The following is a 46,100-nucleotide window of genomic DNA, read 5'->3' on the forward strand; positions in this document are numbered from 1 at the left end:
TAAAATTGCAAAAAACTGCACTTTTTTAGTTATTCATATCCAAGCACAGCTTTTATACAAACTTATCCACAGAAACCGGTCTCGAATTGCTAGAATGGCCGAAAACAAGGAGGCCGAGATGGACTTGCGACTGAGACCTTACAAGGGAAAGCGCCCGCAATTGGGCAAACGGGTATATGTGGACCCCTGCGCCACCCTGGTGGGGGATATCCAGCTGGGTGACGATGCCAGTATCTGGCCCATGGTGGCAGCGCGGGGGGATGTGAACCATATCCGCATCGGTGCGCGCAGCAATATTCAGGACGGTACAGTGCTGCACCTGACCCGCAAGAGCGCCAGCAACCCCGGCGGCTATCCACTGCTGATCGGCGAGGATGTCACGGTCGGTCATAAAGCCATGCTGCACGGCTGCACCATCGGCAACCGGGTGCTGGTCGGCATGGGTGCCATCCTGCTGGATGGGGTGATCGTTGAAGACGATGTGATGATCGGGGCGGGCAGCCTGGTGCCGCCAGGCAAGCGGCTCGAGGCAGGCTTTCTTTATATGGGCAATCCGGTCCAGCAGGCTCGTGCCCTCAAGCCGGCCGAGATCGCCTTCCTCAAGACCTCGGCCGACAACTATGTACTACTCAAGGACGAGTATCTGCAAGAGGCCTGACACCCCGCCACCACAAACAGGAAGCCCGGCATCATGCCGGGCTTCTCTTCTTATATAGCTATATGAGCGTCAGACAGGGTCAGTGGGCCTGATCCCAGTTGTCACCGGTACCCGCCTCCACCACCAGCGGCACATGCAGCTCGGCTGCGGCTGACATCTTCTCCTTGATGATGGCAATGTACTCCTCCAGCTTCTCTTCGCGGATCTCGAACACCAGTTCATCGTGCACCTGCATCAGCATGCGGATCGACTGGTCTTCAATTCCGCGGATCCAGCCATCCACGTTGATCATGGCCCGCTTGATGATGTCGGCGGCCGTACCCTGCATGGGGGCGTTGATGGCGGCCCGTTCAGCCGCCTTGCGCAGACCGGCATTGCGGGACTTGATATCCGGCAGATAGAGGCGACGGCCAAACAGAGTCTCGACATAACCCTGAGCATCCGCCTGCTGGCGGGTGCGCTCCATGTACTCCAGCACGCCCGGGTAGCGTTCGAAGTAGAGATCCATGTACTTCTGCGCTTCGGCACGACCGATCCCCAGTTGCTTGGCCAGACCGAAGGCACTCATGCCGTAGATGAGACCAAAGTTGATCGCCTTGGCACTGCGGCGCATGTCGCTGGTCACCGCCTCGAGCGCGACCCCGAACACCTCGGCGGCGGTCGCCTTGTGGATGTCCTTGCCCTCGGCGAAGGCGGTCAGCAACCCCTTGTCACCGGAGAGGTGCGCCATGATGCGCAGCTCGATCTGGGAGTAGTCCGCCGCCACCAGCTTGTAACCGGCGCACGGGATGAAGGCCTGCCGGATGCGGCGCCCCTGTTCGTTGCGTACCGGGATGTTCTGCAGGTTGGGATCGGTGGAGGAGAGCCGGCCGGTCGCCGCCACCGCCTGATGATAGGAGGTGTGCACCCGCCCGGTCTGCGGCTTGATCATCAGCGGCAGCTTGTCGGTGTAGGTGGACTTGAGCTTGGCCAGCCCACGGTGCTCCATCAGCAGTTGCGGCAGCTCATAGGTCTCCGCCAGCTCGGCCAGCACCTCTTCCGCAGTGGATGGGGCTCCCTTGGGAGTCTTTTTGATGATCGGCAGCCCCAGCTTGGTGAAGAGGATCTCCCCCAGCTGCTTGGGCGAGGAGAGGTTGAACTCCTGCCCGGCCAGCTCGTGAGCCTGTTTCTCCAGCTCTGCCAGACGCACTTCGATCTCCTGGCTCTGCTGGTGCAGCAGTTTGGGCTCGATGGTGGTACCGAGTCGCTCCATTCGCGCCAGCACCGGCAGCAGTGGCAGTTCGATCTCGCTGAATACTTTGGCGAGGCCCGGCTCGGCAGAGAGCTTGCCCCACAGCGCCTGATGCAGACGCAGGGTGATGTCGGCATCTTCCGCCGCGTAAGGAGCCGCCTGCTCCAGTTCAATCTGGTTGAAGGTAAGCTGCTTGACCCCCTTGCCGGCGATATCCTCGAACGAGATGGTCTCGGCGTTCAGATACCTGCGGGCCAGCGAATCCATGTCGTGGCGGCTGGCGGTGGAGTTGAGCACATAGGATTCGAGCATGGTGTCGTAGGCGATGCCCTGCAGCTCGATACCGTGATTGAGCAGCACGTTGCGATCGTACTTGAGGTTCTGCCCCACCTTGAGACGGGTCGGATCTTCCAGCAGCGGTTTGAGCTTGCCCAGCACCACGGCCTCGGTCAGCTGCACCGGCGCCCCCAGATAGTCGTGACCGAAGGGGACGTAGGCCGCCTTGCCCGGCTCGATGGCAAAGGAGACGCCCACGACGCGCGCTTCCATATAGTCGAGACTGGTGGTCTCGGTGTCGAAGGCAAACAACGGCGCCGCCTGCAGACGGGCCAGCCACTCGTCGAATTCGGCCTCGTCCAGGATGCAGCGATAGTCGGTCTCGATGGCGGCTACCGGGGCGGCACCTTCATCATCACTTTCGGCTTCGCTCTCCTCAGCGCCGCCGGATTCCAACTCTTTGATCAGGTTGCGCAGCTCGTACTCACGATAGACCGCCAGCAGAGCCTCTTTGTCGATGGGGCCGAGCTGCAGTTCTTCCAGGCTCTGTTCCAGCGCCACATCGGTCTTGATGGTCGCAAGCACATAGGAGAGGCGCACCTGCTCTTCCTGCTCGCGGAACTTGTCGGCGAACGCCTTGGAGCCACGGAAACCGAGCGCAGCCACCTTGTCGAGGTTGGCGGCGATCTCGTCGATGCTGCCGATCCCTTGCAGCAGGGCCAGTGCGGTCTTCTCGCCGACGCCGGTCATGCCGGGAATGTTATCCACCTTGTCCCCCATCAGGGCCAGGTAGTCGATGATGAGCTCGGGCGGTACGCCGAACTTCTCGATCACCCCTTCCCGATCGGTCTTCACGTCTTTCATAGTGTCGATCAGGGTGACATGGTCGGAGACCAGCTGCGCCATGTCCTTGTCGCCAGTGCTGATCAGCACCGGCAGCTGCTTCTCGGTCGCCTGGCGGGCCAGGGTGCCGATCACATCGTCAGCCTCCACCCCTTCCACCATCAGGAAGGGGAAGCCCATCGCCTTGATCATCTGATGGATAGGCGCGACCTGGCTGCGCAGATCGTCCGGCATGCTGGCCCGGTTGGCCTTGTATTCGGGATAGATGTCGTCGCGGAAGGTCTTGCCCTTGGCATCGAACACCACGGCCACGTGGCAGTCGGGGTACTGCTTGCGCAGGCTGCGCATCATGTTGGCCATGACACGGACGGCGCCGCTCGGCAAACCGGTCGAGGTGCGCAGATCGGCCTGCTGGGAGGCAAAGAAGGCGCGGTAAAGATATGAAGAGCCGTCGACCAGAATAAGGGGATTGCTAGGGGCCATGAAATCGTCCTGCCAGAGATAAACAGCCGCTAGGATGCCACAGGGCCCCCCTCACACCAAGGGGGGCAAAGACCCTGCCAGTGGATCCTCACAGGCCATCAATCTGTGGATAACTCTGTGCTCAAAAATGGGGGGCAGTATGAACCACAGTGATAAAACTGTGCACAAAAATATAAAAACCAATAAATAACAATTGGTTGCGCACTTAAAAACCGATCGCGAGACGACTTGAATGATCTCGATCAATGTGGAAAAAAATTTAAGGGAGTAAGTACGGCAGGATCCAAAACGAAACAATCCTAGCACAGCAAGATGACTTGACCAGCTGAGGACGAACGATAACCATACAAAAGTACAACAATCCATTCTGGCTCACATTTTCAACAACGAGGAGTCTGTCATGAAAAAAGTGGCCGTGATCTTGAGTGGCTGTGGCGTCTTTGACGGGGCCGAAATCCACGAGGCCGTCATCAGTCTGCTGGCGCTGGCCAGGCAGGGCGCAGCAGTCCAGTGCTTCGCTCCCAATGTTCCACAGCTCCATGTGATCAACCACCTGACCGGGGAAGTGAGTGAAGGCGAGCACCGCAACGTGCTGGTCGAAGCGGCCCGCCTCTGCCGCGGCCAGATAAGGGACGTGGCCGAGCTGGATGCGGCCGACTACGATGCCCTGCTGGTGCCGGGTGGCTTTGGCGCCGCCAAGAACCTGTGCGACTTCGCCATCAAGGGGGCCGAGTGCCAAATCCAGCCGGATGTACTGAAGGCGTGCCAGAGCTTCGCCAAGGCCGGCAAGCCGGCCGCCTACATCTGCATCGCACCGGCCATGATCCCGCTCATCTATGGCGCCGGCACCCTGGCCACCATAGGCCACGACGAGGGCACCGCCAACGCCATCGAGGCGATGGGAGGCAGCCACCTCAACTGCCCGGTCAACGAGTTCGTGGTGGATCAGGAGCGCAAGGTGATCTCCACCCCCGCCTACATGCTGGCCAACAACATAGTGGAAGCGGCGGACGGCATCGAGAAGACCGTCAAACAGCTGCTGGCACTCTGATTGCCAGACTGACCCAAACAAACGGGCCGCTCATGGAGCGGCCCGTTTTCAATTCTCGCGGATGGCGACGACTCAGATGCTTTCGCCCATCTGGTCCATCTTGCCCAGCAGGGCACGCAGACGCTCTTGCCAGGCGACGTGCTCGTTGCGCAGCTGATGGTTCTCGTCTTGCAGCTTGTTGTTCTGCTCTTTCAGCTCGTCCAGCTCCATCTTCAGCAGGGAGATGTTGTCGACGGCGGATTGTACTTTGGATTCGAGTTGCTCAAGGACTTCTAGTGACATATGCATACCTGTATGTTCAATTGCGATGCCCCACAGAGGGCGATTCAAGCGCGTGAAGCCAGCATACCCCGAGCCTATCGGCACAAACAAGCCGGTGCGCTGTAAAATGCGCCTTCCATGGATGTATTGCCTAAATATGCGTCTATTTTTCTCGCATCCTGCGCCCGGGCCACGGCCGGCCCCGCACAAGTCGCCACCCCACCCCTGCACAACCGCCCTGCACCCCCTTGCCGAAAGCCCGCATCATCAGGCGTGCAGGGCGATATAGGCCCCCAGCAGCAGACAGGCGGCCCCGTACATCAGCAAGCCGTAGAGCAGGTTGCCGCGCAGAATAGCCCCGGCACTCAGGTTGTAGCGGGAGGCCAGCGCCAGGTTGGAGCCGGAGAGCGGACTGGTACCGGTGGCCAGCCCCCAACCCAGCAGGAAGCACATGCCGAGCAGGCTGGGATCCGGCGAGAGCGGCCACAGCAGCGGCGCCAATCCTGAGATGCTGATGAGCGGGTGCACTCCGACGATGGCCACCAGCAGGATCAGCAACAGGGTGAGCGAAGACTCCAGCCAACCGAAGTGATGGAAGAAGGGCAAACCGTGGCCGCCACCCAGCTCGAGCACCGACAACGCACTGTTGATGCCGGCGGCCAGCAGACCCGCCCCCAGAAACAGCACCAGTTGGCCACCGATGGCGGGGAAGCGTTCCACCACCTGCCGTTTGAGGGCCGGGCCGCGCCCCGCGCTCGGCATGAAGGCAAAAGCCAGCAATGGCGCCACCAGGGCGATCACCGCCAGGATGCCGAGATCCGGCCAGATCTGCTTGATCAGCAGTACCAGCAGGGCCAGTGCCACCGGTAATCCCAGGGTCTGCAGCCGCAGCGGATAGCCGGCAAAGTCCGCCACCCCCAGCCGCTCCACCTGCCAGGCGGTCAGCCCCATCGCCAGCAGGGTCGCCACCACCCCGAACGGCAGGATGCGCGACAGCTGCAGGCCGGGTGCATAGGTGAGCGCCACCGCCATGGCGACGAAGAAGGGGGACCAGAAGGCCGCCGCGCAGAAGATCCGGCTCAGCACCAGCACCTGACGCCGCTCAAGGGTGCCGTTACGCTCCAGCCGATCACCGATGATGAATAGCACCGAGAGGTTGATGACGGCCCCCAGCAGGTTGAGGCTGGCCATGGTGCTCCACAGCCCTTTGCGACCTTGCCATGAGGTGGTGCCGGTCAAGAGACCCGAGGTGGCGAGATTGAGGGTGCTCACCGCCGCAAACATGGTGAGCATGTTGATGTTGGGCAGCAGCCAGTCACCGGCGGTGAGGCTTGCCCCCCGCCAGCAGGAGAAGATCAGCAGTGCAAGCGCCGCTCCGTACAGGGCCAGCGCCTGGCGCCGCGCCGCCCCCACCAGCCAGGGCCAGGTGAGCAGCGAGGCCCCCCAGGCCGCGATGGCCGCCGGCCAGGGGGAGAATCCCAGATAGAGGTGCAGCAGATTGAGCAGCCACATCCCCAGGATCAGATAACCCGACCAGCGCTTGGCCATCGATGCACCTCGGTCAGGGGATCAGAGACACTGATCCATGTCCAGCGAAGGCTTGTCGCACTCCGGACGACCCACGATCTTGGCGGGTACGCCCGCCACCGTGGTGTGCGGCGGCACCGGGTTGATCACCACGCTGCCGGCGCCAATCTTGGCCCCCATACCCACCTCGATGTTGCCGAGCACCTTGGCACCCGCCCCTATCATCACCCCTTCCCGGATCTTGGGGTGGCGATCGCCGCTCTCCTTGCCGGTACCGCCCAGGGTGACGCTCTGCAGGATGGAGACATCGTCCTCGATCACCGCCGTCTCGCCGACCACTATGCCGGTGGCGTGATCAAACATGATGCCCTTGCCGATACGGGCGGCCGGGTGCACGTCGACCCCGAACACCACAGAAATCTGGTTCTGCAGGTAGAGCGCCAGCGAGCGACGCCCCTGGCGCCACAGCCAGTTGGCGACCCGGTAGCCCTGCAGGGCATGGAATCCCTTGAGGTAGAGCAGCGGGGTGGAGAAGAGATCGACCGCCGGGTCGCGCTCCTGCACCGCACAGATGTCGGCCGCCACGACCGCCAGCAGCTCAGGCTCGCTGCGCAGGGCCAGCTCGATCACCTCGCGCAGGGCGATGGCGGGCATGGTGGCGCTGTCGAGCTTGTTGGCCAGCTGGAAGCTGAGGGCCGAACGCAGGTTCTTGTGATTGAGAATGGTGGAGTGGAAGAAGCTGGCCAGCATGGGCTCTTCGGTCGCCATGCTCGCCGCTTCTTGCTGAATTTTTTGCCAGGTTCTGGCAACCAGATCATCCATGTTGCAGCCTACTGTTGTTCTGAGGGAGTGCCTTGCTGTTCCTTGTGCACCACGGAGATGGGGTCCATATGAATGATGACATCCATGCGCTCGAACGCCTGACGAACCGCCAGTTCGGCTTCATCGGCAATCTGATGGGCCTTGACCAGAGGGAGCTGATCGTCCAGTTCCAGATGCAACTGCACGAAACGGGTCGGACCGGATTGGCGGGTGCGCAGATCATGCACCCCGTGTACACCTTCGACGTCACAGCAGAGGGCCATTATTCTCGCTTGTTCCTCGGCTGGCAACTGACGATCGAGCAGCGCCTGCACCGATTCATAGCCGATGTGCAGCGCCCCCCACAGCAGGAACAGCCCGATCAGGATGGCAAACAGGCCGTCGGCCCAATACCAGCCCTGCCCCGCCAGCACCAGTGCCAGCAGCACGCCGCCGTTGAGCAGCAGGTCGGAGCGGTAGTGCAGCATGTCGGCCTTGATGGCCACGCTGTTGGTCTTGCGGATCACCAGGCTCTGGAAGCTGACCAGCAGCAGGGTCAGCACGATGGAGCCACCGCTGACCCACAGACCCGCCTCGAGCCGCTCCAGCGGCGCCTGTTTGAGCAGGGAGGAGATGCCGTGCATCACCAGCAGCAGGGCGGAACCGGAGATAAAGGCCGCCTGGATCAGCCCGGCCAGCGACTCCGCCTTGCCGTGGCCGAAGCGGTGTTCGTCATCGGCCGGTGACAGGGCATAGCGGATCGCCAGCAGGTTGATAATGGAGGCGCTCACGTCCATGAAGGAGTCGGTGAGGGAGGCCAGCAGGCTCGAGGAGTCGGTCATCAGCCAGGCGATCAGCTTGCCGGTGATCAGCAGGGTGGCGGTCGTGACGGCGGCCATGCTGGCCAGCGTCACCCAGCGGGAATATTGTTGATGGCTCAAAACCGGCTTTCCTCTTGCGGTTAAAAATCTATTATACCCTGACCCCGACGCCGGATTGGCGCGAAAAATCAGCGGAATGACTTCAGATGCACAAAATACTCCTGGTCGACGACGATCTCGAGCTGACCCAGTTGCTCACCGAAATTCTGACCCTGGAAGGCTTCCAGGTGACCGTCGCCGAGGATGGCGAAGAGGGCTTGCAACGGCTGGCCGAACAGCACTTCAACCTGGTGCTGCTGGACGTGATGATGCCCAAGCTCAACGGCTTCGCCATGCTGGCCCGACTGCGCAAGACCCACGACACCCCGGTGCTGATGCTGACCGCCCGTGGCGACAGCCAGGATCGGGTCAACGGGCTGGAGGCCGGGGCTGACGACTATCTCGCCAAGCCGTTCGACGATCGGGAGCTGCTGGCCCGGGTGCGCGCCATCTTGCGCCGTACCCAGGGCACCCAGCCCCAGCGCGGCGGCAGCTCGGAAGAGGTGCGCTTCATGGATCTGGTGCTGCAACCCGGCCTGCAACAGGCCAGCTGCCACGGCGAACTGCTGGAGCTGACCGCCACCGAATTCGGCCTGCTGGAGTGCCTGCTGCGCAACCCTGGCCAGATCGTCAGCAAGAGCCAGCTCTCCGAGCTGGTGCTCGGCAAGAAACTCGAGCCCTTCGATCGTGCCATCGACATGCACCTGAGCAACCTGCGCAAGAAGCTGCCTGAGCGCACCGATGGCCAACCCCGCTTCAAGACGGTGCGCGGCAGGGGCTATCTGTGGCTGGAACAGGCATGAGAACCGCCCGCACCTTCAACGGTCTCTCCACCCAGATCTTCCTCTGGTTCTGGTTCATGCTGTTGCTGGTGGTGGCCGCCGTGGTGATCCTGCCGACCCTGGATCCCCGCAACATCATTCCGCTGCCGGCCCACGAGATCACCCGCCTCAACAACAACCTAAAGGCACTGCAGAAGGGGGCCGACCCCAATCAGGATTTCGATCTGGCCCAAGCCATCGATGCCGCCGGCCTGCTGCCGGTCGACAACATCTATCTGCGCGATGCCAAGGGACAGATGCAGTCCAGCACCCGCCTGAGCAAGTTCGTGATCCGTTTCATGCTCGACTCGGACAACCCGGCCAAGCCCATGCTGGGCAGCGAGCACAAGCGGGCCATCGCCGGCCCCTTCCAGATGACGCATCACGGCCAGGTCTATCACATCTACTTCGGCCTCAACGTCGAGAACTCCTATCTGTTCCTGTTCATCCAGATCCTGGATCACCCGATCCAGATCCTCGGCATCGCCATGCTGGTCAGCACCCCGCTCTGTCTGCTGCTGGCCTGGCGGCTGACCCGCCCCATCCTGCAACTGCAGCAGTCGGTCTCCCAGCTGGCGGAGGGTAATCTGGAAGCGCAGATCCCCAACCTGGGACGGCGGGACGAGATCGGCCAGCTGGCGGATCACGTCAGCCACATGGTCGATACCCTCAAGAACATGATCCAGAAGCAGAAACAGCTGCTCTCCGACATCTCCCACGAGCTGCGCAGCCCGCTCACCCGCATTCAGCTGGCGCAGGCGCTGATCCGCCGCAAACAGGGGGACAGCAACGAGCTGGTACGGATCGAATCGGAGATCGGCCGGCTCGACAAGCTGATCGGCGACCTGCTCGACCTGTCGCGGGTACAGCAGCATGTGGAAGCGCCGGTGGTGATGCCGTTGGCCGAGCTGCTGGAGCCCATCCTGGACGACGCCATGTTCGAGGCCAACCAGAGCGGCAAGCAGCTCCGGCTGCCACCGCTGCCGGCTGAATCGCTGCGGATGTGGCCCGATCTGCTGGCTAGGGCACTGGAGAATCCACTGCGCAACGCGCTCAAATACGCCCGCGAGTTCATCAAGGTGGACTGGTATCGGGAGGGACTGGAGTGGGTGATGACCATACGCGACGACGGACCTGGCGTGCCGGTGGAGCAGCAGGCCCAGCTGTTCCTGCCCTTCTTTCGGGTGGATGATGCCCGCAACGCCAAGACCGGCGGCACCGGGCTGGGGCTGGCCATCGCCGCGGAGGCCATTGCGCGCCACGGCGGCACCATCCGCGCCAGCAGCAATCAACCGGCCGGGCTGACCATCACCATCCGCCTGCCCATCGGCTGAGCAGACTCTTTTCATCCGCACGGGCGCTGGGTATGCTGGCGCCCTTTTCGCCCCATCAGGACGCCGTCATGCTCGACATCGTGCTCTACCAACCGGAAATTCCGCCCAACACCGGCAACATCATCCGCCTCTGCGCCAACACCGGCTATCGACTGCACCTGATAGAGCCGCTGGGGTTTGAGTGGGATGACAAGCGGGTGAAGCGGGCGGGGCTCGACTACCACGAGTTTGCCGAGGTGAAGCGCTGGCCGAACTTCGAGGCCTTTATCGAGGCGGTGGCGCCGACGCGGGTATTCGCCTGTACCACCAAGGGGCGCACCGCCCATTCGGCGGTGCAGTTTGCCGCAGGTGATGCCCTGCTGTTCGGGCCCGAGAGCCGCGGCCTACCCATCGAGATCATCGAGAGCCTGCCGTTCGAGCAGCGGCTGCGCATCCCCATGCTGCCCCAGAGCCGCAGCATGAACCTCGCCAATGCGGTGGCGGTATTCGTCTACGAAAGCTGGCGCCAGCTGGGCTATGCCGGCTCGCTGCAGGAGTAAACCCGACAGCTCCAGGCAGGCGCTGACGTCAGGAAGACGTCTGCTGCGCCTCTCCCACCCCGTGGGCTGAGTGCAGCAACCGGCCATCGCGCTCCAGCTGCCAGCAGAGCCAGCCCAGCGTCAACCCACGCCCCGCCATCAGGGCCGCCATCGCGGCCCACAAGGCCGCCACGCCCCAACCCTGACAGAGCCACCAAACCGGGAAGAAGCCGCACAGTGCCGCCACCAGCATGCTGTTGCGCATCTCCCGCGCCCGGGTCGCCCCGATGAAGACCCCGTCCAGCAGGAAGCACCAGACCGCCAGCAGCGGCATGGCGATGAGCCAGGGCAGCTGCGCATTGGCGGCGGCGATCACCGCCGGCAGATCGGTGATGTGCGCGATCAGCCGGCTGCCGCCCACCGCAAACAACAGGCTGAACGTCAGGGCGATCAGCAGCGCCCAACCGAGATTGAGGACGATGGCCTCCCGCAACCCCTGCCGATCCCGCCGCCCGATGGCGCGGCCCACCATGGCCTCCACCGCGTAGGCGAAGCCGTCCAGCCCGTAGGAGATCAGCATCAGGAAGTTGAGCAGCACCGCATTGGCCGCCACCGCCACATCCCCCAGCCTGGCACCCTGCAGGGTCATGAAGGCGAAACAGAGTTGCAGGCAGAGGGAGCGGATGAAGATGTCCCGGTTCAGGGCCAGCAGTCGCAGCAGTGCGGGCCACTGGCGCCAGCGCTGCCAGGCCCCCTGCCACGCCGATGCGGCCAGCCGGCGCAGGTGACGGCTCACCAGCCAGAGCCCCAATCCGAGCGCGCTGTAGTCCGCCAGCAGCGAGGCGGCGGCGACCCCCTTCACCTGCCAGCCCAGTCCCAGCACGAACCAGGCATCGAGCCCCATGTTGACCAGGTTGGTGAAGATCAGCAGCAGCATGGGGCTGCGCGCATCCTGCATGCCCAGCAGCCAGCCCATGATCACCAGGTTGCAGAGCGCCGCCGGAGCGCTCCAGACCCGCACCGAAACATACTCGGCGGCATAGTGCTGCACCTCGGCGGAGCCACCGCTGAGGGCAATAAGAGTGGGGATCAGCGGCAGCAACAGCAGCAGCAACACCACTCCCAGCCCGACGGCGAGCCCCAGCGCACGGGCCAGGGTGTCGAGCTGGCCGGCCGGGCTGCTGGCGCCATGAGCCTGGGCGGTCAGCCCCGTGGTGGACATCCGCAAGAAGCCGAGCAGCCAGAACAGCAGGTTGATGAGGGTGGCGCCGACCGACACGCCGCCGAGGAACCAGGCCTGACTGAGATGACCGATCACCCAGGTATCCACCAGCCCCAGCAGCGGAGTGGTGACATTGGAAAACACCATGGGCAGGGCCAGGGCAAACACGGCGCGGTGGCGCCGCCCGTCCCGCCACCAGACGGGGGTCAGCATGTCGCAGGGAGTCCGTTGCTCATCATGCGTCGTCCAGCCGCACTATCTTGGCAAAGTCCGACACCATGCTCGCCATCACGACTCTGGGCACACTGCCCTCGCTCAGACGGGGGCGAAACACGGCCTCCAGCTTGCCGGCCGGATTGATCAGCACGATGGAGGCGGAGTGGTCGATCAGGTAATCCTTCTCACCCTGGTCGGCGATGGAGTAGATGAGCCCCAGATTGCGCACGAAGGGGAACAACTTGTCGTGGGGGCCGGTCGCCGCCTTGAACTCCGGATTGAAGAAGGCGGTATAGGTCTTGAGACGGGCCACATCGTCCCGCTGCGGATCCGCCGAGATGAATACCACCTGGCTGTTCGGGGCGATCTTTTTCAGCTCGGGGTAGACGGAACGCAGATCCGCCAGGGTGGTCGGGCAGATGTCGGGACAGAAGGTGTAGCCGACGAACAGGAAGGTCCAGTGGCCAGTCAGGCTAGCGGGGACGAAAGGTTGGCCATCCTGATCGGTGAAGGCGAACGGATTGATGTCCCGCCCCGCCGGGTAGTAGTCGGCATGCTCGGGCAGAGAGGGCTGGTTCCAGTAAAATCCGGCCATCATGCCCCCGACCAGCAGCAGAAACAGCAAGGGGTAACGCGGTTTAACCATAAGAGAACAGACCCTTTCACTTCGACATACCCGCCAACCGGGCCCGAATGGAAGAGCCATTGTAACCCAGCCGGCGCCGGACCGGTCACCCCCTTGTACCGGATGCCCGTTCGCTGGCCAACTTCCGTCAGAAGATGACGCAAGGGCCGGTGATATCGGCCCGAACCCGCCCAAAACAGCAGCCCCACCATAAGGTGGGGCTGCGCAAGAAGCAGTGACGCTCACGGCTGTTGTCGGCGCCGCTCATGCGGGCGTCTGGACTGTGCCCGCAGCGGGATGACGGGTGCGGTCCAGGGGGCGTCGGCTAGCCCGCCGTCATGATGGCTGTGAAACAGGCGCACCAGCCGGACAATCTTGTCCTTGGGGCACCCCAGCCAGATGGTCCAGCAGGCACCCTTGTGGTGTACCCAGAGGGCATAGAAACGGGTCATCCGGTTACCCTTGATGAAACGGGTGATGGAAGAAACGGGCGATGCCAGACCCGGATCCCATGGCGAGCTTGAAGCCATACCTGTCCTCCTCGATCAACAGGTCACGCCAACCGGCACCGCCCATCACCACCGGGGTGAATGAGTCAATGACTGCCGCGTGTCGACTGCGCGAGTGTGCCGCTGCGGGGCCGACTGCCGGCGCCCTGCTGACCACTCTCCCTTCTATCCCGCAAGCGCCTCTTTGCCAGGTGTGCGCTGCACACCGCACGAGGCTGTTGTTTTTCCCTGCTGCCCTCCGGGTTCCTGCTACCAGCGATCTGGATAACGCGCGTCATGGCGAGCAGCGGGGGCGGCTCAAGCCAACGAGTCCGCCTTACCAAATGATATATCTGAAATGAATCGCCTGCGGCCGCCGCCCGCAGACAAAAGTAGCGGGTATCAGGATCTGATTGAAATCATGGGGAAAGGAGTACAGAAACGAAACGGCCTCCCGCAGGAGGCCGTTTCATGACAAGGATTACATCCAGTCGGCGTTGCGAATGACGCCGACCGCCAGCCCCTCGATGGTGAGCTGCTGACAGGAGAGATCCACCTCGATGGGGGAGAGCTCTTCGTTCTCCGGCAGCAGCCACACCTGGCTGCCCTTGCGCTGGAAGCGCTTGACGGTGACATCCTCGTCGAGCCGTGCCACCACCACCTGGCCGTTGCGCACCTCCTGGGTCTTGTGCACCGCCAGCAGGTCGCCATCCAGAATGCCGATGTTCTTCATGCTCATGCCCTGTACCCGCAGCAGGAAGTCGGCCCGCGGGTGGAACAGGGCCGGATCCACCTGGTAGTGGCTCTCGATGTGTTCCTGCGCCAGGATGGGCTCGCCGGCGGCCACCTTGCCGATCAGCGGCAGACCGCTCTCTTCCAGCGGCTCTTCCTCTTCGAGCAACAGGCGAATGCCGCGGGACGTGCCCGGCATGATCTCAATGACCCCCTTTTTGGCCAGGGCCTTCAGATGTTCCTCGGCCGCATTGGCCGACTTGAAACCAAGCTTCTGGGCTATCTCGGCGCGAGTCGGCGGCATGCCGGTTTCGTTCATGTTCGCCTTGATCAACTCCAGCACTTCGGCCTGGCGGGGAGTAAGGGGTTTCATAGCATGGGCACCTGTCTTTTTATACAGCACACTGGCAGTATATACAGTGCAGTGGCCAAGGCAAGGCGCAGCTGACATTTGTCGCGACCCGGCGCTCATTTGCTGCAGATTTGATCCCGCGCAGCCGACTCATCGTACCTCTCGGCGACAAGCAGTCGGTGATTTGCTATGCTCACGCCGCATTTTTTTGGAGAGCAGACGCACATGTCCCTTGGACAGAACATTTCCAGAGCCATCTTGCAATGGCCGGTCAGCGGCTTGGTCAATCACAAGAGCCTGCCGGAAAACCCCATCACCGAGCTCAAGCTGGATCCGGCCAGACCCATCGTCTACGCCCTGAAGACCAGCTCGATCACCGACCTGATGACCCTGCAACAGTGCTGCGAGGATCTCGGCCTGCCCGGCCCCTTCACCCCGCTGGAGCTGAACGGCCAGTTGCTGCCCCGTTATGTCTGTCTGGACCGTCCGCCTCCCCTGTTCGGCAAGCGCAGCAAGCCGCTGCCCTTCATGCAGGAGTTCCACCAGCTGCTGGATCTGCACAAACAGGATCCGGCGCTGGATATCCAGGTGGTACCCGTCACCCTGTTCTGGGGCCGCGCGCCCGGTCGGGAAGGCGAGGAAGCCTCCGGCTGGAACATCATCAGCAGCCTGGCGCCAAACCGCCTCAAGAAGGCGTTGATCGTGATCCTGAAAGGACGTGAGAACTTGGTGCGCTTCTCCCCGCCGCTCTCCCTGCGTCACATGGCGGACAAGCACGGCACCGACGAGGCCATCGCCCACAAGCTGGCGCGGGTTGCCCGCACCCACTTCAGCCGCCAGCAGCTGGCCGCTACCGGCCCCAAGCTGCCCAACCGCAACCTGCTGTTCAAACAGCTGCTCGATTCGAACGTCATTCAGCAGGCCATCGAGGAAGAAGCACAGCGCGAGGGGATCAGCCTGGAGAAAGCCCAGAAACGGGCCCACGGCTACATGGACGAGATCGCCTCCGACTTCTCCTACCGGCTGATCCGGCTTGGCGAGAGCTTCCTCGGCTGGCTGTGGAACAAGCTCTACCGCGGCCTCTCCGTCAACGGCGCCGAGAAGGTGCGCCAGCTGGCCCAGGAAGGGCACGAGATCGTCTATGTGCCCTGCCATCGCAGCCACATGGACTATCTGCTGCTCTCCTACGTCATCTATCACCAGGGGATGGTGCCGCCCCACATCGCGGCGGGCATCAACCTCAACTTCTGGCCGGCGGGCCCGATCTTCCGCCACGGCGGCGCCTTCTTCATCCGCCGTACCTTCAAGGGCAATCCGCTCTACAGCACGGTATTCCGGGAATACCTCAATCTGCTGTTTGCCAAGGGCTATTCGGTGGAGTTCTTCACCGAGGGCGGGCGTTCGCGTACCGGCCGCCTGCTGCCGCCCAAGACCGGCATGCTGGCGATGACCCTGCAGGCCATGATGCGCGGGCTGGACAGACCGGTGACCCTGGTGCCCGTCTATCTGGGCTACGAGCATGTGATGGAGGTGAACACCTACCACAACGAGCTCAAGGGCAGCCGCAAGGAGAAGGAGAGCTTCCTGCAGGTGCTCGGCATCCTGCGCAAGCTGCGCAACTACGGCCGCGGCTTCGTCAACTTCGGTGAGCCGCTGACCCTCAACAATTACCTCAACGAACACGTGCCCAGCTGGAAGGAGCACATCGGCGAGGAGGAGCGTCCCGAGTGGATGGCGCCCACCGTCAACCAGCTGGCCGAGCTGCTGATGACCCGCATCAACGGGGCCGCCGCCGTCAACGGCCTGACCCTGAGCGCGCTGGCACTGCTGGCCGCCGAGCGCCACGCCCTGACCCGCGACGAACTGCAGGCCCAGCTCAACACCTATCTGGATCTGCTCAAGCAGGTGCCCTACAGCCCGCACAGCACTATCCCGGACGAGGATGCCAAGACCCTGCTGGATCAGGCCATGGAGCTCAACAAGTTCGAGGTGAGCGAGGACAAGCTGGGCCAGATCGTCAGCCTGGACCGCTATCAGGCGATCCTGCTGACCTACTACCGCAACAACATCCTCCATCTGTTCGCCATGCCCTCCCTGGTGGCGGCGCTGATCGAGCGCTGCGAGGGGATCTCCCGCAGCGAGATCGTTGCCCGCTGCATCGACATCTACCCGCTGCTCAAGACCGAGCTGTTCCTGCGCTATGAAGAGGACGAGCTGCCGGAGCTGGTCGATGCCCTGCTGGCCGAACTGCAGCGCCAGCAGCTGATCGAGGCCCGCGACGGCGGCTTCTGGGTCAATCCGGTCAACCAGACCTGCCTGCTGCTCTTGGCCGAGAGCATTCAGGAGACTCTGCAGCGCTACGCCATCGTGCTGACCCGGGTGCTGGCCCAGCCCCGCATCGAGGCCGAGCAGCTGGAGGCGGACGGCCTGATGATGGCGGAGCGCCTCGGCACCCTGCACGGCATCAACGCCCCTGAGTTCTTCGACCAGAAGCTGTTCAGCACCCTGATCCACACCCTGCGCAGCGAAGGCTACCTCGACCCGGGCTGCAAGCCGGATCTGGGCCGCTTCCAGGCGCTGGCCGACAACATAGTGCCGCTGCTGAGCACCAAGATCCGACGCACCATCCAGGCCGGCAACCGGCTCTGACCCCGCTCGCACGACACCATAAAAAAGGCCGCAACATGCGGCCTTTTTTCATGATGGGGTTGACTCACAGGTAGTTGATCACTACCCCGGCAAAGATCAGCGCCCCCACGTAGTTGTTGTTGAGAAATGCCTGGAAGCAGGCCTCCCGCTGCCGCTCGCGGATCAGCCGCTGCTGATAGACGAACAGCGCCGCCGCCGCCAGCAGCGACCAGTAGTAGCTGGAGCCCAGCTCGCTTAACTGCCCCACCAGCAGCAGAATCAGCAGGGTCAGCAGCTGCAGCGCGCCGATGATCCGCTTGTCGTGGCGGCCGAACAGGATGGCACTCGACTTGAGGCCGAGCTTGAGGTCGTCGTCTCTATCCACCATGGCGTACTGGGTGTCGTAGGCGATGGTCCACAGCAGGTTGGCGAGAAACACCAGCCAGGCCACCGCCGGCAGGGCATTGGCCTGGGCCGCATAGGCCATGGGAATCGACCAGGAGAAGGCCATGCCGAGCACCAGCTGGGGGATCGGGATGTATCGCTTCATGAAGGGGTAGCAGACCGCCAGCAGCAGGGCCGCGAACGACAGGCCGATGGTGAGCGGGTTCATGGTCAGTACCAGGGCGAACGAGATGAGCGCCAGCACCGCAAACAGCGCCAGCACCTCCCGCGGCTTGACCTTGCCCATGGGCAGCGGTCGGCCGGCGGTGCGCTTCACGTGACCGTCGAAGTTGCGATCCGCATAGTCGTTGATGACGCAACCGGCGGAGCGCATCAGAAACACCCCCACCACGAACACCAGCAGGGTCCAGAGATCCGGCAGGCCGTCAGCCGCCAGCCACAGTGCCCACAGGGTCGGCCACAGCAGCAGCAGGGTACCGATGGGCTTGTCGATGCGGGCCAACTGCACGTAGGCTAGTCCCCGCTCCTTGGTTAACAGATTCACTCCAGCTCCTTGTTGCATGACAGAGAGGGCAAGAAGAGTTCATGGACCAGCAGTGGCCATTGCCCCAGAAACAGACGGGAACGACGTCCCCAGACGATGCCGGCCGGACACCAGGGATTGCTCGCAATCTCGAAACAGGCCAGTTGCAGGTGATCGCGCCGGGCAGGCTCGTCACCAAAGATACGTTCACCCAGGGGTTGCTCACCCAGCTCGCGCAGACCGCTCTCTTGCAGGGCGGCTTCGGCAAACAGGGTCCAGCCCAGTACGGCCGGCCCATGATCGCCGTGCAGGATCACCTCGCGGCACAGCCCCATGGGCTGCTCGGCGACCACCAGCTGCTGCTCGTCGGCGTCGAGGGCGACGCTGCGATTGCCGAACAGTTGTACCGAGAAATGGCGATTGTGGCGGCGCAGGCGCCGGGTCATGGAATCGGCCTCCAGCAACCAGGGCAGCAAGGCCTCGGGCGGCTCGCACTGCGCGGGCGTCTGCCAGGGCACGAGCCGGGCAAGGGGAACAGTCAACTCGGACTTCACAGCTTCACCATCCGGAGATTTCCGTTATCAGGTTAAAATCCGGTTTATTATCCGTAAATCAATCGAGAATTGTAAGAACATCCGTGCTTGACGGCCCCGATGGCAGCATCAAAAATGGGGTATCTCTTGCTGATGAGCCATCCTATGAAGCTATTCAAATTTCTGCTGGTGTTGTTGCTAAGCTGCGGTGCACTTCAGGCCTATGCCTCCGAAGGGGGGGAAGCCCCTGCAGAAGGGGAAGCTGCCGCCGCCAAGCCGGGTTTCTTCTATCACCTGCTGGATCCCGACATCATCACCAACTACCTGAGCGATGGCAAAACCCTCGGCTACGTCCGGGTGACGGTGGAGTTGATGGCCGAGAACGAGGCCGACCTCAAGCTGCTGGAGCAGCATGACCCCCTCATTCGTGACGCCATCATCCGGCTGATGGGCAGCAAGAGTGCCGACCAGATCAAGTCTCTGGTCAGCCGCGAAGACCTGCGCAAGGAGTGCCAGACCCGGGCCAACGAGCTGCTGGTGAAGGAGACCGGCAAGAAGGCGGTGCGCGAGCTGATCTTTACCAAGTTCCTCTATCAGTAATCTCCCGTCACCACGAGCGGGCAGCGAGATCATCCTGGCCCGCTCGCTGTTTTAGAAATGAAAATTGATTACACTAGGGCCCACCGAGTTGTCGAGGTAGTTCGAGATGGGCAACAAGACCCTGTGTGAATGGCGGCGCAGCGAGATCCCGGCCGATCTCAAGACCCTGCGCAAAATCGTGCGCAAACCCAAGTTCGTCTGCGGCAAGTGTGCCCGCAGCGCCAACGACAAGAGCTATCTGTGTCAGCCGCTGCGGTTGAAAGAGAAAGAAGCCTGAGCCGCCAGCCCGGCTATTGATCGGTCCAGCCCTGGCGGCCCTGCTCGAACAGCCGGCGCGCCTGGACGTCATTGGGGCAGACCCCGCGATACTCGCCACCGGAACGGCCCGCCAGATAGAGGTGCTCCGGCCGGCAATACCAGGCCAGTCCCTTCTGATGCCCCTGTTTCCACAGCTCGGCATCCACCTTCTCACCGCACTGGGCCTGATGAAACTCGACCCGCTCGGCGGTAAAGCCCAGCTTGCCGTCGGCCTCCCCCACCTCGCTCCACACCTTCTCGCACGGATCGTCCGAATGGGAGGCGCAGCCCCCGAGCAGAACGGCAAACACTATCACCGAGAGTCGCATAATCATCCTTGAGTGTCGTTTGGGCAGTTCATTCTAGCCAGAGCAGCAGCCCCCTCCAAGCACCTCTCCCCATTCCTGTGAGCCGCCCAAAAAAACAGGCGGGCCCGAGGCCCGCCTGTGTATTCAATACGCGGATTACTGGTCGTCGAGAGGGTCATCATCCTGCCAGCTCTCGTCTTCCCATTCATCCAGCTCTTCTTCCCAGGATTCCGGCTCCCAATCGTCATCGAGATCGTAATCCGGCTTGTGTCCACCCATGCTCATTCTCCTTGGATAGTGCACCCGCACTCAAAGTCTATCCAGAAAAATGGGGCTCGCCAGTCAGGGCTGGATCAAAGTTTGACCAGGGTGCGCCCCGCGATTTGCCCTTGGGTGATGGCTTCGGCGGCCTCCGCCACCTGCTCCAGCCCGATCTCGGTGACCGCCTGCGCAAAGAAGCTGGCGGGCAGATCCCGCGCCAGTCGCTGCCACGCCAATTGGCGGCGCGCCAGCGGGCACATCACCGAATCGACCCCCTGCAACCGCACGTTGCGCAGGATGAAGGGCATCACGCTGGTGGGCAGATCGAAGCCACCCGCCAGCCCGCAGGCCGCCACGGCGCCGCCGTAGTTCATCTGGGCCAGCAACTTGGCCAGCACCTGACTGCCGACGGTATCGACCGCCCCGGCCCACAGCTGCTTCTCCAGCGGCTTGGCGGGCTCCAGCAGCTCGCTGCGCGGCACGATGCGGCTGGCGCCGAGCGCGGTCAACAGCTCGCCCTGCTCCTCTGGACGGCCGGTCAGGGCTGCCACCTGATAACCCAGCGCAGCCAGCAAGGCAACGGCGGTGGATCCCACCCCGCCGGCGGCGCCGGTCACCAGGATCTCGCCGCTCTGCGGGGTCACTCCCGCCTCTTCCAGCGCCAGCACGCAGAGCATGGCGGTCAGACCGGCAGTACCGATGCACATGGCCTGGCGCTCATCCAGCCCGGCCGGCAGCGGCACCAGCCAGTCGGCCTTGACCCGTGCCTGTTCGGCCATGCCGCCCCAGTGCCCTTCCCCCACGCCCCAGCCGGTCAACACTACCTTGTCGCCCGGTTGATAGCGGTCGTCGGCAGACTCGAGCACGGTACCGGCGAAGTCGATGCCGGGCACCAGCGGCCACTGGCGCACTATCTTGCCCTTGCCGGTGATGGCCAGCCCGTCTTTGTAGTTGAGGGAGCTGTAGCTCACCGCCACCCGCACCTCGCCGGCCGGCAGCTGGCTCTCGTCCAGCCGGGTCAGGGTCGGCACCGTCTTGCCGTCTTGGTTTTCCAGTAACAGAGCCTTGAACATGGTTGCCTCTTTGATGAGTGTGAAAGGGGTCAGCTGCTTTGCCGCTTCTGCAGCTGGAAATCGAGGGTCAGCGCCGAGCCCATGACGGGTTCACCGGCCAGCTGACGCAGGATGAGATCGGCCGCCTCCTGCCCCATCCGCTGATAGGGGATGCGGACCGAGGTGAGGGCCGGATAGCAGGCGCGCGCCACGTCCAGATCGTCGAAACCGGCGATGGCGAGCTTGCCCGGCACGTTCAGGTGGCGGCGCTGGCATTCGAACAGCACCCCGGCCGCCAGCTCGTCGTTGACGCAGACCAGCGCATCCAGTTCGGGCCAGCGCAGCAGGAACTCCCCCAGCATGGCCGCCCCCGTGCTGAAGCTGGGCCGCTCCGAGGTGTTGATGATGGCGTCGGGGGAGAGGTAGTTGTCCAGCAGCGCCTTCTGCCAGCCCTGCATGCGCTGCTGCAGCATCCACTGCTCCTGGCGGGCGCAGAGAAAACCGATATTGCGGTAGCCGCGCTCGATGAGATGACGGGTCAGCTGGTAGCCGGCATCGAAGTTGGAGACCCCGACGTTCATGTCGATGGGGCTGCGGGCCATGGCCCCCACCTCCACCACCGGCAGACGGGCCGCCTGCAGCCGCTGGCGGATGGTCTCGCCGGGATCGCTGCCAAACAGCACCACGGCCGCCGGATTGTGCTGCAGAAAGCTGGTCAGCAGGCTCTCTTCCTGCTGTTTGAGGTGCTGGGCATCCCCCAGCATGATCTGGTAACCCTCACCCCGCAGCGTCTGCTGCAGCCCGGCGATCACCTCGCCGCAGCCGCACTCGGTCAGGCTGGGCACGATCACCACTATGGTCTGGGAGGTGGCGGACGCCAGCGCCCCCGCCGCCCGGTTGGGGATATAGCCGAGTTCGTCCACCGCCGCCTCGATGCGCTCGCGCATCTTGTCGGACACCAGCTCGGGGGTGCGCAGGGCGCGCGACACCGTCATGGCCCCCACGCCGGCCAGCTGGGCCACATCGTTGAGGGTCACCCGACCCGTGCTACGGCGTTTCTTCGCTTCTGACATCCTTTCCCTTCCTCGGCATACGGGTGCTCACTTTAAGGCAAAAGCGGGGCACTGACTATTTGCTCAAACCGGATTTTACCTCCTTTGAGCCAGAGAAGGGGCAAGATGAATCCCTTCTATGGGAGAAATGATAGCGCTATCACAGATCGATGTTAGCGCTATCTGGTAGCGCTAACTTTCGCGATCAGGCTCACAGTTATCAGCCGGCAAGATCGCTAGATTGGCGCCATCTTATCCAGCCCGGACATTGCCATGCTGACCCAATTGCTGACCGAGGAGGTCATTTCCATCGAAGCGGGCGCCCGCGACTGGCGCCACGCCATCGAGCTGGCCACCGCCCCCCTGCTGGCCAACGGCACCATAGAGCCCTCCTATGTGGCGGCGCTCTACCGCTCCCACGAAGAGCTCGGCCCCTACTACGTGCTGGGCCCGGGCCTGGCCATGCCCCACGCCCGCCCGGAAGACGGCGTCAACCGGCTGGGACTGGCGCTGACCGTGCTGAAGGAGGGGGTCAACTTCGGCTCCGAGGGCAACGACCCGGTCCGGCTGCTGGTCACCCTGGCCGCCAGCGACAGCGACTCCCACGTGGAGACCATCGCCCAGCTGGCCGAGCTGTTCATGAATGAAGAAGACGTGGCGGCCATCATGGCAGCCACCAGCAAAGACGACATCTTGCGCATCCTGGCGCGTTATTGAGTGGCGCCCTGCGCCCGACAGAGGAAGAGCACATGAAGATTCTGGTTGTATGCGGACACGGCCTGGGCACCAGCCTGATGATGGAGATGAGCATCAAGAGCATTCTCAAGGAGCTGGCCGTGACGGCCGAGGTGGATCATCGGGATCTCGCCTCCGCCGGCAGCGAGCGCGCCGAGATCTTTGTCGCCACCCGTGACATCGCCGAACAGCTGGTCAGCATGGGGGTTGACGGCCGGCTGGTGTCGCTGGACAACATGGTCGACAAGGCCGCCATGAAAGAAAAACTCGCCATCGCCCTGCGCGAGCTGGGCGCACTCTAACCCCTTTTCGACTGTCTGGGCGGCCGGTGAGCCGCCGCTTCCATCTGCTTGGAGCTGACCATGGAATTTTTCAATTTTCTGATGTTTGACGTGCTGTCGGAGCCGGCCGTGCTGGTCGGCCTGATCGCTCTCATCGGCCTGATCGCCCAGAAGAAACCGGTGACCGAGTGCATCAAGGGCACGGTCAAGACCATCATGGGCTTCGTCATCCTGGGGGCCGGCGCCACCCTGGTGGTGAACTCCCTCGGCGACTTCGCCACCATCTTCCAGCACGCCTTCGGCATCAAGGGGGTGGTGCCCAACAACGAGGCCATCGTCTCCATCGCCCAGCAGTCGTTCGGCAAGGAGATGGCGATGATCATGTTCTTCGCCATGCTGGTGAACATCCTGATCGCCCGGCTCACCCCGTGGAAATTCATCTTCCTGACCGGTCACCACACCCTGTTCATGTCGATGATGGTGGCGGCCATCCTCTCCGCCGGCGGCATGAGCGGCATCCCGCTCATCGCGGTGGGCAGCCTGGTGGTCGGCGTGACCATGGTGCTGTTCCCGGCCCTCGCCCACCCCTACATGAAGCAGATCACCGGCTCCGATGACGTGGCACTCGGCCACTTCTCCACCTGCTCCTACGTGCTGGCCGGCTGGATCGGCGCCAAGTTCGGCAACAAGGCCCACAGCAGCGAAGAGGTGCAGGTGCCCAAGAGCCTGCTGTTCCTGCGCGATACCCCGGTGGCCATCTCCTTCACCATGGGCATCATCTTCCTCATCACCTCCGCCTTCGCCGGCCCCGAGTTCGTCGCCAGCGTCGCCAAGGGCAAGCACTGGTTCATGTTCTCTCTGATGCAGTCCATCACCTTCGCCGCCGGGGTCTACGTGATCCTGCAGGGGGTACGGATGGTCATCGCCGAGATCGTGCCGGCCTTCAAGGGGATCTCCGACAAGCTGGTGCCCAACGCCAAGCCGGCGCTGGACTGCCCCATCGTCTTCCCCTACGCCCCCAATGCGGTGCTGATCGGCTTCCTGTCGAGCTTTGCCGCCGGTCTGGTGGGCATGGTGCTGCTCTACCTGCTGGGGCTCACCGTCATCATTCCGGGGGTGGTGCCACACTTCTTCGTCGGCGCGGCGGCCGGGGTGTTCGGCAATGCCACCGGCGGCCGTCGCGGCGCCCTGTTGGGGGCCTTCGCCAACGGCCTGCTGATCACCTTCCTGCCGGTGTTCCTGCTGCCGGTGCTGGGGGATCTCGGCTTTGCCAACACCACCTTCAGCGATGCCGACTTCGGCGTGGTGGGCATACTGCTCGGCCTGATCGTGCGCTGAGCCTCAGCCCGCACGACAAACAAAAACGGAGCGCCATGCGCTCCGTTTTTTTATGTCCGCCTGCCCGGCTTCAGTCGTTCTCCAGGCTGGCGAGGCAGTGGGAAAGAGTGCGCGCCAGCGCCCCCTGGTTGCGCAGCACCACGGCGCGGGCCTGCTCGCCCATCTCCCGGCGCCGGCTCTCGTCGGCCAGCAGCGCACTCACCTGCTCCCCCAGCTCGGCGGCATCGGCCACCACGGCGGCGCCCCCCTGAGCCACCAGCTGGCGGGTGATATCGCTGAAGTTGAAGTAGGCGGGGCCGCTCAGACAGGGTTTGCCGAGCGCAGCCGGCTCCAGCAGGTTGTGGCCGCCCACCTTGACCAGGCTGCCACCGACGAAGGCCACGTCGGCCGCCGCCAGCATCAGCGGCAGCTCGCCCATGGTATCGCCGAGGTAAACCTTGTCGTGCTCGCCGACCGCACCACCCGCCGTGCGCCGCACGCAGCCGTAGGGGGCACACAACGCAGCCACCCGCTCGAACCGCTCCGGATGGCGCGGTACCAGGATCAGCAGGGCCGACGGCTGCGCCGCGAGCACCCGATCGAAGGCGGCCAGCACCTGCTCGTCCTCCCCCTGATGGGTGCTGGCGGCGATCCAGACCGGCCGCTCTGTCCCCAGCAGTTGGCGCAGGGCACGGCCCTTGGCCTGCACCTGCTCATCGAGCTGGATGTCGAACTTGATGGAGCCGGTCACCGCCAGCCGCTCGCGCCCCAGCCCCAGCCGATGGAAACGATCCGCGTCGTCCTGGTGCTGGCAGAGCAAATGGGTCAACGGCCGGCTGAGGGCATCGAACGCCCCCTGAAAACGGCCATAACGCCGGCAGGATCGCTCCGAGAGACGGGCATTGATGATGGTCACCGGCAGGTGGCGCGCCTCGCAGGCGGCCAACCAGTTCGGCCACAACTCGGTTTCCATCACCCAGAGCGCGCGCGGTTTGACGGCATTGAGGAACGCCGCCACCGCCCAGGGGTAGTCGAGCGGCGCGTAGCGGTGCTCCACCAGATCCCCCAGCCTGGCAGCCTGCTCGGCGCCGGTGCGGGTGGTGGTGGTGAGCAGGATCGGCAGATCGGGCCGCTCGGCCTTGAGGGCGCGGATGAAGGGACTGATGGCCAGCGTCTCCCCCACGCTCACCGCATGGATCCAGAGCGGCGCCTCCTGCCCGCTGGCGGGCGTCCGCCCCAGGTGCTCGGCCCAGCGCTTGCCAAAGCCGGGCTTGCCCTTCTTCGGCTTGTAGAGCGCCAGCAGCGCCAGCGGCAACCCCAGGTGGATCAACAGGTTGTAGAGCAGCCGATAGCCCATGCTAGTGCGGCTCCCCGCGTTTGCCCGGCTCGGCGACAAAACGGGGCGGTTCGCCGGGCGGCAGCGCCAGCGGCGGGGCCGGCGTCTCGCTGCACTCCAGCCGGCGGCCAGCCTCGATGACCTGCTCCGGCATCAGCTCGATCAGGCACTTGAGGTGGCCGAACTTGCAGGTGCGCTTGAAGCAGGGGCGACACTCGATGTCGGTGTGGACGATCTCGACCCGGTCCGCCAGCGGCGGGGTGTAGAGCGGCGAGGTGGAGCCATAGACCCCGATCAGCGGCCGGTTGAGGGCGGCCGCGACGTGCATCAGGCCGGAGTCGTTGGCGATCACCCGCCCGGCCAGCGCCATCAGGTCGATCGCCTCGTACAGATTGGTCTTGCCCGCCAGCACGTGGCAGTTGGGGCGCGACAGCGGGTTGATCCGGTCGCGGATGGTGTTGGCCACCGCCGCGTCCTTGGCGGAGCCGAAGATCCACACCTGCCAGCCCTCGTCGAGGTGTTTTTGCGCCACCACGGCGTAGTGGCCCTCCGGCCAGCGCTTGGCCGGGCCGAACTCGGCCCCCGGGCAGAGCACCAGCACCGGGCGGGCGCGATCCAGCCCAAGCCGCTCCAGCGCCTTCTCCTGATTGATGAGATCGACGTTGAGGGCCGGCTGGGGAATGGTCGGGATGTCGGCCCGGCTCTTCATCTGCGCCTTGGGATAGGCCAGCGCCAGGTAGGCCTCCACCATCAGCGGAAAGGCGGACTTGTTGCTGCGCATGTCGTTGAGCAGACCGAAGCGGTGCTCCCCTTTCCAGCCGGTGCGCACCGGGATGCGGGCAAACCAGGGGATCAGCGCCGACTTCATGGAGTTGGGCTGAATGATGGCCTGATCGTACTTTTCGGCCGCCAGCTGCTTGCCGAGCCGGCGGCGGGCCCCCAGCTTGAAGTCACCGTGGCCAAGCGGCATCGGGATGGCTTTGTCCACCTCCGGCATCCGCTCCAACAGGGCACCACACCAGGCGGGCGCCATCACGTGCAGCTCGCTGTCGGGGTGATTGGCCTTGATCGCCTTGTAGAGGCTCTGGGACATCACCATGTCGCCGACCCAGGAGGGGCCGATCACCAATATCTTCATCTCGCGCGTCTCTTGGGCCAAGCCCTGCGGTTAATCGTTGCTGGCCGAGATTATGCCCCAAGAATGGCCCGAGAAATAACAGAAGATCCCCGCACCACCCGCTCTCATGCCAAAAAGCACCCCATTTGAAACTGACGCAGCCCCGACAGCCGGAACCATGCTCCGCCTGCCGTTTTAGGCTAGAATGGGCGCCAATTTGAGCATGGCCCGCCAGCCGGGCGCCAACAAGAGCCTTTAATCCGTGAACAAACCGACTCTGGCGGCTGTCCTTATCGTCAAGAATGAAGCCGAAAACCTGCGCCCCTGCCTCGCCTCCCTCAACGGGCTGGTCGACGAGATCGTCATCATGGACTCCGGCAGCCAGGACGAGACCCCGGCCATCGCCGCCGAATTCGGCGCCCGCTTCTTCGTCAACCCGGTGTGGCCGGGCTTTGGCCGCCAGCGCCGCCTCGCCCAATCCCACGTGCAATCCGACTGGGTGCTGTGGCTGGATGCGGACGAGCGGCTCACCCCCGAGCTGAAAGCCGCCATCGCCACCGTCATGGCCAACCCGGCCAGCGACACCATCTACTCGATCCCGCGCCTCTCCTGGGTATTCGGTCGTTTCATCCGCCACAGCGGCTGGTATCCGGACCGGGTGCTGCGCCTCTATCCCAAGGCGCTCACCAGCTACAACGAGGTGCTGGTGCACGAGAAGGTGGAGGTGCGCGCCAACCTGAAGATCGTCAACCTGCACGGCGACCTGCTCCACTTCACCTATCGGGATCTGGAGCACTACCTGGTCAAGTCCGCCGGCTATGCCCGCGCCTGGGCCGATCAGCGCACCGCCCGCGGCAAGAAGGGCTCCCTCGGCCAGGGGCTGGTTCACGCAGTGGGCTGCTTCCTCAAGATGTACCTGCTCAAGGCTGGCTTCCTCGATGGCAAGCAGGGGCTCTTGCTGGCCATCCTGTCGGCCCACTCCACTTTCGTGAAGTACGCCGACCTCTGGATCCGCCAGCAGCCGCAGGCGCCGGATCAGGCTGACCAGTAAGCCGCAGCACTTCCCCTCATACGAGACAGGGCCCTTCAAGGGCCCTGTCTGCATTCACATCATTTGGTATCAGTGTTCAGCGCGCCAGAACGGCGGCGCCCAGCGGGCGATCGCCGCCGCCATGGTCTTGGGATCGAGCTGGCTCATGTCTTCCGGGTGATCGCTGTCTTCCGGCGGGCTGAACGCCAGGTGGCGCCCTTCGCTGTTGAGCGGACGCCAGCGCAGCGGCGTCGCCGAGCGGTGCGCCGGGAAGAAGCCGATGGTGGGCACATCCAGCGCCGCAGCGATGTGCAGCGGCCCGGTGCTGCCCGCCACGAACAGGGCGGCGTTGGCCATCACCTGGCAAAACTTGGGCAACCCCTCGTCGGAGCGGTAGATCCAGCCGTTGCCGCCGTGGGCCAGCAGCTCGGCCGCCAGCTGTTCGGCGATCTTCTCCTCCCCCGGCCCCGCGGTCAGGATGCACTGCAGCTCGGGACAGGCCTGGTTGAGCTTGATGATGAGGCGGGCGTACTGCTCGATGGAGAGGTTGTTGGCCGAGCCACCGCTGCCGGCATGCACCATCAGCCAGGGGCGACCGGCATCGAGCCGCAGGCGGGCGGCGACCTGCTCGCGCACCTGTTGCAGGCTCTCCGCATCGAAGCTGAGGTAGGGGCCCTGCGGCTCCACCGCGCTCACCTGCTGGTCGGCAAGGAAACGGCGCACCAGATCCAGGTTGTATTCGTACTCCGGCTTCTGGGAGCGGGAGCGGCGCTGGATCAGGCGCTGGTTGTAGAGCACCTGGGCCAGCTTGGTGGCCGGCGCCAACCGGTAGGGAATATGCGCCTTCCACACCAGCATGGCGTTGCGGGAGTTGGAGAAGAGACAGATGGAAGCATCGAAGGCGGCGGCCTTGATGCGCGCCTGCAAGGCGCGTTGCTGTTCCTTGTCGGCCCGTGAGCCCGGATCCAGGATGATCTCATCAATCCAGGGGCAGAGGCGGGCCAACGGTGCCGTGTAGGCAGGAACCAGGGCAGTCACATGACACTCCATGGAGCGCTTGAGCATGGCAAAGCTCGGCCAGGCCAGCATGAAGTCACCAATCTTGTCATTGCGGACTACCAGAATACGTTTCATAAAAAATCCCTTTGCTCCCTGTCACCAATGCAAGGAGGCTTGATGCGCGGTGCGGGTATTCTTGCCTGATGTATCGCTATTCTCAAGCGAAGAGACCCGGTGACCCCGATTTGGATCGGCAAAGCCGGCATCGGGGCGCCAAAACTCGCCCCAAGGCGGTCGCGCCAATCCCCCAACAGACCCTATAATGCGACCAAATTTCCCGGTTGCAGGAATCAGCAGCATGACCAACAAGGTAATCTATCCCGGCACCTTCGATCCCGTCACCAACGGCCATACCGACCTCATCGGCCGGGCCGCCAAACTGTTTGATGAAGTGGTGGTCGGGGTGGCCAACAGCCCGAGCAAGCGGCCGCTGTTCGATCTGGATGAGCGGGTGCAGCTGGCTCGCCAGGTGACCGCCCACCTGCCCAACGTCAAGGTGGTCGGCTTCTCCGGCCTGCTGGTGGATTTCGCCAGGGAGCAGCAGGCCAACGTGCTGATCCGCGGTCTGCGCGCCGTCTCCGACTTCGAGTACGAATTCCAGCTGGCCAACATGAACCGTCGCCTGATGCCGGAGCTGGAGAGCGTGTTCCTCACCCCGGCCGAAGAGAACTCTTTCATCTCCTCCACCCTGGTGAAGGAGGTCGCCCTGCACGGCGGCGACATCCGCCAGTTCGTCGACCCTGCCGTGGCCGCCGCCATCAAGGCCAAACAGACCAAGTAACAACGAAACAGGCTACCCGAGGGTAGCCTGTTTGCTGCAAGGAGCCTGCGCGGCTCAGCCCGCCAGACGCGGGCCCAGCAGTTGCTGACTCGCCAGGGTCAGCTGATCGAGCCACTCGTAACGGCGCCGGTACATGGCCCGCTTCTTGGAGGCGATCTCCTCCAGCGGCTTGCGCTGAGCGGGCTGTAGCCGTACGAAGTTGCTGTCCAGATCGATGGCGCCAAACTCCTGCCACAGCTCGTCATAGTCCGCCTGCAGACAGGCTTTCTTCTTCTTGCTGTAACGCCGGGCCTGATAGATGTGGGCCTTCATCCGCACCGCCGAGATATGCTCGGCCTGCATCGCCTCGGCCAGCTGCATCACCAGCATCACCACCAGCGACTTGGGCCGCAGACCGTGGCCCTCCTTGGTCAGCGCACGCACCTTGTCCTGTGCCTGCTCGATGCAGGGCTCCGGGCCCTGGACCGAACCGATCACCACTGCCAGCCGGTTGGGGGTGCCGGCCAGCGAGAAGGCGCAGCTGTAGAGCCGCTTGCCCTGCGGGTCGACGATGGAGAGGGCCAGCTCCGCCTCGCGGCGGAAGGTGCCGTCGTGGCGCAGCACGATGCGGCAGCCGCTCTCGGGATAACGGCCAAGCTCGATGCCATCCCCCAGATAGAGCGGGTCGATCAGATCCGGGTAGCGGGCCAGCATCAGCCGGTAGTGGTTTTCCAGCATCTCGGCCCGCTCGGTCGCGGTGGAGCCGGCAAAGCGATAGGGCCGCATCGGCTTGTCGAGCAGCTCGGGATAGTGGGCAGGCAGGGCCTTGAGCGGTTCGGCCTGAAACAGCTCGAACACCCGGCTCAGCTGCTGCCGATAGAGCAGGCTGCGCAGCACGAACTTGGCGCGATTGAAGGTTTTGCGGGCGCTGTCATCGGGATAGAGGAAGCGCGCCATTTTTTGGGCACAATAGTGCCCCTGCCGGGACAAATGGTCCCAGTCTATTGATTTAGCTGTCATTTTATTTTCTCAAACCGCCTGAACGGTCGAGATAGTAGTGACAGGCGAGCAAATCTTCAACAGACTGGAAATACTCTCTTACAACTTGGCCATTTCAGGCCAAAAAAACCGCGATTCAGCGCTGGCAGTGGGAACAGAACACGGTGGTACGCTGTCCCAGCCGGATTTCACTGAGCAGAGTGTGGCAGTGGAAGCAGGGCTGGCCGCCCCGCCCATAGACCTGCAGCTGCTGCACGAAATAGCCGGGCTTGCCGTCTGCGCTGGTGAAATCCTTGAGGGTGGTGCCACCCTGCCGAATCGCTTCGGCCAGCACCCTCTTGATCTCGGCCACCAGGGTGCCCAGCCGCTCGGCGCTGATGTTGCCCGCCGCCCGCTTGGGGTGAATGCCGGCGGCGTAGAGTGCCTCGTTGGCGTATATATTGCCCACCCCGACCACCACCTGGTTGTCCATCAGGAAGGTCTTGATGGCGGTGCTGCGCCCCTTGGCGCGCTCACGCAGGTAATCGGCATTGAACGCGTCGGTGAGCGGCTCCGGCCCCAGCTTGGCCAGTAGCGCGTGCGCCTCGGCCGGCTCGCGGGTCCACAGCAGGGCGCCGAAGCGGCGCGGATCGTTGAGCCGCAGCAGCTTGCCGTTAGCCAGCTCGATATCCACGTGATCGTGCTTCTCGGCCGGGGTACCGATCTCCAGCACCCGCAGGCTGCCCGACATGCCCAGATGGAGGATGGCGGTACCGAAGTCGGTCTCCAGCAGCAGGTACTTGGCGCGGCGGCTGACCCGGTGGATGGTGAGATCCACCAGCTCCTGGATTTCCCCCGGCACCGGCCAGCGCAGACGGCCGTCCCGCACCACCACTCGGGTGACCTTGATGCCGGTAAGCCAGGGTGAAATACCCTGGCGGCTGACTTCAACTTCCGGTAATTCAGGCATGGGATCCTCGTGCTGACGCTGAAAAAGGGTTAGGGAGCGGGACGCAGCAGGCTGCGGTACTGCTCCTGGCTCAGGCTGAGCCAGGTCGAGGGCGGCAGCAGGGCGGCAAACTTGCCGCTGTCCTGATAGAGGCCCACCTCGATGGGATCGCTCTGGCCGGCGACCCAGATCTTGAGGGTAACCGGGGTGCCGCGCACGGATTCGCCGGGCGGCAGCAGCCAGCCCTGCCAGGTCTCGATGTGCGTCGCCAGCTGGGCACTGCTGAGCCCCAGATCCGGCCCGCTGCGCCAGCCCTGCCCGATCCGTTCGATCTGCCAGCTCGGCCCCTGCCAGGTGAGCACTACGGCACTCTCGGGCAGCAGCGGACGCGCCCGCTTGGCGCTGTTCTCCTGCTGAGCCAGCTCCAGCCGGTGCAACAGGGTGATCACGATCAGCACCACCACGATGATCACGTTGTTCCAGCCTTTGCGGCTCAGTTTGAACATGGCAAGCCTCCCTTAGAACCGGCAGTGTACTGAATTTCGGCCATAAAAAAACCCGGCACTAGGCCGGGTTTTTGGGAATGCAGCATCAAGCAATTACTTGATTTTGCCTTCCTTGTAGATCACATGCTGACGAACAACGGGATCAAACTTTTTGATCTCCATTTTTTCGGGCATGGTGCGCTTGTTCTTGGTAGTGGTATAGAAGTGACCAGTACCGGCGCTGGAGTTCAGGCGAATTTTCTCGCGAATACCTTTAGCCATGATCTAATTCCTTATACCTTAACACCGCTGGCGCGCAGTTCAGCCAGAACCACTTCAACGCCACGCTTGTCGATGATACGCATGCCTTTTGCGGATACGCGCAGGCTTACGAAGCGTTTTTCACTCTCAACCCAAAAACGGTGAGTGTGCAGGTTCGGCAGGAAACGACGCTTGGTAGCGTTGTTAGCGTGCGAACGGTTGTTACCAACTGCCGGGCGCTTGCCGGTTACTTGGCATACTCTAGACATGTCAGTCTCTCCAAATCTTACTTCATTGCTCGAGCAAATATCTGCCCCGCTGGCCTTCGATTGCGGGGCAAACAGAAGGCGGCATTTTATACAGCATCCGTGATCAAAGATCAACTAATACGGCGCCAGAGCACAGTCATAACCAACCGCGCTCGGCGAAAGAAACCGTGATGCCGTCACCGATCACCAAGTGATCCAGCACTCTGATATCGATCAGGGCCAAGGCGGCCGTGATCCGATCCGTGATCTGGCGGTCGGCCCGACTGGGCTCGGCGACGCCGGACGGGTGATTATGCGCCAGAATCACGGCGGCTGCATTATGTTTGAGTGCGATCTGCACGATTTCTCTGGGCCAGACGCTCGCCGAGTCGAGGGTGCCGTAAAAAAGTTCAACGATTTGAATCACTCGATGCTGGTTGTCGAGCAGCAGCAGGGCAAACACCTCCCGCGGTCGATCCCGCAGCTGAGCCTGCAGATAGTCCCGGGTCAACTGGGGCGAAGTGAGCGGATCGCCTCTTTGCAACTGCTCGGCCAGATGACGCTTGCCCATCTCCAGCACGGCCTGCAGCTGGGCATATTTGGCCGGTCCAAGACCGTGCGCTGCGCAAAAGGCCCGCTGTTCGGCGCCAAGCAGCGCCCGCAGCGAACCAAATTGCTGCAACAGATGGCGGGAGAGATCGACCGCACTCAGGCCACTGACCCCGGTGCGCAGGAAGATCGCCAGCAGCTCGGCGTCGGACAAGCCGCCAGGCCCCTGACGCAACAGCTTCTCACGCGGGCGTTCATCTTCTGGCCACTCCTTGATGCTCATTTGTCTCTCCCTCATGCCTATTGAGAGAAAACATAGCAAAAAATCGCGGGAGCCCGACCACAAGTCCCCCATGTCAGCCTCTGTCGTCGTCCGCTGCCTGTGGTATCTTAGCCGACCAGTCAGAGTGAGCCGGAAGAGAAGCAGCAGATGAGATTGGCCGATAAACGCATCCTGTTGGGTGTCAGTGGCGGGATCGCCGCCTACAAGAGTGCCGAACTGGTACGCCGCCTGAAAGATCAGGGGGCCGAGGTACGGGTGGTGATGACCCGTTCCGCCAAGGAGTTCATCACCCCGCTGACCCTGCAGGCCGTCTCCGGCCACCCGGTGGCCGACAGTCTGCTGGATCCCGCCGCCGAGGCGGGCATGGGTCACATCGAGCTGGCCAAATGGGCCGATCTGGTGCTGATCGCCCCGGCCAGCGCCAACCTGATGGCCCGCATGGCCGCCGGCATGGCCGACGAGCTGCTGACCACCCTCTGCCTGGCCACCCCGGCACCGGTGGCGCTGGCACCCGCCATGAACCAGCAGATGTATCTCAATGCCGCCACCCAGGCCAACCTCAAGACTCTGGCCAGCCGCGGCATCCTGCTGTGGGGGCCGGACTCCGGCAGCCAGGCCTGCGGTGACGTGGGCCCGGGCCGGATGCTGGATCCCCTCGAGCTGGTTGAACGCTGCTGCCAGCAACTCGCCGCCGAGCCGCTGCTGGCCGGGGTCAGGCTGCTGCTCACTGCCGGGCCGACCCGCGAGGCGCTGGATCCGGTGCGCTACATCAGCAACCACAGCTCCGGCAAGATGGGCTACGCCATCGCCCGCGCCGCCCGTGAAGCGGGCGCCGAGGTGACCCTGGTGAGCGGCCCGGTGGCACTGGCCACCCCGGCGGGCGTCACCCGCGTCGACGTGGAAAGTGCCGAGCAGATGCATCAGGCGGTGATGAGCCGGGTCGGCGAGTGCGACCTCTTCATCGGCTGCGCCGCCGTCGCCGACTACCGCCCCGCGCAGGTAGCCAACCAGAAGATCAAGAAGACCGGTGACAACGACCAGATGCAGCTGACCCTGGTCAAAAACCCCGACATCATCGCCGCCGTGGGGGCTTTGTCAGACAAGCCCTTCACCGTCGGATTTGCCGCAGAAACAGTGGATGTGGAACAATACGCCCTCGACAAGCTGCAGCGTAAGCGGCTGGACATGATCGCCGCCAACGACGTATCTCGTGCGGGCCAAGGCTTCAACGCCGATGACAACGCCCTGACCGTGTTCTGGCAAGGGGGTCAAGCACCCCTGCCCCTGGCCGATAAGCTGACGCTGGCTCGTCATCTCATCGCCCTGATTGCAGACCACTACCGGCACTGAGCCAGTCAATCGACCACCTCCACTCCATTAAAAACGATTTATGACAACACAAATTGAACTGAAGATTCTGGATGCCCGCATCGGCACCGATTATCCGCTGCCCGCCTACGCCACACCGGGTTCCGCCGGCATGGATCTGCGCGCCCTGCTAGATGCCCCGCTGACCCTGGCCCCGGGTGATACCACCCTGGTACCGACCGGGCTGGCCATCCACATTCAGGATCCGGGCCTGTGCGCCACCATCCTTCCCCGCTCCGGCCTCGGCCATAAGCACGGCATCGTGCTGGGCAATCTGGTCGGCCTCATCGATTCCGACTACCAGGGCCAGCTGATGGTCTCGGTGTGGAACCGTGGCAATGACAGCTTCACCATGCAGCCCGGCGAGCGCATCGCCCAGCTGGTGATCATGCCGGTCGTTCAGGCCAGCTTCCAACTGGTCGATGAGTTCAATCAGAGCGAACGGGGTGAAGGCGGTTTTGGTTCTTCTGGTCGCCAATAACAGACCACACCAGCCCGCGCGGCGGTGCCTAATAACAGAATCAGGCCATTGTTTTTTTAGGGGAATCCATGGCAAGCAGTAATCAGAAACAGAGTCGGCGCGATCAGATCCTGCAGGCGCTCGCCCACATGCTGGAGACCAGCCCTGGCCAGCGCATCACCACGGCCCGTCTGGCGGCCGAGGTGGGGGTATCCGAGGCCGCGCTCTATCGACATTTTCCCAGCAAGGCGCGAATGTTCGAGGGGCTGATCGACTTTATCGAGGATTCCCTGCTGTCACGGGTCAACCTGATCATGGCCGAAGAGAAGGACACCATGGCCCGCTGCCATCACATACTGCAGCTGCTGCTGGTGTTCGCCGAGCGCAATCCCGGCATCACCCGCATCCTCAATGGCGATGCCCTCTTGGGTGAGCACGACCGGCTGCGGGATCGCATCAGCGTCCTGTTCGACAAGCTGGAGACCCAGATCAAACAGGTACTGCGGGAGAAGCGGCTGCGCGAAGGCCAGGGCTTCCAGCTCGACGAGACCATGCTGGCCAACCTGCTGCTGGCCTACACCGAGGGACGGATCAGCCAGTTCGTCCGCTCCGAGTTCAAAATCAAGCCCACCGCCGGCTTTGAAGATCAGTGGCAGTTTATCCGCAGCCAGCTGCTGCAGAGCTGACAAGCTCAATTTGCAATCAGTAGCGGCAACGCCGCTCCAGACGGGTTGCAGTAAAGAGGGAGGCCTTGGCCTCCCTTGTTTTTTGTGGCACAAAAGAGACGATGAGCACCAGATGCGACCCGGATTGTCGCATTCCAGTGTTAGATTCATGCGTCATAAACCTTTTATCGCCTGACAGGACACCCTATGGAACCCGAAATCATCACCGAAGCGCAGACCTGGCTGGTCAACAACCAGGGCCTGCTGATCGAGTATGCCGTCAACATCGCGGCCGCCCTGATCACCCTGCTGGTCGGCTATATCGCCGCCAACCTCATCAGCAGCGCCGTGGTCAAGGTGATGCAGACCCGCAAGCTGGATACCACTGTCACCCACTTCATTGGCAGCATCCTCAAGTACGCCATCCTGGTGTTCGTGGTGATCGCCGCGCTGGGCCGGGTCGGGGTGCAGACCGCCTCCTTCGTCGCCATTATCGGTGCCGCCGGTCTGGCCATCGGTCTGGCGCTGCAGGGCTCGCTCTCCAACTTCGCCGCCGGCTTCCTGCTCATCATCTTCCGCCCCATCAAGGCGGGCGAGTTCATCGAGGTGGCAGGCACCAATGGCGTGGTGCAATCCGTTCAGCTGTTCACCACCACCCTCACCTCAGGTGACAACAAGATGGTGGTGGTACCGAACTCCGCCATCCTCAACGGCACCATCGTCAACTACTCGCGCATGGATACCCGCCGGGTCGACATGACCTTCGGCATCGGCTATGGCTCCGATCTGCGCAAGGCCAAGCAGATCCTCGAGCGTCTGGTGAATGAAGAGCCGCGCATCCTCAAGGAACCGGCCGCCACCATCGCCGTCGCCGCGCTGGCCGACTCCTCAGTCAACATAGTGGTACGCCCCTGGGTCAAGACCGGCGACTACTGGGGAGTCTGGTTCGACTTCCACGAGAAGGTAAAGCTCACCTTCGATGCCGAAGGCATCGAAATCCCCTTCCCGCAGATGGTCATGCACATGCAAAAGCCGCAGGCCTGAGCCTTTTCCTGAATGACACAATGCCAGCCTCCGGGCTGGCATTGTCGTTTCCGGCCCCCTGACGGGCATAAAAAATCCGGCCACCCTGAGCCGGACTTTGTGTTCAGCATGCCGGGGGCGTCGACTTACACCAGCCGACGAGCCACCCGGTTGAGCAGCGGTTGCACCAGCACATAGCCTCCCAGCACGGCACCGATCACCGCCAGCACCCGTAACGGCAAGGTCGGCGCCGCACTGGTCAGTACCATGGTCAGCAGGCCGATGAGGCCGGTGGCGATCAGGCTCAGAGCAAACAGGGACAACACAGCTTTCATAGCGATCTCCTCATTCCAGACAGTGGCCATCCCTGGGAGATCTCGTCCATTCGCTCATATGCTAGCCAGCCTCCACTACCAACAACTTGCGCCTGCGCATGAAATGAGCGAAAAGGCGTCTGTCGAATACTCTTTTGGCTGCCAGGCCAAACTGCCACCCCACTCACAGCAGGCCCTCGCCCTGAAAGCCCTTTCAGCGGCGGCAAGCCCGACCAAGTATGCGCAAACGCAAGATCCGGCTGCCATCAGTGACTCATAATCGCAGCGTTTTGGTTGTAAACTCGGTCGATGGCAGACAATTGGTAAAGCTCTGTTACACGGGCGGCGCAGCTGGCCCGGTATAATGCTCGAATAATAAGGTTTGGCGGGAGCCTTGCCTGCAAGGTTCATACACAACTTGGAAGACTGATAATCCTATGAAAAACATCAATCCAACCCAGACCCAGGCCTGGCAGGCACTGGAAGCCCACTTTGCAGCGAACAAAGAGACCCGGCTCAAGGATCTGTTTGCCCAGGATCCCCAGCGTTTCGACAAATTCTCCCTCACCTTCGGCGGCGACATCCTGGTCGATTACTCGAAGAACCTGATCACCGAAGAAACCCTCAAGTTGCTGGTTGATCTGGCCAAGGAGACCGATCTTCGCAGCGCGATCGACGCCATGTTCAACGGCGACAAGATCAACATGACCGAAGGCCGCTCGGTGCTGCACGTGGCCCTGCGCAACCGCTCCGACCGCCCCATCGAGAGCGACGGCAAGGATGTGATGCCGGAAGTGAACGCCGTGCTGGCCAAGATGAAAGGCTTCTGCGAGAAGGTAATCGGAGGCGAGTGGAAAGGCTACACCGGCAAGGCGATCCAGCACGTGGTCAACATCGGTATCGGTGGCTCCGATCTCGGCCCGGTAATGATCACCGAGGCGCTGCGTCCTTACAAAAACCACCTGCAGATGCACTTCGTCTCCAACGTCGATGGCACCCACATCGCCGAGACCCTGAAGAAGATCGATCCGGAAACCACCCTGTTCCTGGTGGCCTCCAAGACCTTCACCACTCAGGAGACCATGACCAACGCCCTGACCGCCCGCGACTGGTTCATCAAGATCGCCGGTGACAAGGCCCACGTTGCCAAGCACTTCGCTGCCCTCTCCACCAACGGCAAGGCCGTGGCCGAGTTCGGCATCGACACCAACAACATGTTCGAGTTCTGGGACTGGGTTGGTGGCCGCTACTCCTCCTGGTCTGCCATCGGCATGCCCATCGCCCTCTCCGTCGGTTTCGAGAACTTCGAAGCCCTGCTGCAAGGCGCCTTCGAGATGGACATGCACTTCGCCACAGCCTCCTATGAGCAGAACGTGCCGGTGCTGCTGGCGCTGATCGGCCTGTGGTACAACAACTTCTACGGTGCCGAGTCCGAAGCCATCCTGCCGTACGACCAGTACATGCACCGCTTCCCGGCCTACTTCCAGCAGGGCAACATGGAGTCCAACGGCAAGTACGTGGATCGCAACGGCAAGCCGGTTGACTACCAGACCGGCCCCATCATCTGGGGTGAGCCGGGCACCAACGGCCAGCACGCCTTCTACCAGCTGATCCACCAGGGCACCAAGCTGATCCCCTGTGACTTCCTGGCACCGGCCATCAGCCACAACCCGATCGGCGACCACCACCCGAAACTGCTGGCCAACTTCTTTGCCCAGACCGAGGCGCTGGCCTTCGGCAAGAGCAAGGAACAGGTCGAAGCCGAGTTCCTGGCGGCTGGCAAAACCCTGGAGCAGGTCAAGGAGCTGGTGCCGTTCAAGGTGTTCGAAGGCAACCGCCCGACCAACTCCATCCTGTTCAAGAGCCTGACTCCGAAAACCCTGGGTGCCCTGATCGCCATGTACGAGCACAAGATCTTCGTACAGGGCGCAATCTGGAACATCTTCAGCTTCGACCAGTGGGGCGTGGAGCTGGGCAAGCAGCTGGCCAACAAGATCCTGCCGGAGCTCAATACCGATGCGGCTGTCACCAGCCACGACTGCTCCACCAACGGTCTGATCAACACCTGGAAAGCGTGGAAAGCCTGATTTAGCCGACCTTTCTGAATGCAAAAGCCCCGCTCGATGAGCGGGGCTTTTTTATGGCCGGGTTTTCTGGCGGGCCGATCGGGTGTCCAGTCCGACCGGCGACGGGGATCGTCACCCCCGCCCCTTCATCATCCTGCCTTATGCCGGCTTAACCGCCGACGGCGATGCGCTTCATGTCCTTCATGTAACCGCGCAGCACCTGACCGATCGCTTCGATGGGGTGGTTGCGGGTCGCCTCGTTGGCCGCCAGCAGCGCCAGGTTATCGACGTTCTGCCCTTCCGCCTTGCTGGCACCCAGGTCGCCCGCTTTCAGGGTCGGCATGAAGTGCTCGCGCAGCAACGGCACGGCGGCGTTGGCGAACAGGTAGTTGCCGTACTCGGCGGTGTCAGAGATGACCACGTTCATCTCGTACAGACGCTTGCGGGCAACTGTGTTGGCGATCAGCGGCAACTCGTGCAGGGATTCGTAGTAGGCAGACTCTTCATAGATGCCGGAGGCCACCATGGTTTCGAACGCCAGCTCGACACCCGCCTTGACCATGGCCACCATCACCACGCCATTGTCGAAGTACTCCTGCTCGGCAATCTTGCCTGCAAATGCCGGCGCGTTTTCGAAGGCAGACTTGCCGGTCTCTTCGCGCCAGCCGAACAGCTTGGCATCGTCTTCGGCCCAGTCGGCCATCATGCCGCGGGAGAATTCACCGGCGATGATGTCGTCCATGTGCTTCTCGAACAGCGGGCGCATCAGGGTCTTGAGCTGCTCGGAGAGCTCGAAGGCGCGCAGCTTGGCCGGGTTGGACAGACGGTCCATCATCAGGCTGATGCCACCCTGCTTCAGGGCTTCGGTAATGGTCTCCCAACCGAACTGGATCAGCTTGCCGGCATAGGCCTTGTCGGTCCCTTCGGCAACCAGCTTGTCGTAGCAGAGCAGGGAACCAGCCTGCAGCATGCCGCAGAGGATGGTCTGCTCGCCCATCAGGTCAGATTTCACTTCCGCCACGAAGGAGGACTCCAGCACCCCGGCACGGTCGCCGCCGGTGGCGGAGGCCCACGCCTTGGCGATGGCCATGCCTTCACCCTTGGGATCGTTCTCCGGGTGAACGGCGATCAGTGTCGGTACGCCGAAACCGCGCTTGTACTCTTCACGCACCTCGGTACCCGGACACTTCGGCGCCACCATCACGACCGTGATGTCGGAGCGGATCTGCTGACCCTCTTCCACCACGTTGAAGCCGTGGGAGTAGCCCAGCGCGGCGCCCTGCTTCATCAGCGGCATCACGGTTTTGACGACGTCGGAGTGCTGCTTGTCCGGAGTCAGGTTCAGCACCAGATCGGCGGTCGGGATCAGCTCTTCATAGGTGCCGACCGCGAAGCCGTTGTCGGTGGCCTTCTGCCAGGAGGCGCGCTTCTCGGTGATGGCGGCCTTGCGCAGGGCGTAGGAGATATCCAGCCCGGAGTCGCGCATGTTCAGGCCCTGGTTCAGGCCCTGGGCACCACAGCCCACAATCACCACCTTCTTGCCCTTCAGCACGTTGCAGCCGTCCGCGAACTCTTCGCGCTGCATGAAACGACACTTGCCCAGCTGGGCCAACTGCTGACGCAGGTTCAAGGTGTTGAAATAGTTAGCCATGGTGATTGCTCCGTTCGATTGATTCCATGCCGGATGGCGGCGTTGTCGAAACCACTATAGCGCGGGACACTTATTGCCTGAACTGATATATTCGAAACAGTACGTTGCAATAATTGAAACGTTAACCCTTCATCATCGCAGGCAAGACCTACCTCCAGACGGTAGATTGAAGCCGCCCAGAACAGGATCTCGGGCAGAGATGCCGCACCAGGAGTTGAAAGATGGACCTTCGCAATCTCGAGCTGTTTCTCCACCTCGCCGACTCCCTCCACTTCGGCAAGAGCGCCGATGCCATGGCGGTCAGCCCCTCCACTCTCAGCCGCGCCATCCAGCGGCTGGAGCAGGAGACCGGCTGCGTGCTGTTCGAGCGGGACAACCGCTCGGTGCGACTCACCCCGGCGGGCGAGAAGCTGCGGGAGTTCGGCGGCAGCCTGTTGCAGGAGTGGCGTCAGCTCAAGCAGGAGCTCAAACGCAGCGATGAGCCGCTGCAGGGTCGGCTGCGGGTATTCTGCTCGGTCACCGCCAGCTATTTTCTGCTGCCCGAGGTGCTGGAGCGCTTTCGCCGCCGCTATCCCCAGCTGGAGATCAAGCTGGAGACCGGCGACCCGGCGCTGGCGGTGGACAAGATCCTGGCCGACGAGGCCGATCTGGCCATCGCCGCCCGCCCGGATGCCCTCTCCGCCAAGCTGGAGTTTGCCAGCCTGCAGCAGGTGCCGCTGGTGTTCATCGCCCCCCGCACCGCACCGCAGCAGAGCCAGTGGTTCTCCCAGGGAGAGCCTGACTGGGAGCGGCTGCCGCTGATCCTCTCGGAGCAGGGGCTGGCCCGCAAACGCTGCGATCAGTGGCTGCGCAACAAGGGGATCGCCCCCAACATCTATGCCGAAGTGGCGGGCAACGAGGGGATTGTCGCCATGGTGGCGCTCGGCTTCGGAGTGGGGCTGGTGCCAGCGGCGGTGATCGATCACAGCCCCATGGGCGAAAAAGTGCGCATCGTCGAACCCAAGCCGGCACTCAAGCCGTTCGATGTCGGCATCGCCGTGCTCAAAAAGCGGCTGGAAGAGCCGCTGATCCGTGCCTTCTGGGATACCGCACGGGGCCAGGGTTCACTGCGCTGACACGGCGGGCAGCGCCGGAGCATAGATGAGCGAGGGATCCTGCATCATGGCCCGGCTGCCGGCCGGCAGATCCGGATTGCTCAGCTCCAGCATTACCCGCCGATCGAGCTGCAGCCGCCGGATGGTGCTGCCAAAGCCAGCCTCGAATACCCGCTCATAGTCACCGGACTGACGGGCTCGCTGCAGACCCAGCTCGATGCGCTTGGCCAGTTCCGGGTACTTGGGGGAGACGAAAAACAGCAGCGCCAGCGGATAGCGAAACACCAGGTGCGGCTCGATGGCCAGCTCAGGGTGTTGCTTGAGCTCCTCCTCGATCTCGATGACCGAACGCAGGAAGCAGTCGAAGCGCTGCTTGCGCAGCATGTTGAACAGAGCGTCGTAGAGGCTGCCCACCACCACGTTGAGGCCGTTCTCCTTGAGCAGACGGGTATCAGGCCAGGATCTGTGCTGGCCGATGCGAAACCCGGCCTGCTGCCAGTCGGTCAGCGAGCGTATGTTGGCGAACCGCCCCTCGTCCCCCTGCCGGATGAGGCACACCCGCCAGCCCAGCAACCCTTTTGCCAGCGGAACATGGATGGCCAGCAGGGTACGCTCGCGCTCCTCGTCGGGGGCAAACACCCCGATCTGCACCAGCTCGCCGCTTTGCAACTCCTTGACCGCCCGTCCCTGCTCCATCGGCGGGCTGGCAATCAGCCGATAGGGACCGTATTCCGGCACGGTCAGATCGAGCGAGAGTCGCAGCAGACCAACCACAGCGGGATTGGGATGGTCCAGCAGCAGGTTCCAGGCCCTGATCGGCACCTCTGCCGCCGGCACGCTGCCGGCAAACAACATGACGCAACACAACCAGATCCTGCTCATCGCGCACCTCCCCCACCATCCATTCACTATAACCTCAGGCCTGGCCCCCTTGATGCAAGACGCCGCAGATGTGTGAGCCACTTCGTGTCAAATCTGACACTAGTCAACCTGAGGAGCGATTCACCGACTAGACTGGATGTTCAGCCTGAATGGAACAAGGAGCCGCGCCATGATGCCCCATCTGATCGAAATCAACAGCTCGCTGCTGTTCGATGAGTACCTGCAGAGCCTGGGCATACCGCAAACACAGCTCGATCAGGAGCAGGATATCTATCTGCAGGAGCGCCATCTGGCAGCGATACGCCAGATCCAGGGTGAGCTGAAGTTTTACCTGCGAGCCAGCGCCCTGACCAGGCAGTGATCCGCAACCGGTCACAGAACCGGCGCTGAAAGCGTATTACACTGGCACCATCCGCCACCCACGGGAGTGCCCATGAAACCAAGCGGCCTGGATCGGCTCTTCAAACCCCAGTCAATCGCCGTCATCGGTGCCTCGACCGACCCGCAGAAGGCGGGTCACGTGGTGATAAGACACCTGCTCGCCGGCCAGTTCAAGGGCCCCATCCTACCAGTCAGCCCGCACAGCAAGGCTATTGCCGGCGTGCTGGCCTATGCCGATATCGACAGCCTGCCGTTGGCCCCGGATCTCGCCATCGTCTGTACCCGGCGAGAACGGGTATTGACCCTCATCGAAGCACTTGGCAAACGGGGGACGGGCGCCGCCATCATACTGGCGGCAGACTTCACTGCGTCGGAGCGGGAACAGCTGCAACAGCTCAGCCAGCAATACGGCATCCGCCTGCTCGGCCCCAACAGCATGGGGATGCTGCTGCCGGGTCAAGGCATCAATGCCAGCTTCTCGCCGATTGCCGCCAAGCCTGGTCAGGTTGCCTTTCTCTCCCAGTCGGCCGCCGTCAGCACCACCATCCTGGATTGGGCCAAACAGCATGAACTTGGCTTCTCGGCCTTCATCTCCCTTGGCGATCACTGCGACATCAACTTCGGCCAGCTGCTGGATCAGCTCTCTCGCGACAGCGTGACCCGCGCCATCCTGCTCTACATGGACAAGCTGCAGGACGCCCGCCATTTTCTCTCAGCCGCCCGCGCCGCCGCCCGCAACAAACCCATCCTGGTGCTCAAGAGCGGCCGCCATGAGCCGGACAACGGGCTCGACAACGTCTATGACGCCGCCATTCGTCGCGCCGGCATGCTGCGGGTGCGGGATACCCACGAACTGTTTGCCGCCGTCGAGACCCTGAGTCACTCCCTGACCCTCAAGGGGGAGCGGCTCGCCATCATCTCCAATGGCCGTGGCTTGGCCAACATGGCGATCGACAAGTTACTGGAGCGGGGTGGCAAGCTGGCGATGCCGCCTCGCGACATCGGCAGCGATGCCGACATCAATGACTATCAGCAGGCTCTCGACGACCTGCTGCAAGGGGACGAGGCTGACGCCATCCTGCTCATCCATGCCCCTTCACTCACCGCCCGTGGCGCCGCCCTGGCGCGCAGCCTGATCGACTACGTCAAACAGCATCCCAGGGCCAGACGCTTCAATATCCTGACCAACTGGGCGGGGGAATATTCAGCTCAGGAGGGGCGTCGTCTGTTCAGCGAGGCAGGCTTCCCCACCTACCGCACCCCGGAGAGCGCAGTCGCCGCCTTCATGCACATGGTGGAATACCGGCGCAACCAGAAGCAGCTGATGGAGACCCCCGCCTCCCTGCAGGGTGACAGGCTCAACCTCGAGCTGTGCCAGCAGTTGATCAGACAAGCGCTGGAACGCAAACAGTTCACCCTCGACACCCATCTGGCACACCCCATTCTGCAGGCCGCTGGGCTCTCCACCCTGCCGACCTGGATCGTCTCCGATGCCATCGAGGCAACCCTGACTGCGGAGCAGATCGGCTACCCGGTGGCAGTCAAGCTACGCTCGCCGGACATCCTCCACAAATCGGCGGTACACGGCGTCATGCTCAACCTGCGCACCTCGGCCGAAGTCGCCCAGGCTGCGGACGCCATTCTGGATCGGGTCAGGCAGCACGATCCCGGTGCCCGTATCGAAGGTCTGCTGGTACAGCGCATGGCGCGGCGCAGCGGCGGATTGGAGCTGCGGATCCGGCTGCAACAAGACCCCGTATTCGGCCCCGTCATCCTGCTCGGCGAGTCAGGAGCCGAGCCGCAGGAGATGATGGCGGCCCTGCCGCCGCTGAACCAGGCACTGGCACGCTACCAGATCATTGGCGCGCTCAAGAGCCGCAAGATCCGCGAGCAGGCCAGTCCGGAGCGACTCGATATCGATGCCCTCGGCCAGGTGTTGTGCCAATTGTCGGAGTTGCTGCTTGCCTTCCCCGAGATCCAGCAGCTGGATCTGCACCCACTGCAGGCCTGCGGCGCCGAAATGGTGGTGCTGGATGCCAGCCTAACTCTGCAACCTGCTGAAGAAGGCCGCTGCAGACTGGCTATCCGCCCCTATCCCACCGAACTGGAAGAGGGGGCCTGGCTCAAGGATCAGAGCCATGTGCTGTTGCGCCCGATCCGGCCGGAGGATGAACCAGCTCACAAGCAGTTTGTACTCAAGGTATCGGACGAAGACAGGTACAAGCGCTTCTTCGCCGACGTGGGGGAGCTGGGACATGAAGAACTGGCCCGCATGACCCAGATCGATTACGACCGGGAGATGGCGTTTGTCGCCGTGGGGCAGGATGGTCCGTTCGACCAGCAGATCCTGGGGGTAGTACGCGCCATTTCCAACCCGGACCTGTCTGATGCAGAGTTTGCCATCCTGGTGCGTTCCGACCTGAAAGGGTTGGGGCTTGGCAAGCTGATGATGGAGAAGATAGTGCGCTATGCCAGAGAACGCGGCATTGGCCAGCTGTCGGGCATGACCATGCCCAGCAACCGCGGCATGATCAACCTGGCTAAACGGCTTGGCTTCAAGATCGATATCCAGCTGGAAGATGGGGTGGTCAACATGGAGCTGCCCTACGCCAGTCAAGGGCAGGCATAAAGCAGAGACATCAGCGATTTATGGCCATAAATCGCTGATTTTAGATAATAAAAAACCCCGCTCGTCTGAGCGGGGTTTCTCGTGTTGGGTGCCTGGCAGTGTCCTACTCTCGCATGGCGAATGCCACACTACCATCGGCGCTACCGCGTTTCACTTCTGAG

General features: G+C 62.9%; 49 protein-coding genes. 21 read left to right on the top strand and 28 right to left on the bottom strand.

The window, feature by feature from the left end; genetic code table 11:
• The first annotated feature begins 118 nt into the window (after window positions 1–118).
• Complete coding sequence (locus tag PG881_RS20780) at window positions 119–658, top strand: gamma carbonic anhydrase family protein (protein WP_026080495.1); 540 nt, start codon at window positions 119–121, stop codon at window positions 656–658.
• A gap of 79 nt (window positions 659–737) precedes the next feature.
• On the opposite strand, the gene polA is transcribed toward PG881_RS20780, so the two are convergent.
• The gene (gene polA / locus PG881_RS20785) at window positions 738–3,491 is read right to left on the bottom strand and encodes a DNA polymerase I (RefSeq protein WP_139393492.1); all 2,754 of its coding nucleotides are present in this window, start codon (window positions 3,489–3,491) and stop codon (window positions 738–740) included.
• Between the two features lie 400 nt (window positions 3,492–3,891).
• Between polA and elbB the strand changes: the two genes are divergently transcribed.
• The gene (elbB, locus tag PG881_RS20790) at window positions 3,892–4,542 is read left to right on the top strand and encodes an isoprenoid biosynthesis glyoxalase ElbB (RefSeq protein WP_257686198.1); all 651 of its coding nucleotides are present in this window, start codon (window positions 3,892–3,894) and stop codon (window positions 4,540–4,542) included.
• Between the two features lie 72 nt (window positions 4,543–4,614).
• Here elbB and PG881_RS20795 read toward each other — a convergent pair whose 3' ends face one another.
• The 4 genes from PG881_RS20795 to fieF all read right to left on the bottom strand — a co-directional run bounded on the left by PG881_RS20795 (window position 4,615) and on the right by fieF (window position 8,072).
• Window positions 4,615–4,824 (bottom strand): cell division protein ZapB, encoded by a 210-nt coding sequence (locus PG881_RS20795; protein ID WP_016349028.1) that lies wholly within the window; start codon window positions 4,822–4,824, stop codon window positions 4,615–4,617.
• Window positions 4,825–5,070: 246 nt separating this feature from the next.
• Window positions 5,071–6,351, bottom strand: a complete 1,281-nt coding sequence (locus PG881_RS20800; RefSeq protein ID WP_270802620.1) for a hypothetical protein — start codon at window positions 6,349–6,351, stop codon at window positions 5,071–5,073.
• A 21-nt stretch (window positions 6,352–6,372) separates the two neighbouring features.
• Complete coding sequence (gene cysE / locus PG881_RS20805; RefSeq protein ID WP_011704210.1) at window positions 6,373–7,152, bottom strand: serine O-acetyltransferase; 780 nt, start codon at window positions 7,150–7,152, stop codon at window positions 6,373–6,375.
• 8 nt (window positions 7,153–7,160) lie between these two features.
• Entirely contained in the window at window positions 7,161–8,072 is a 912-nt protein-coding gene (gene fieF / locus PG881_RS20810) for a cation efflux pump FieF (protein WP_016349026.1), read from the bottom strand.
• A gap of 86 nt (window positions 8,073–8,158) precedes the next feature.
• On the opposite strand from fieF, the gene PG881_RS20815 reads away from it, so the two are divergent.
• The 3 genes from PG881_RS20815 (at window position 8,159) to trmL (ending at window position 10,745) form a co-directional block, all read left to right on the top strand.
• Window positions 8,159–8,854: a response regulator gene (locus tag PG881_RS20815; RefSeq protein ID WP_016349025.1), complete on the top strand. Its 696-nt coding sequence runs from the start codon at window positions 8,159–8,161 to the stop codon at window positions 8,852–8,854.
• Window positions 8,851–10,206 (top strand): ATP-binding protein, encoded by a 1,356-nt coding sequence (locus tag PG881_RS20820; protein ID WP_226032707.1) that lies wholly within the window; start codon window positions 8,851–8,853, stop codon window positions 10,204–10,206. The genes PG881_RS20815 and PG881_RS20820 overlap by 4 nt, the downstream gene beginning before the upstream one ends.
• A gap of 68 nt (window positions 10,207–10,274) precedes the next feature.
• A complete protein-coding gene (gene trmL, locus PG881_RS20825) occupies window positions 10,275–10,745 on the top strand; it encodes a tRNA (uridine(34)/cytosine(34)/5-carboxymethylaminomethyluridine(34)-2'-O)-methyltransferase TrmL (protein ID WP_270802660.1) in 471 nt (156 codons plus the stop codon).
• Window positions 10,746–10,773: 28 nt separating this feature from the next.
• Here the strand turns inward: trmL and dinF are convergent, their stop codons facing one another.
• The 4 genes from dinF to lexA form a co-directional block, all read right to left on the bottom strand.
• Entirely contained in the window at window positions 10,774–12,159 is a 1,386-nt protein-coding gene (gene dinF / locus PG881_RS20830) for an MATE family efflux transporter DinF (RefSeq protein WP_270802626.1), read from the bottom strand.
• A gap of 22 nt (window positions 12,160–12,181) precedes the next feature.
• Window positions 12,182–12,808: an SCO family protein gene (locus PG881_RS20835; RefSeq protein WP_016349021.1), complete on the bottom strand. Its 627-nt coding sequence runs from the start codon at window positions 12,806–12,808 to the stop codon at window positions 12,182–12,184.
• A 221-nt stretch (window positions 12,809–13,029) separates the two neighbouring features.
• On the bottom strand, window positions 13,030–13,317 hold the full coding sequence (locus PG881_RS20840) for a hypothetical protein (protein WP_011704202.1): 288 nt from the start codon (window positions 13,315–13,317) through the stop codon (window positions 13,030–13,032).
• A gap of 439 nt (window positions 13,318–13,756) precedes the next feature.
• On the bottom strand, window positions 13,757–14,380 hold the full coding sequence (gene lexA, locus PG881_RS20845; RefSeq protein WP_011704201.1) for a transcriptional repressor LexA: 624 nt from the start codon (window positions 14,378–14,380) through the stop codon (window positions 13,757–13,759).
• A 204-nt stretch (window positions 14,381–14,584) separates the two neighbouring features.
• On the opposite strand from lexA, the gene plsB reads away from it, so the two are divergent.
• On the top strand, window positions 14,585–17,008 hold the full coding sequence (gene plsB / locus PG881_RS20850; protein ID WP_270802628.1) for a glycerol-3-phosphate 1-O-acyltransferase PlsB: 2,424 nt from the start codon (window positions 14,585–14,587) through the stop codon (window positions 17,006–17,008).
• 64 nt (window positions 17,009–17,072) lie between these two features.
• Here plsB and ubiA read toward each other — a convergent pair whose 3' ends face one another.
• Both ubiA and PG881_RS20860 read right to left on the bottom strand, forming a co-directional pair.
• Window positions 17,073–17,936 (bottom strand): 4-hydroxybenzoate octaprenyltransferase, encoded by an 864-nt coding sequence (gene ubiA / locus PG881_RS20855; protein ID WP_011704199.1) that lies wholly within the window; start codon window positions 17,934–17,936, stop codon window positions 17,073–17,075.
• Window positions 17,933–18,469: a chorismate--pyruvate lyase family protein gene (locus PG881_RS20860; protein WP_029302639.1), complete on the bottom strand. Its 537-nt coding sequence runs from the start codon at window positions 18,467–18,469 to the stop codon at window positions 17,933–17,935. Before PG881_RS20860 ends, ubiA begins: the two co-directional genes overlap by 4 nt.
• A gap of 144 nt (window positions 18,470–18,613) precedes the next feature.
• On the opposite strand from PG881_RS20860, the gene PG881_RS20865 reads away from it, so the two are divergent.
• Both PG881_RS20865 and PG881_RS20870 read left to right on the top strand, forming a co-directional pair.
• Window positions 18,614–19,048: a flagellar basal body-associated FliL family protein gene (locus PG881_RS20865; RefSeq protein ID WP_011704197.1), complete on the top strand. Its 435-nt coding sequence runs from the start codon at window positions 18,614–18,616 to the stop codon at window positions 19,046–19,048.
• Between the two features lie 106 nt (window positions 19,049–19,154).
• Window positions 19,155–19,325, top strand: coding sequence for a hypothetical protein (locus tag PG881_RS20870; protein WP_005307551.1), 171 nt, complete (start codon window positions 19,155–19,157; stop codon window positions 19,323–19,325).
• Between the two features lie 13 nt (window positions 19,326–19,338).
• Here PG881_RS20870 and PG881_RS20875 read toward each other — a convergent pair whose 3' ends face one another.
• The 4 genes from PG881_RS20875 to PG881_RS20890 form a co-directional block, all read right to left on the bottom strand.
• Window positions 19,339–19,680, bottom strand: coding sequence for a DUF2799 domain-containing protein (locus PG881_RS20875; RefSeq protein ID WP_011704195.1), 342 nt, complete (start codon window positions 19,678–19,680; stop codon window positions 19,339–19,341).
• Between the two features lie 129 nt (window positions 19,681–19,809).
• Window positions 19,810–19,932 carry a hypothetical protein gene (locus PG881_RS20880; RefSeq protein ID WP_016349017.1) on the bottom strand — a complete coding sequence of 41 codons (123 nt, stop codon included), beginning with the start codon at window positions 19,930–19,932 and terminating at the stop codon, window positions 19,810–19,812.
• Window positions 19,933–20,006: 74 nt separating this feature from the next.
• Entirely contained in the window at window positions 20,007–20,987 is a 981-nt protein-coding gene (gene acuI, locus PG881_RS20885) for an acrylyl-CoA reductase (NADPH) (RefSeq protein ID WP_043160333.1), read from the bottom strand.
• 29 nt (window positions 20,988–21,016) lie between these two features.
• Window positions 21,017–22,039 (bottom strand): LacI family DNA-binding transcriptional regulator, encoded by a 1,023-nt coding sequence (locus PG881_RS20890; RefSeq protein WP_024946139.1) that lies wholly within the window; start codon window positions 22,037–22,039, stop codon window positions 21,017–21,019.
• A gap of 252 nt (window positions 22,040–22,291) precedes the next feature.
• Between PG881_RS20890 and PG881_RS20895 the strand changes: the two genes are divergently transcribed.
• The 3 genes from PG881_RS20895 to PG881_RS20905 are packed head-to-tail and all read left to right on the top strand — an operon-like array spanning window position 22,292 to window position 24,372.
• Window positions 22,292–22,735 (top strand): PTS sugar transporter subunit IIA, encoded by a 444-nt coding sequence (locus tag PG881_RS20895; protein ID WP_049046508.1) that lies wholly within the window; start codon window positions 22,292–22,294, stop codon window positions 22,733–22,735.
• Between the two features lie 32 nt (window positions 22,736–22,767).
• Window positions 22,768–23,055 carry a PTS sugar transporter subunit IIB gene (locus PG881_RS20900; protein WP_026142047.1) on the top strand — a complete coding sequence of 96 codons (288 nt, stop codon included), beginning with the start codon at window positions 22,768–22,770 and terminating at the stop codon, window positions 23,053–23,055.
• Between the two features lie 60 nt (window positions 23,056–23,115).
• Entirely contained in the window at window positions 23,116–24,372 is a 1,257-nt protein-coding gene (locus PG881_RS20905; protein ID WP_011704190.1) for a PTS ascorbate transporter subunit IIC, read from the top strand.
• Between the two features lie 70 nt (window positions 24,373–24,442).
• Here PG881_RS20905 and waaA read toward each other — a convergent pair whose 3' ends face one another.
• Window positions 24,443–25,708: a lipid IV(A) 3-deoxy-D-manno-octulosonic acid transferase gene (gene waaA / locus PG881_RS20910; RefSeq protein WP_270802634.1), complete on the bottom strand. Its 1,266-nt coding sequence runs from the start codon at window positions 25,706–25,708 to the stop codon at window positions 24,443–24,445.
• Between the two features lies 1 nt (window position 25,709).
• Complete coding sequence (gene waaF / locus PG881_RS20915; protein WP_016349010.1) at window positions 25,710–26,825, bottom strand: lipopolysaccharide heptosyltransferase II; 1,116 nt, start codon at window positions 26,823–26,825, stop codon at window positions 25,710–25,712.
• Window positions 26,826–27,066: 241 nt separating this feature from the next.
• Between waaF and PG881_RS20920 the strand changes: the two genes are divergently transcribed.
• Entirely contained in the window at window positions 27,067–27,855 is a 789-nt protein-coding gene (locus PG881_RS20920) for a glycosyltransferase family 2 protein (protein ID WP_270802637.1), read from the top strand.
• A 69-nt stretch (window positions 27,856–27,924) separates the two neighbouring features.
• Here PG881_RS20920 and PG881_RS20925 read toward each other — a convergent pair whose 3' ends face one another.
• Window positions 27,925–28,968 carry a glycosyltransferase family 9 protein gene (locus PG881_RS20925; protein ID WP_029302645.1) on the bottom strand — a complete coding sequence of 348 codons (1,044 nt, stop codon included), beginning with the start codon at window positions 28,966–28,968 and terminating at the stop codon, window positions 27,925–27,927.
• Window positions 28,969–29,191: 223 nt separating this feature from the next.
• Between PG881_RS20925 and coaD the strand changes: the two genes are divergently transcribed.
• Complete coding sequence (gene coaD, locus PG881_RS20930; RefSeq protein ID WP_011704185.1) at window positions 29,192–29,674, top strand: pantetheine-phosphate adenylyltransferase; 483 nt, start codon at window positions 29,192–29,194, stop codon at window positions 29,672–29,674.
• 54 nt (window positions 29,675–29,728) lie between these two features.
• On the opposite strand, the gene PG881_RS20935 is transcribed toward coaD, so the two are convergent.
• The 6 genes from PG881_RS20935 to radC all read right to left on the bottom strand — a co-directional run bounded on the left by PG881_RS20935 (window position 29,729) and on the right by radC (window position 33,406).
• Complete coding sequence (locus PG881_RS20935) at window positions 29,729–30,610, bottom strand: VirK/YbjX family protein (protein WP_017411133.1); 882 nt, start codon at window positions 30,608–30,610, stop codon at window positions 29,729–29,731.
• Window positions 30,611–30,788: 178 nt separating this feature from the next.
• Window positions 30,789–31,601, bottom strand: coding sequence for a bifunctional DNA-formamidopyrimidine glycosylase/DNA-(apurinic or apyrimidinic site) lyase (mutM, locus tag PG881_RS20940; RefSeq protein ID WP_270802640.1), 813 nt, complete (start codon window positions 31,599–31,601; stop codon window positions 30,789–30,791).
• Between the two features lie 29 nt (window positions 31,602–31,630).
• Complete coding sequence (locus tag PG881_RS20945; protein WP_043160322.1) at window positions 31,631–32,086, bottom strand: hypothetical protein; 456 nt, start codon at window positions 32,084–32,086, stop codon at window positions 31,631–31,633.
• A 93-nt stretch (window positions 32,087–32,179) separates the two neighbouring features.
• The gene (rpmG, locus tag PG881_RS20950; RefSeq protein ID WP_005307500.1) at window positions 32,180–32,347 is read right to left on the bottom strand and encodes a 50S ribosomal protein L33; all 168 of its coding nucleotides are present in this window, start codon (window positions 32,345–32,347) and stop codon (window positions 32,180–32,182) included.
• Between the two features lie 11 nt (window positions 32,348–32,358).
• The gene (gene rpmB, locus PG881_RS20955) at window positions 32,359–32,595 is read right to left on the bottom strand and encodes a 50S ribosomal protein L28 (protein ID WP_005307492.1); all 237 of its coding nucleotides are present in this window, start codon (window positions 32,593–32,595) and stop codon (window positions 32,359–32,361) included.
• Between the two features lie 136 nt (window positions 32,596–32,731).
• Window positions 32,732–33,406: a RadC family protein gene (gene radC, locus PG881_RS20960; protein ID WP_270802643.1), complete on the bottom strand. Its 675-nt coding sequence runs from the start codon at window positions 33,404–33,406 to the stop codon at window positions 32,732–32,734.
• A 147-nt stretch (window positions 33,407–33,553) separates the two neighbouring features.
• On the opposite strand from radC, the gene coaBC reads away from it, so the two are divergent.
• The 4 genes from coaBC (at window position 33,554) to PG881_RS20980 (ending at window position 36,943) form a co-directional block, all read left to right on the top strand.
• The gene (gene coaBC, locus PG881_RS20965) at window positions 33,554–34,756 is read left to right on the top strand and encodes a bifunctional phosphopantothenoylcysteine decarboxylase/phosphopantothenate--cysteine ligase CoaBC (RefSeq protein WP_017411129.1); all 1,203 of its coding nucleotides are present in this window, start codon (window positions 33,554–33,556) and stop codon (window positions 34,754–34,756) included.
• Between the two features lie 40 nt (window positions 34,757–34,796).
• Window positions 34,797–35,255, top strand: a complete 459-nt coding sequence (gene dut / locus PG881_RS20970; RefSeq protein WP_017411128.1) for a dUTP diphosphatase — start codon at window positions 34,797–34,799, stop codon at window positions 35,253–35,255.
• A 68-nt stretch (window positions 35,256–35,323) separates the two neighbouring features.
• Window positions 35,324–35,920: a nucleoid occlusion factor SlmA gene (slmA, locus tag PG881_RS20975; protein ID WP_011704178.1), complete on the top strand. Its 597-nt coding sequence runs from the start codon at window positions 35,324–35,326 to the stop codon at window positions 35,918–35,920.
• Window positions 35,921–36,106: 186 nt separating this feature from the next.
• Window positions 36,107–36,943: a mechanosensitive ion channel domain-containing protein gene (locus tag PG881_RS20980; protein ID WP_270802646.1), complete on the top strand. Its 837-nt coding sequence runs from the start codon at window positions 36,107–36,109 to the stop codon at window positions 36,941–36,943.
• A 125-nt stretch (window positions 36,944–37,068) separates the two neighbouring features.
• Here PG881_RS20980 and PG881_RS20985 read toward each other — a convergent pair whose 3' ends face one another.
• A complete protein-coding gene (locus PG881_RS20985; RefSeq protein WP_005323764.1) occupies window positions 37,069–37,257 on the bottom strand; it encodes a holin in 189 nt (62 codons plus the stop codon).
• Window positions 37,258–37,673: 416 nt separating this feature from the next.
• On the opposite strand from PG881_RS20985, the gene pgi reads away from it, so the two are divergent.
• Window positions 37,674–39,323, top strand: coding sequence for a glucose-6-phosphate isomerase (pgi, locus tag PG881_RS20990; RefSeq protein WP_270802647.1), 1,650 nt, complete (start codon window positions 37,674–37,676; stop codon window positions 39,321–39,323).
• A 148-nt stretch (window positions 39,324–39,471) separates the two neighbouring features.
• On the opposite strand, the gene ilvC is transcribed toward pgi, so the two are convergent.
• Together ilvC and PG881_RS21000 are read right to left on the bottom strand one after the other, a co-directional pair.
• Window positions 39,472–40,953 (bottom strand): ketol-acid reductoisomerase, encoded by a 1,482-nt coding sequence (gene ilvC / locus PG881_RS20995; RefSeq protein ID WP_270802649.1) that lies wholly within the window; start codon window positions 40,951–40,953, stop codon window positions 39,472–39,474.
• Entirely contained in the window at window positions 40,929–41,207 is a 279-nt protein-coding gene (locus tag PG881_RS21000; RefSeq protein ID WP_176228296.1) for a hypothetical protein, read from the bottom strand. The genes ilvC and PG881_RS21000 overlap by 25 nt, the downstream gene beginning before the upstream one ends.
• On the opposite strand from PG881_RS21000, the gene ilvY reads away from it, so the two are divergent.
• On the top strand, window positions 41,175–42,068 hold the full coding sequence (gene ilvY / locus PG881_RS21005) for an HTH-type transcriptional activator IlvY (protein ID WP_029302651.1): 894 nt from the start codon (window positions 41,175–41,177) through the stop codon (window positions 42,066–42,068). The genes PG881_RS21000 and ilvY overlap by 33 nt on opposite strands.
• Here ilvY and PG881_RS21010 read toward each other — a convergent pair.
• Window positions 42,057–42,929, bottom strand: a complete 873-nt coding sequence (locus tag PG881_RS21010; protein ID WP_270802654.1) for a transporter substrate-binding domain-containing protein — start codon at window positions 42,927–42,929, stop codon at window positions 42,057–42,059. The genes ilvY and PG881_RS21010 overlap by 12 nt on opposite strands.
• 169 nt (window positions 42,930–43,098) lie before the next feature.
• On the opposite strand from PG881_RS21010, the gene PG881_RS21015 reads away from it, so the two are divergent.
• On the top strand, window positions 43,099–43,290 hold the full coding sequence (locus PG881_RS21015) for a hypothetical protein (protein ID WP_270802656.1): 192 nt from the start codon (window positions 43,099–43,101) through the stop codon (window positions 43,288–43,290).
• 72 nt (window positions 43,291–43,362) lie between these two features.
• Window positions 43,363–45,939: a bifunctional acetate--CoA ligase family protein/GNAT family N-acetyltransferase gene (locus PG881_RS21020; RefSeq protein ID WP_270802658.1), complete on the top strand. Its 2,577-nt coding sequence runs from the start codon at window positions 43,363–43,365 to the stop codon at window positions 45,937–45,939.
• Window positions 45,940–46,100: the final 161 nt, after the last annotated feature.

The organism is Aeromonas sp. QDB54 (genome assembly GCF_027707385.1).
GTDB classification, from domain to species: domain Bacteria; phylum Pseudomonadota; class Gammaproteobacteria; order Enterobacterales; family Aeromonadaceae; genus Aeromonas; species Aeromonas hydrophila.

Excerpts from the sequence above, each read along its gene's own strand:
- PG881_RS20925 (WP_029302645.1), bottom strand. The coding sequence starts at position 28,968 with ATGAAACGTATTCTGGTAGTCCGCAATGACAAGATTGGTGACTTCATG.
- PG881_RS20935 (WP_017411133.1), bottom strand. The coding sequence starts at position 30,610 with ATGGCGCGCTTCCTCTATCCCGATGACAGCGCCCGCAAAACCTTCAAT.
- pgi (WP_270802647.1), top strand. The coding sequence starts at position 37,674 with ATGAAAAACATCAATCCAACCCAGACCCAGGCCTGGCAGGCACTGGAA.
- polA (WP_139393492.1), bottom strand. The coding sequence starts at position 3,491 with ATGGCCCCTAGCAATCCCCTTATTCTGGTCGACGGCTCTTCATATCTT.
- PG881_RS20820 (WP_226032707.1), top strand. The coding sequence starts at position 8,851 with ATGAGAACCGCCCGCACCTTCAACGGTCTCTCCACCCAGATCTTCCTC.
- rpmB (WP_005307492.1), bottom strand. The coding sequence starts at position 32,595 with ATGTCTAGAGTATGCCAAGTAACCGGCAAGCGCCCGGCAGTTGGTAAC.
- coaD (WP_011704185.1), top strand. The coding sequence starts at position 29,192 with ATGACCAACAAGGTAATCTATCCCGGCACCTTCGATCCCGTCACCAAC.
- PG881_RS21020 (WP_270802658.1), top strand. The coding sequence starts at position 43,363 with ATGAAACCAAGCGGCCTGGATCGGCTCTTCAAACCCCAGTCAATCGCC.
- mutM (WP_270802640.1), bottom strand. The coding sequence starts at position 31,601 with ATGCCTGAATTACCGGAAGTTGAAGTCAGCCGCCAGGGTATTTCACCC.
- PG881_RS20835 (WP_016349021.1), bottom strand. The coding sequence starts at position 12,808 with ATGGTTAAACCGCGTTACCCCTTGCTGTTTCTGCTGCTGGTCGGGGGC.
- PG881_RS20840 (WP_011704202.1), bottom strand. The coding sequence starts at position 13,317 with ATGGCTTCAAGCTCGCCATGGGATCCGGGTCTGGCATCGCCCGTTTCT.
- lexA (WP_011704201.1), bottom strand. The coding sequence starts at position 14,380 with ATGAAACCCCTTACTCCCCGCCAGGCCGAAGTGCTGGAGTTGATCAAG.
- cysE (WP_011704210.1), bottom strand. The coding sequence starts at position 7,152 with ATGGATGATCTGGTTGCCAGAACCTGGCAAAAAATTCAGCAAGAAGCG.
- PG881_RS20985 (WP_005323764.1), bottom strand. The coding sequence starts at position 37,257 with ATGAAAGCTGTGTTGTCCCTGTTTGCTCTGAGCCTGATCGCCACCGGC.
- trmL (WP_270802660.1), top strand. The coding sequence starts at position 10,275 with ATGCTCGACATCGTGCTCTACCAACCGGAAATTCCGCCCAACACCGGC.
- PG881_RS20865 (WP_011704197.1), top strand. The coding sequence starts at position 18,614 with ATGAAGCTATTCAAATTTCTGCTGGTGTTGTTGCTAAGCTGCGGTGCA.
- plsB (WP_270802628.1), top strand. The coding sequence starts at position 14,585 with ATGTCCCTTGGACAGAACATTTCCAGAGCCATCTTGCAATGGCCGGTC.
- ilvY (WP_029302651.1), top strand. The coding sequence starts at position 41,175 with ATGGACCTTCGCAATCTCGAGCTGTTTCTCCACCTCGCCGACTCCCTC.
- coaBC (WP_017411129.1), top strand. The coding sequence starts at position 33,554 with ATGAGATTGGCCGATAAACGCATCCTGTTGGGTGTCAGTGGCGGGATC.
- PG881_RS20890 (WP_024946139.1), bottom strand. The coding sequence starts at position 22,039 with ATGTCAGAAGCGAAGAAACGCCGTAGCACGGGTCGGGTGACCCTCAAC.
- PG881_RS20780 (WP_026080495.1), top strand. The coding sequence starts at position 119 with ATGGACTTGCGACTGAGACCTTACAAGGGAAAGCGCCCGCAATTGGGC.
- PG881_RS20980 (WP_270802646.1), top strand. The coding sequence starts at position 36,107 with ATGGAACCCGAAATCATCACCGAAGCGCAGACCTGGCTGGTCAACAAC.
- PG881_RS20815 (WP_016349025.1), top strand. The coding sequence starts at position 8,159 with ATGCACAAAATACTCCTGGTCGACGACGATCTCGAGCTGACCCAGTTG.
- PG881_RS21010 (WP_270802654.1), bottom strand. The coding sequence starts at position 42,929 with ATGAGCAGGATCTGGTTGTGTTGCGTCATGTTGTTTGCCGGCAGCGTG.
- PG881_RS20870 (WP_005307551.1), top strand. The coding sequence starts at position 19,155 with ATGGGCAACAAGACCCTGTGTGAATGGCGGCGCAGCGAGATCCCGGCC.
- rpmG (WP_005307500.1), bottom strand. The coding sequence starts at position 32,347 with ATGGCTAAAGGTATTCGCGAGAAAATTCGCCTGAACTCCAGCGCCGGT.
- PG881_RS21015 (WP_270802656.1), top strand. The coding sequence starts at position 43,099 with ATGATGCCCCATCTGATCGAAATCAACAGCTCGCTGCTGTTCGATGAG.
- PG881_RS20875 (WP_011704195.1), bottom strand. The coding sequence starts at position 19,680 with ATGATTATGCGACTCTCGGTGATAGTGTTTGCCGTTCTGCTCGGGGGC.
- ilvC (WP_270802649.1), bottom strand. The coding sequence starts at position 40,953 with ATGGCTAACTATTTCAACACCTTGAACCTGCGTCAGCAGTTGGCCCAG.
- waaA (WP_270802634.1), bottom strand. The coding sequence starts at position 25,708 with ATGGGCTATCGGCTGCTCTACAACCTGTTGATCCACCTGGGGTTGCCG.
- PG881_RS20900 (WP_026142047.1), top strand. The coding sequence starts at position 22,768 with ATGAAGATTCTGGTTGTATGCGGACACGGCCTGGGCACCAGCCTGATG.
- PG881_RS20795 (WP_016349028.1), bottom strand. The coding sequence starts at position 4,824 with ATGTCACTAGAAGTCCTTGAGCAACTCGAATCCAAAGTACAATCCGCC.
- dinF (WP_270802626.1), bottom strand. The coding sequence starts at position 12,159 with ATGCTGACCCCCGTCTGGTGGCGGGACGGGCGGCGCCACCGCGCCGTG.
- elbB (WP_257686198.1), top strand. The coding sequence starts at position 3,892 with ATGAAAAAAGTGGCCGTGATCTTGAGTGGCTGTGGCGTCTTTGACGGG.
- PG881_RS20895 (WP_049046508.1), top strand. The coding sequence starts at position 22,292 with ATGCTGACCCAATTGCTGACCGAGGAGGTCATTTCCATCGAAGCGGGC.
- waaF (WP_016349010.1), bottom strand. The coding sequence starts at position 26,825 with ATGAAGATATTGGTGATCGGCCCCTCCTGGGTCGGCGACATGGTGATG.
- slmA (WP_011704178.1), top strand. The coding sequence starts at position 35,324 with ATGGCAAGCAGTAATCAGAAACAGAGTCGGCGCGATCAGATCCTGCAG.
- PG881_RS20880 (WP_016349017.1), bottom strand. The coding sequence starts at position 19,932 with ATGGGTGGACACAAGCCGGATTACGATCTCGATGACGATTGGGAGCCG.
- PG881_RS20945 (WP_043160322.1), bottom strand. The coding sequence starts at position 32,086 with ATGTTCAAACTGAGCCGCAAAGGCTGGAACAACGTGATCATCGTGGTG.
- acuI (WP_043160333.1), bottom strand. The coding sequence starts at position 20,987 with ATGTTCAAGGCTCTGTTACTGGAAAACCAAGACGGCAAGACGGTGCCG.
- dut (WP_017411128.1), top strand. The coding sequence starts at position 34,797 with ATGACAACACAAATTGAACTGAAGATTCTGGATGCCCGCATCGGCACC.
- radC (WP_270802643.1), bottom strand. The coding sequence starts at position 33,406 with ATGAGCATCAAGGAGTGGCCAGAAGATGAACGCCCGCGTGAGAAGCTG.
- PG881_RS20800 (WP_270802620.1), bottom strand. The coding sequence starts at position 6,351 with ATGGCCAAGCGCTGGTCGGGTTATCTGATCCTGGGGATGTGGCTGCTC.
- PG881_RS20905 (WP_011704190.1), top strand. The coding sequence starts at position 23,116 with ATGGAATTTTTCAATTTTCTGATGTTTGACGTGCTGTCGGAGCCGGCC.